The organism is Arenibacter algicola, from assembly GCF_018860365.1.
GTDB classification, from domain to species: domain Bacteria; phylum Bacteroidota; class Bacteroidia; order Flavobacteriales; family Flavobacteriaceae; genus Arenibacter; species Arenibacter algicola_B.
Genome location: NZ_JAHKPO010000003.1, coordinates 1 through 57,671 on the forward strand (window position 1 = coordinate 1; position 57,671 = coordinate 57,671).

The 57,671-nt window shown below is 39.9% G+C and carries 41 protein-coding genes and 1 pseudogene (1 of these 42 running past the window's edge); 13 read left to right on the forward strand and 29 right to left on the reverse strand.

Annotated elements, in window-relative coordinates:
* Nucleotides 1–276: 276 nt before the first annotated feature.
* Nucleotides 277–2,433 (reverse strand): cation:proton antiporter, encoded by a 2,157-nt coding sequence (locus KO529_RS02035; protein WP_215946272.1) that lies wholly within the window; start codon nucleotides 2,431–2,433, stop codon nucleotides 277–279.
* A 271-nt stretch (nucleotides 2,434–2,704) separates the two neighbouring features.
* On the opposite strand from KO529_RS02035, the gene KO529_RS02040 reads away from it, so the two are divergent.
* Nucleotides 2,705–4,501 (forward strand): arylsulfatase, encoded by a 1,797-nt coding sequence (locus tag KO529_RS02040; protein ID WP_215946273.1) that lies wholly within the window; start codon nucleotides 2,705–2,707, stop codon nucleotides 4,499–4,501.
* A gap of 160 nt (nucleotides 4,502–4,661) precedes the next feature.
* Here KO529_RS02040 and KO529_RS02045 read toward each other — a convergent pair whose 3' ends face one another.
* Nucleotides 4,662–5,180, reverse strand: coding sequence for a GNAT family N-acetyltransferase (locus KO529_RS02045; protein ID WP_215946274.1), 519 nt, complete (start codon nucleotides 5,178–5,180; stop codon nucleotides 4,662–4,664).
* A 238-nt stretch (nucleotides 5,181–5,418) separates the two neighbouring features.
* On the opposite strand from KO529_RS02045, the gene KO529_RS02050 reads away from it, so the two are divergent.
* Entirely contained in the window at nucleotides 5,419–5,931 is a 513-nt protein-coding gene (locus KO529_RS02050; RefSeq protein ID WP_215946275.1) for a YfcE family phosphodiesterase, read from the forward strand.
* A 356-nt stretch (nucleotides 5,932–6,287) separates the two neighbouring features.
* Here KO529_RS02050 and KO529_RS02055 read toward each other — a convergent pair whose 3' ends face one another.
* The 5 genes from KO529_RS02055 to kduI form a co-directional block, all read right to left on the reverse strand.
* The gene (locus tag KO529_RS02055; protein WP_215946276.1) at nucleotides 6,288–6,965 is read right to left on the reverse strand and encodes a hypothetical protein; all 678 of its coding nucleotides are present in this window, start codon (nucleotides 6,963–6,965) and stop codon (nucleotides 6,288–6,290) included.
* A gap of 127 nt (nucleotides 6,966–7,092) precedes the next feature.
* Nucleotides 7,093–8,634 carry a pyruvate kinase gene (locus KO529_RS02060; protein WP_215946277.1) on the reverse strand — a complete coding sequence of 514 codons (1,542 nt, stop codon included), beginning with the start codon at nucleotides 8,632–8,634 and terminating at the stop codon, nucleotides 7,093–7,095.
* A gap of 161 nt (nucleotides 8,635–8,795) precedes the next feature.
* A complete protein-coding gene (locus KO529_RS02065; protein WP_215946278.1) occupies nucleotides 8,796–9,974 on the reverse strand; it encodes a DUF4861 family protein in 1,179 nt (392 codons plus the stop codon).
* Nucleotides 9,975–9,984: 10 nt separating this feature from the next.
* On the reverse strand, nucleotides 9,985–10,779 hold the full coding sequence (locus KO529_RS02070; RefSeq protein ID WP_215946279.1) for a gluconate 5-dehydrogenase: 795 nt from the start codon (nucleotides 10,777–10,779) through the stop codon (nucleotides 9,985–9,987).
* A gap of 18 nt (nucleotides 10,780–10,797) precedes the next feature.
* The gene (gene kduI / locus KO529_RS02075; RefSeq protein ID WP_215946280.1) at nucleotides 10,798–11,640 is read right to left on the reverse strand and encodes a 5-dehydro-4-deoxy-D-glucuronate isomerase; all 843 of its coding nucleotides are present in this window, start codon (nucleotides 11,638–11,640) and stop codon (nucleotides 10,798–10,800) included.
* Nucleotides 11,641–11,792: 152 nt separating this feature from the next.
* Between kduI and KO529_RS02080 the strand changes: the two genes are divergently transcribed.
* Together KO529_RS02080 and KO529_RS02085 are read left to right on the forward strand one after the other, a co-directional pair.
* The gene (locus tag KO529_RS02080; RefSeq protein ID WP_215946281.1) at nucleotides 11,793–12,815 is read left to right on the forward strand and encodes a LacI family DNA-binding transcriptional regulator; all 1,023 of its coding nucleotides are present in this window, start codon (nucleotides 11,793–11,795) and stop codon (nucleotides 12,813–12,815) included.
* 68 nt (nucleotides 12,816–12,883) lie between these two features.
* Nucleotides 12,884–14,113 (forward strand): glycoside hydrolase family 88 protein, encoded by a 1,230-nt coding sequence (locus KO529_RS02085; RefSeq protein WP_215946282.1) that lies wholly within the window; start codon nucleotides 12,884–12,886, stop codon nucleotides 14,111–14,113.
* 102 nt (nucleotides 14,114–14,215) lie between these two features.
* Here KO529_RS02085 and KO529_RS02090 read toward each other — a convergent pair whose 3' ends face one another.
* The 7 genes from KO529_RS02090 to rpsO form a co-directional block, all read right to left on the reverse strand.
* Nucleotides 14,216–15,208, reverse strand: coding sequence for a YpdA family putative bacillithiol disulfide reductase (locus KO529_RS02090; RefSeq protein ID WP_215946283.1), 993 nt, complete (start codon nucleotides 15,206–15,208; stop codon nucleotides 14,216–14,218).
* On the reverse strand, nucleotides 15,208–15,867 hold the full coding sequence (gene rpe, locus KO529_RS02095; protein WP_215946284.1) for a ribulose-phosphate 3-epimerase: 660 nt from the start codon (nucleotides 15,865–15,867) through the stop codon (nucleotides 15,208–15,210). The genes KO529_RS02090 and rpe overlap by 1 nt, the downstream gene beginning before the upstream one ends.
* Nucleotides 15,868–15,968: 101 nt before the next feature.
* A complete protein-coding gene (locus tag KO529_RS02100) occupies nucleotides 15,969–17,204 on the reverse strand; it encodes a DEAD/DEAH box helicase (protein ID WP_215946285.1) in 1,236 nt (411 codons plus the stop codon).
* 69 nt (nucleotides 17,205–17,273) lie between these two features.
* A complete protein-coding gene (locus KO529_RS02105) occupies nucleotides 17,274–19,475 on the reverse strand; it encodes a B12-binding domain-containing radical SAM protein (protein ID WP_215946286.1) in 2,202 nt (733 codons plus the stop codon).
* A 345-nt stretch (nucleotides 19,476–19,820) separates the two neighbouring features.
* Nucleotides 19,821–20,684: a sigma-70 family RNA polymerase sigma factor gene (locus KO529_RS02110; protein WP_031442671.1), complete on the reverse strand. Its 864-nt coding sequence runs from the start codon at nucleotides 20,682–20,684 to the stop codon at nucleotides 19,821–19,823.
* A gap of 186 nt (nucleotides 20,685–20,870) precedes the next feature.
* Nucleotides 20,871–23,090 carry a polyribonucleotide nucleotidyltransferase gene (locus tag KO529_RS02115; protein ID WP_215946287.1) on the reverse strand — a complete coding sequence of 740 codons (2,220 nt, stop codon included), beginning with the start codon at nucleotides 23,088–23,090 and terminating at the stop codon, nucleotides 20,871–20,873.
* A 227-nt stretch (nucleotides 23,091–23,317) separates the two neighbouring features.
* The gene (gene rpsO / locus KO529_RS02120) at nucleotides 23,318–23,587 is read right to left on the reverse strand and encodes a 30S ribosomal protein S15 (RefSeq protein WP_215946288.1); all 270 of its coding nucleotides are present in this window, start codon (nucleotides 23,585–23,587) and stop codon (nucleotides 23,318–23,320) included.
* 249 nt (nucleotides 23,588–23,836) lie between these two features.
* On the opposite strand from rpsO, the gene KO529_RS02125 reads away from it, so the two are divergent.
* Nucleotides 23,837–24,697 carry a hypothetical protein gene (locus KO529_RS02125; protein ID WP_215946289.1) on the forward strand — a complete coding sequence of 287 codons (861 nt, stop codon included), beginning with the start codon at nucleotides 23,837–23,839 and terminating at the stop codon, nucleotides 24,695–24,697.
* Between the two features lie 48 nt (nucleotides 24,698–24,745).
* On the opposite strand, the pseudogene KO529_RS23370 reads toward KO529_RS02125, so the two are convergent.
* Nucleotides 24,746–24,925: pseudogene (locus tag KO529_RS23370) on the reverse strand (acetyl-CoA carboxylase, carboxyltransferase subunit beta); the annotation flags it as partial.
* 185 nt (nucleotides 24,926–25,110) lie between these two features.
* Between KO529_RS23370 and KO529_RS02130 the strand changes: the two are divergent.
* Nucleotides 25,111–25,875 (forward strand): hypothetical protein, encoded by a 765-nt coding sequence (locus KO529_RS02130; protein ID WP_215946290.1) that lies wholly within the window; start codon nucleotides 25,111–25,113, stop codon nucleotides 25,873–25,875.
* Between the two features lie 149 nt (nucleotides 25,876–26,024).
* Here KO529_RS02130 and accD read toward each other — a convergent pair whose 3' ends face one another.
* The 3 genes from accD to KO529_RS02145 are packed head-to-tail and all read right to left on the reverse strand — an operon-like array spanning nucleotide 26,025 to nucleotide 30,586.
* Complete coding sequence (gene accD, locus KO529_RS02135; protein ID WP_215946291.1) at nucleotides 26,025–26,891, reverse strand: acetyl-CoA carboxylase, carboxyltransferase subunit beta; 867 nt, start codon at nucleotides 26,889–26,891, stop codon at nucleotides 26,025–26,027.
* Nucleotides 26,892–26,915: 24 nt separating this feature from the next.
* Nucleotides 26,916–27,983 (reverse strand): class II fructose-bisphosphate aldolase, encoded by a 1,068-nt coding sequence (gene fbaA / locus KO529_RS02140; RefSeq protein WP_215946292.1) that lies wholly within the window; start codon nucleotides 27,981–27,983, stop codon nucleotides 26,916–26,918.
* Between the two features lie 59 nt (nucleotides 27,984–28,042).
* Entirely contained in the window at nucleotides 28,043–30,586 is a 2,544-nt protein-coding gene (locus KO529_RS02145) for a BamA/TamA family outer membrane protein (protein WP_354667759.1), read from the reverse strand.
* A gap of 75 nt (nucleotides 30,587–30,661) precedes the next feature.
* Between KO529_RS02145 and KO529_RS02150 the strand changes: the two genes are divergently transcribed.
* Nucleotides 30,662–31,384 carry a TrmH family RNA methyltransferase gene (locus tag KO529_RS02150; RefSeq protein WP_215946294.1) on the forward strand — a complete coding sequence of 241 codons (723 nt, stop codon included), beginning with the start codon at nucleotides 30,662–30,664 and terminating at the stop codon, nucleotides 31,382–31,384.
* Nucleotides 31,385–31,388: 4 nt separating this feature from the next.
* Here KO529_RS02150 and KO529_RS02155 read toward each other — a convergent pair whose 3' ends face one another.
* Both KO529_RS02155 and ubiE read right to left on the reverse strand, forming a co-directional pair.
* Nucleotides 31,389–32,084, reverse strand: coding sequence for a porin family protein (locus KO529_RS02155; protein ID WP_215946295.1), 696 nt, complete (start codon nucleotides 32,082–32,084; stop codon nucleotides 31,389–31,391).
* Nucleotides 32,085–32,087: 3 nt separating this feature from the next.
* On the reverse strand, nucleotides 32,088–32,816 hold the full coding sequence (gene ubiE, locus KO529_RS02160) for a bifunctional demethylmenaquinone methyltransferase/2-methoxy-6-polyprenyl-1,4-benzoquinol methylase UbiE (protein ID WP_215946296.1): 729 nt from the start codon (nucleotides 32,814–32,816) through the stop codon (nucleotides 32,088–32,090).
* A 351-nt stretch (nucleotides 32,817–33,167) separates the two neighbouring features.
* On the opposite strand from ubiE, the gene trkA reads away from it, so the two are divergent.
* Together trkA and KO529_RS02170 are read left to right on the forward strand one after the other, a co-directional pair.
* Nucleotides 33,168–34,517 (forward strand): Trk system potassium transporter TrkA, encoded by a 1,350-nt coding sequence (trkA, locus tag KO529_RS02165; RefSeq protein ID WP_215946297.1) that lies wholly within the window; start codon nucleotides 33,168–33,170, stop codon nucleotides 34,515–34,517.
* A 1-nt stretch (nucleotide 34,518) separates the two neighbouring features.
* Nucleotides 34,519–36,009 (forward strand): TrkH family potassium uptake protein, encoded by a 1,491-nt coding sequence (locus tag KO529_RS02170; protein ID WP_215946298.1) that lies wholly within the window; start codon nucleotides 34,519–34,521, stop codon nucleotides 36,007–36,009.
* Between the two features lie 74 nt (nucleotides 36,010–36,083).
* Here the strand turns inward: KO529_RS02170 and KO529_RS02175 are convergent, their stop codons facing one another.
* Together KO529_RS02175 and KO529_RS02180 are read right to left on the reverse strand one after the other, a co-directional pair.
* Complete coding sequence (locus KO529_RS02175) at nucleotides 36,084–37,268, reverse strand: pyridoxal phosphate-dependent aminotransferase (protein WP_215946299.1); 1,185 nt, start codon at nucleotides 37,266–37,268, stop codon at nucleotides 36,084–36,086.
* A gap of 14 nt (nucleotides 37,269–37,282) precedes the next feature.
* Nucleotides 37,283–38,386 carry a fatty acid desaturase family protein gene (locus KO529_RS02180; RefSeq protein ID WP_215946300.1) on the reverse strand — a complete coding sequence of 368 codons (1,104 nt, stop codon included), beginning with the start codon at nucleotides 38,384–38,386 and terminating at the stop codon, nucleotides 37,283–37,285.
* Nucleotides 38,387–38,502: 116 nt separating this feature from the next.
* On the opposite strand from KO529_RS02180, the gene rsmG reads away from it, so the two are divergent.
* Nucleotides 38,503–39,138, forward strand: coding sequence for a 16S rRNA (guanine(527)-N(7))-methyltransferase RsmG (rsmG, locus tag KO529_RS02185; RefSeq protein WP_215946301.1), 636 nt, complete (start codon nucleotides 38,503–38,505; stop codon nucleotides 39,136–39,138).
* A 2-nt stretch (nucleotides 39,139–39,140) separates the two neighbouring features.
* On the opposite strand, the gene KO529_RS23565 is transcribed toward rsmG, so the two are convergent.
* The 3 genes from KO529_RS23565 to apaG form a co-directional block, all read right to left on the reverse strand.
* Nucleotides 39,141–39,269: a hypothetical protein gene (locus KO529_RS23565; RefSeq protein ID WP_289847745.1), complete on the reverse strand. Its 129-nt coding sequence runs from the start codon at nucleotides 39,267–39,269 to the stop codon at nucleotides 39,141–39,143.
* A 280-nt stretch (nucleotides 39,270–39,549) separates the two neighbouring features.
* Complete coding sequence (gene pruA / locus KO529_RS02190; protein ID WP_215946302.1) at nucleotides 39,550–41,178, reverse strand: L-glutamate gamma-semialdehyde dehydrogenase; 1,629 nt, start codon at nucleotides 41,176–41,178, stop codon at nucleotides 39,550–39,552.
* Nucleotides 41,179–41,386: 208 nt separating this feature from the next.
* Nucleotides 41,387–41,773 (reverse strand): Co2+/Mg2+ efflux protein ApaG, encoded by a 387-nt coding sequence (apaG, locus tag KO529_RS02195; RefSeq protein ID WP_085495565.1) that lies wholly within the window; start codon nucleotides 41,771–41,773, stop codon nucleotides 41,387–41,389.
* A gap of 558 nt (nucleotides 41,774–42,331) precedes the next feature.
* On the opposite strand from apaG, the gene KO529_RS02200 reads away from it, so the two are divergent.
* The 3 genes from KO529_RS02200 to KO529_RS02210 all read left to right on the forward strand — a co-directional run bounded on the left by KO529_RS02200 (nucleotide 42,332) and on the right by KO529_RS02210 (nucleotide 47,975).
* Entirely contained in the window at nucleotides 42,332–44,737 is a 2,406-nt protein-coding gene (locus tag KO529_RS02200) for a transglycosylase domain-containing protein (protein ID WP_215946303.1), read from the forward strand.
* 78 nt (nucleotides 44,738–44,815) lie between these two features.
* The gene (locus KO529_RS02205; RefSeq protein WP_215946304.1) at nucleotides 44,816–47,125 is read left to right on the forward strand and encodes a hypothetical protein; all 2,310 of its coding nucleotides are present in this window, start codon (nucleotides 44,816–44,818) and stop codon (nucleotides 47,123–47,125) included.
* Between the two features lie 427 nt (nucleotides 47,126–47,552).
* Nucleotides 47,553–47,975 carry a response regulator gene (locus KO529_RS02210; protein ID WP_215946305.1) on the forward strand — a complete coding sequence of 141 codons (423 nt, stop codon included), beginning with the start codon at nucleotides 47,553–47,555 and terminating at the stop codon, nucleotides 47,973–47,975.
* A 768-nt stretch (nucleotides 47,976–48,743) separates the two neighbouring features.
* On the opposite strand, the gene KO529_RS02215 is transcribed toward KO529_RS02210, so the two are convergent.
* The 4 genes from KO529_RS02215 to KO529_RS02230 all read right to left on the reverse strand — a co-directional run.
* Complete coding sequence (locus KO529_RS02215) at nucleotides 48,744–50,273, reverse strand: M81 family metallopeptidase (RefSeq protein ID WP_215947084.1); 1,530 nt, start codon at nucleotides 50,271–50,273, stop codon at nucleotides 48,744–48,746.
* Nucleotides 50,274–50,728: 455 nt separating this feature from the next.
* Nucleotides 50,729–51,013, reverse strand: a complete 285-nt coding sequence (locus tag KO529_RS02220) for a DUF2188 domain-containing protein (RefSeq protein ID WP_215946306.1) — start codon at nucleotides 51,011–51,013, stop codon at nucleotides 50,729–50,731.
* An 887-nt stretch (nucleotides 51,014–51,900) separates the two neighbouring features.
* Nucleotides 51,901–52,557 carry a fibronectin type III domain-containing protein gene (locus tag KO529_RS02225; protein WP_215946307.1) on the reverse strand — a complete coding sequence of 219 codons (657 nt, stop codon included), beginning with the start codon at nucleotides 52,555–52,557 and terminating at the stop codon, nucleotides 51,901–51,903.
* Between the two features lie 4 nt (nucleotides 52,558–52,561).
* On the reverse strand, nucleotides 52,562–57,671 hold the 3' portion of the coding sequence (locus tag KO529_RS02230; protein WP_215946308.1) for a thrombospondin type 3 repeat-containing protein. 2,039 nt of this gene lie beyond the right edge of the window; only the last 5,110 of its 7,149 coding nucleotides appear in the window; its start codon lies beyond the right edge, outside the window — the gene reads right to left on this strand; the stop codon is at nucleotides 52,562–52,564.

A 57,671-nucleotide genomic window follows, 5' to 3' on the forward strand; every position in this document is an offset into this window, starting at 1 on the left:
TTTTGAAGTATAGCGAAGTGCAACTTTTTGTGGTTTTCAAAGCGGAGCTTTGTAGGGAAGGGCGCAGCCAATCCCTAGGTCCTGTTCCGGGCGGTGCGGGTTGTATTGAAGTATAGCGAAGTGCAACTTTTTGTGGTTTTCAAAGCGGAGCTTTGTAGGGATGAACGCAGCCAATCCCTAGGTCCTGTGATAGGGTGTTACTAGATTTTTCATTGCTTTTTAGACCTTCTAGAATACTGCGGCAAACAGCTAGGTTATAGAAATACTTCCTGCAGATTATTCCTTGTTATCCTTTTTAAAAATATTACCAATGCCCTTGCCAATCTTTTGTATGGTTTCAATTCCTTTGTTGAGCGGTTCAGGGTTGATCTGATCATATCGCTTGCTTCCAAAACTCTGAACGAACTGTTGGGGGTAAATGATAAGTCGACTATTATTGGGGAAATGTTTTTCCATTTTGGACGGGAGATTTTCGAGCATAACCATATGGGATGCAGCACCTTCACGGGCAGAAACCAAAACAAATAGATCATTTTCCCTTACGTTTTTTGAGAGGTCCTGGAAATCTTCCCAATCACTGAAAAGACTAGAAGTAATTGTAGCCGATATTTTAGAATCTTTAACCAACTTTCTAATAGATTTTAAGGTAGATTCATTGCAGTACAGCTGTATAGGAATGCTTAATTCTTGGGCCAATTTTGCCATTTTGCTAAACCAAAGTTCAAAGCCGTTCTCATGTTCGGTTAAGGGCGGGGCCGCAATTACAATTCTTTTATGGGATACCAATGGCTTTTCAAAATGACAAATAATAGTGGTTTTATCGGTGTTGCTTATAATGCTGTCCACTTTTTCCCCAATAAGTTTGTCAATAAATCCGGTACGTTTTGGCCACCCCAAAACAATGATGTCTGCCATTATTTCTTTTGCAATACGGGATATTCCGCTGGCCGCATTGTGGTCGATTGTGGCAATGATACTTACTTTTGTTTCCGTTGCAGAGGCTTGTTCTACAAATTCTTCCAGTTTTTTTCTGGCTTTTAGAATATTGTTTTCAGCTTCGTTGTTATTGGAAACCACCGAGAGGACCGATAGGGGATTGGCCGATTTTTTTCCTTTGATAAATATTGAAAACTCCAGCAGTTTTTCCATGTTGCCAATATTGGCAATTGGTAATAAAATGTGCTCGTTATCCAAACCGTTTACTTTCAGTGGTCCCGTGGTATCGTCTTCTGTCTCCACCACAAGTTTTTTAGCGGCTTTTTCTGTGGCAAATGAGGCAACAACACAAGTAATTAAAATAAGTATTATGGTGCCGTTTAGGATGTTTTCATCTAGAATTTGAGCTTTATAGCCTACTAAAATTACCGCTAAGGTTGCAGCTGCATGGGAACTGCTCAATCCAAAAATAAGCTGACGTTGGGTTTTGGAGTATTTAAAGGCTAGTTGAGTAACCAAAGCTGCAAACCATTTGCCAAAAAGTGCTACCACCGAAAGTGTTCCTGCCACAATAAGTGCCGTTTCACCTTTTAGAATAACACTAACATCAACCAACATTCCAACACTTATTAAGAAAAAGGGAATAAACAGGGAATTGCCTATAAATTGTATTCTATTCATCAAGGCCGAGGAATGGGGTATAAGTTTATTTAGGGCCAATCCTGCCACAAATGCTCCAATAATCGGCTCAACACCTGCTAATTCGGCCATAAATGCGGCAAAGAAAACAATGGAAAGGACAAAGATATAATGGGAGTGTTTTTCACTTTCCAGTTTACGAAAAAACCAATTCGCAATCCTTGGAACTATAAGGAACATTATTGCAGAAAAGATAGTTAATGAAATTCCCAATTGGATCCAAAAAGCCATATTCAAATTGCCCTGACTGTTTCCCATAATTACAGCTAGAATGATAAGTACGGCGGTGTCCGTCAATATGGTTCCGCCTACGGTAACGGCTACAGCCTGATTTTTTGAAACCCCCAGTTTGCTCACGATAGGATATGCTACCAGTGTATGGGTGGCAAACATGCTGGAAGTAAGAAAACTGGCATTAAAGTCATACTCCAAAAAGAAATAACAAACGGGGAAACCGATGGTTAACGGAAAAATAAAGGTAAAAAATCCAAATACAAGGCTTTTGTTTCGATTGGATTTAAACTCGTTCATATCCAGTTCCAAACCAGCTATGAACATGATATACAGCAGGCCAATAGTGGAGAACAGGTCAATGGCTGAATTTTTTTCCAGAATATTTAGGCCAAAAGGTCCGATTACCACACCAGAAATAATTAAACCAATTATTCCAGGAATATTTAATTTTCTCAGTAGAATGGGCGACAACAGAATAATAAAGAGGATTAAAGAAAATATCAGCACCGGATTTTCCAATGGCAATTCAAATTCGTGTCTGAAGTGTTCAAAAAAATCTTTCATCCTATTGATGTACCCTTTTTAGGTCAGCTCTAAATTCAACTATTTTTGGTTAATAATATCTGTTTAGGGGAAGAATTCTTTCAAGAATCGATTCTTTGATTTAGCTAATACAAGACCTCATAACTTACGCTTGACCCATGCGGCCTGAAGTACAAAAAGAAAAGAAGGATAGGGAAAAGACTTCCAATGTTGGTTTTAGGCCATATGCATAGTAATCCATTAAGTTTCTTATCTTATACTTCCAAAATCCAACCAATTAAAAAACGGCCAAATGAGGAATATTTTAGTGAAGTGTATGGCCTTGGCCATATTGGGAATACCACTGGCTTGCAAGGAAAAGGCAAAACCAGAATCCACTTCCAATACCCAACGCAATCATAAACCCAACATTGTGCTCATTTTGGCCGACGATCAAGGCTGGGGAGATTTGGGCATTACTGGAAATACCAATCTAGCAACCCCCAACATAGATGCCATAGCCCAAAATGGGGTCATGTTCGATCATTTTTATGTTAGTCCCGTTTGTTCACCTACTCGGGCCGAACTGCTCACTGGCCGTTATTTTCCAAGGGTAGGGGTCTATTCCACTTCTTCGGGTGGCGAACGCTTAAATCTGGATGAAACCACAATAGCCGAAGTCTTTAGGGAGGCCGGATATGCCACTGCCGCTTATGGAAAATGGCATAACGGCATGCAACCCCCTTATCATCCCAATGCTAGGGGTTTCGATGATTTTTATGGCTTTTGTTCCGGGCATTGGGGCAATTATTTTAGTCCCATGTTGGAGCACAACGGGGAAATAGTAAAAGGTGACGGCTTTATAATTGACGATCTTACCAACAAAGGATTGGAATTTATGGATAGGAACCAGGAGCAGCCATTTTTCCTGTACCTGCCATTTAATACTCCCCATAGTCCCATGCAGGTACCCGATGAATTTTGGAACAACTTCAAGGACAAGGAACTTGCCATGAAATACCATGGGGAAGAGGAGGAGAACGAGAATTTTACCAGGGCGGCCCTGGCCATGGTGGAAAATATAGATTATAATGTGGGCAGGGTATTTAATAAACTAAGGGACCTGCAACTGGAAGAAAATACTTTGGTGATATACCTATCGGACAACGGACCAAACGGATGGCGATGGAATGCGGGAATGCGCGGCAAAAAGGGATCCACTGATGAGGGCGGGGTACGTTCCCCCTTGGTGATGCAATGGAAGAATAAGCTACCTAAAGGCAAGCATATTTCAAAAATAGCAAGTTCCATAGATTTATTGCCCACCTTAACGGATTTGGCCCAAATTGAATTGAATACCCAGAAACCCTTGGACGGGAAAAGCTTGAAGCCGTTACTCCTGGAGGATAACCCCAATTGGGACAATCGTGTGGTCTATAATCATTGGAACAGTGGTACAAGTATCCGTACGCAAAAATATCGCTTGGATAGTGAGGACAGACTTTATGATATGGAAAAGGATGGCGGACAGACCACAGACCTTTCCGGGAACCTGCTGCAGCTTGCAGATTCTTTGAAACAGTTAAAAAGAGATTGGCTGCAAGAAGTACTGTCAAAATCCAAAGAGACAGAGGATCGACCCTTTACTTTGGGGCATCCTGATTATGTGTACACCCAGATTCCTGCCAGGGATGGGGTAGCACGTGGCAATATAGAACGGAGTAATAGGCATCCCAACGATACCTTTTTTACAAATTGGAAAAGCACTAAGGATAGTATCAGCTGGGATGTGGAAGTGCTGGCCGACGGGGAGTTTGAGGTGGAGCTCTATTATACCGCCAAAGAAAAGGACTTGGGTTCCCAATTTGAATTACGCTTAGGGGAGAGTTCCCTAAAGGCGACTATTACGAAGGCCCATGATCCCCCGCTAGTTGGGGCAGATCGGGACCGAGACCCCAGAATTGAATCCTATACCAAGGACTTTATTCCTATGGATCTAGGGAAAATTAGCTTGAGAAAGGGTAGGGGCAACCTGGTGCTCAAAGCGCTGAAAATACCTGGGAAAGAGGTTATGGATATGCGTTTGTTGCTGTTTAAGAGGGTGAACTGATGCGGTAAGACGAATTTAGGAACCCTATCCATCCTTTCAAAACCTTACTTAATCCTTTTTCTCTTTAAGGCTTTGGGGAATTCTAATGTCTCTTTTCAAGTGCTATAGGGTCTAGAGTTGTTATTGGCCCATAATACGTTGTTCTTTGGAGTGGCAAATTTTATTTTTCAATTTTATATAAGAGTAATTCTTCCATGTCGTTAGGAAGTGTTGTTGTTCCCGCTAAGGCCAAACCAAGTTTTTCCAACAATCTTTGGGAGGCAACATTGTGTTTGGAGGTGATGGCACTAATGGCATGGAGCCCGAATTCCTTGAAGGCTACATTTTTTAATTTGTCGGCGGCTTCAAAGGCAAAACCTTTGCCTTCATATTCAGGTAAAAAGGCAAATCCAATATCGATGCCTTCCAATCCCTCCCTATCATATAATCCACAACATCCAATTTTTACCTTGTCCGTTTTTCTTATGAGGGTATAATTGGAAAATCCAAGTCGTTCCAGTTGCGGTTGCATCTTGGTTAAAATATACTCTTTTGCCATTTCGGGCGAGCCAATATTTCTATCCCCAATGTTTTTAAGCCATTTGGGAGTGTTGAACAGCTCATAAATAAACGCTGCATCCTCTTCTAAGGTAGGTTTTAGGATTAACCTTTCTGTTTCAAACGTCTTATAGGGTCCCATATTAAAAATGTACTAAATTTGTTTGTCCTAAATGGATGATTATTCATGTATCTGCGACCAAGGCTCGCAACAGCGAGTGAATTTAATGGTTTTTCAGGTACAAGGCCTGCAATAGGCAAAATAATAAAAAAAGACATGCTTATAATTTATCCTGAAATTTCTAAAAAATAAACTTAGTTTAATTAATGGATGGATTAAAAGCTGAGTTACTGTTTTGAGAATACTATAGATACTGCACATGAAAATCACCGTAATTTCCGATATCCACGATAACATCTGGAACCTGCAAAAAGCCTTATCCCTGCCGGAACTACAATCTACGGAAGCGATGCTTTTTTGTGGTGACCTTTGTTCGCCCTTTGTCATACATTTATTGGGGCGTGCGTATTCCAATCCTATCCATATGGTATTGGGCAATAACGATGGGGATGTTGCGGCTATCATAGAGAATTCTAAGAAATATCCGAATATTCACATTCACGGAGAATATTTTAGAGGCGACTTGGGCGGTAGATCGTTGGCCATGAACCACTACCCTGAAATAGGTAGAGCAATTGCAGAGAATGGAGGGTTCGACATAGTGTGCTATGGACATAACCATACCGTTGTTAACGATGAAATGGTGGGCGACACCCTATTGATCAATCCAGGGGCTGTAATGGGGTATCACGGAGGAGAGCTAAAGGATATCCCTGCAACTTATTTGGTATTGGATACCGACCTGCTAAAAGCGAAAGTTTGTCAAATTTGAACTTCCCGGTCTATAGGATTATAGCAGGCCTGCCCGACGGCTAGGCAGACTAACTCTAAAAGTACTTTTGCCTATTTGTCTACTATGTCACGAGCGTGACGCTCGCGCCAGCTGGGGGTTTAGAATAGTGACTAACAGATAAAATTAGCATAATTTCCTACATAAGATTAACCCATTGGCTTAAGAAATTAATGGAGTTTCTTAATCAGTGGAATTACTCCCACGCTCAAGCTATGTACAATACGGGAGCTACTCTTATTTGTTCTTGATTAATAAATATTCTAGGGTCTGTGACTATGTCAGGCCTTCGTGACGGCTAGGCGGGCTTGCACTGGCGGGGAATGTGGCCAGCATTATTATTCCGCACTAAATTTTATCATTACTGTTTTCCATTGATGACCAAATAAGATGTTTTTACTAACATCCCAATTTTTATTTTGTAGAGAACTTAGGTAAGCGGCCCCGTATGATAAACTTATATTTTCATCCAGATCCTTACCTTCTTTTAATTCAATAATCTTACCCAGTTTCTGTCCTGTGAGGTCAGCAATCATTTGTCCTTTTCTTTTTGCTTTTGCCAAGATCTTCGAAAACAATCTTTTTTCGGACAATTCGGTGTCTCCATATTCAATTCCACCAACAGACCCGGAGATATAATCCAACGACTTCAATTCCGTAGTCAGTTTTTCCAGCTCTTTGGAATTTTGTAATTCAACGGCAAAGCCTAATTTCCAAAATCCGGCATAATCGTGAATTTGAAATTCAGAATTATTTAAGGGCCTGGTTTTATACTTTTTATTTTCAAGAAATACTTCAAGTTCCTTGTACTTTTCGCGCATTTTTATTTTTGTCGAATCTGTACCAGCTAACCCATTGGCATCCAATCTGTCAAACTTCGATTCACTAATCTGAACATGATATTCAAATTTTTTTGGTTTTATTCTAATAGAATCCCTGATTTCTATTTCTATAAATCCACTTTGGGCAAATCCGAAGTTGATAAATAATAGGGATAGGAATAATAGTTTCTTCATTTTTTTTTGACATTTCGAACATACGTATATAGGAACAACAAACTATATCCCCATTATATCAGTCTAATATAGCAAATCTTATCCTTCAAATGTTTCCTTTTATTAATAGGTGAATTTTTGGATACCATTACTTCACGGGAAAATCTTTATGAATATTTTTAAGTCCCATTTTGGCCACTTTTAGAGCCCGTAAGGTTTTTTTGGATTTTTGGGAATGGGCTTCCATGCGCTGTAACACATTCTTTAAGGTTTTGGTGGCTTCTACTATAAAAGGTCCCTTATTGAGCATGACACATTCTGCCTGTGCACTAATGGTAGCATCGGAAATTTCAGCCCTTGTGGCCATGCCCTTCTTGGCCATGGTATCCAACACTTGGGTAGCCCAGATGACGGGTATCTGCGCTGCCTCGCAGAACCACAGTATTTGGTTCTGCACCTCGGAAATGCGTTCAAAGCCTATCTCCACCGCCAAATCGCCCCTGGCGATCATGACTCCTATTTTGGGTCTTTTCATAGCGCTGAAAAGGATGGCTGGTAGATTCTCGAATGCCGCCCTGTTCTCTATTTTTAAGACCACCCCAGTATCCTTATCCCCTAATTGCTCAAGTTTCTCATAGAGGATGGCCACATCATTCGCATTTCGCACAAAGGAATAGCCCATAAGGTTTGCATTAGCACTTATAAATGGCAATAGCTGTACATCTTCCGGAGTTAGGGAAGGCAGGTTGAGATGGGTATCCGGTAAATTGATACCTTTCCCTGGCCTTAGTTTTTTCTTGTGGCATTTTTTCACCACCAGTGATGCGGTATCCTCGTTGAGGCTTAGTACTTTGGCCTCTATGGCACCATCATCAAAAAATACTGCCTGCCCCTTTTTAAGGTCGTCAATAATTTGTGGCAGGGAAACTTCCACTAGGACCGTTTCCTGAGGTAGTGATATCTTTTTTTGGCTCCCTGAAACAAGAGGGGAGTTATGCTTTATCAGTAATAATTTATCCCCTTCGCCAATCTTTACGAACGGGACGGTATCCCAGGCTTTTCCGGTATCCTTTTTAAGGTAGATATTGCTGATTCTTATTTTTGGTCCCGGTAGGTCCATATAAATATGGATTAGGGGATCACTTTCATTGGAAACAGCTTTTATTTTGGCCAGGATTTTTTTCCAAAGCGCTTCATTGCCATGGCTAAGGTTTAATCGGGCAATGCCCATACCTGCAGAACGCAACTTCTTAATAAGTTTTTTATTGGTGGCTGCCTCATCGGGCATGGTAACCATTATTTCGGTATCCCTTTCCCCATGGTCGGACGCAAAGAGGTCATTGGCATGATCCATCAATAAATTCTTGCTACCTGCAAACCCAAGGGCCTCCAAGTCGCTATTCCTTTCCCAAATTTTTCCATTCAATAATTTAACCAGCTTAAGGGCATTGGAGATATTTTCATAAACATAACCAGCTCCAGTTCCCAATGAGGATATCCCTAATTCGGATAGATCGCTCTGAAGCTTGCGGATGTCCACACTGCGAAGCAGCAAATAGCGGTAAAGGTTCTTGGCGCTGGACCTATATTGAGGATGTACCGAAGCGGCTATCCTGTCCGCGGTGGACTCATGCTTTAAAAGTGTTTCATATATATTTTCGAGTTCCCTTTCCAGTTTTTGTAGGTCCATATCGCGCCTTTTGTCTTATAAATTTACGCATATAAACCAGGGATACTTCTGATGGAAAACACAAATTGAAGTTAAAATTTGAACTTAATAAAGGCAATACCCCAAGGCATTTTATGCACCTATGGGTATTGCCCAATATAGTGTTCGTAAGAAGCTAATGCCTATGGAGTTACGGTAACTTCCAAGGGGTGTTGGATCTGTTCGGAAAAGGTGTTTAAATACTGCTCCCATTCCGCGTTGCTGTTAAACTGACCGCTTTTTTTCCATCCAAAGCCTGCGTAGTAGGTTACTTCCTTGTTTTTAACTTTCAAATGGGCGTAGGCATTGCTTAGGTCCTTGGTGGGAACATCGTACTTTTCAAAATCGATGAAAGTATCCTTGGGGGCAAGGATGGCCGTACCCAATTCCGAATCTCCATGGGGTTGCCAGTAGCTTACCCATCCCTTTTCTATATTCCCGCTAACTTCACCGTCCTTTTCGTGTAGGGTGAGTCCGGCGTAAATATCATCTACACCTTCTAGATTGATATTGAATTTGGATAAATTTTGGCCTAGGTCCAAGCTTATGATCCTGGATTCTTTGATGGTCTTTCCATCGGCGTCCCAAGCTGCGTATTCTAAATAAAAGCTGGTCCTAATAGGGCCAGTGGTAATGGTACGCCATTGCGTATAGTTTTTGGAATAGTAGAAGGTGGTGTCTACCTTGGCAGCAATACCGCCAACCCCACGACTGGCGCCTACGTGAAAATCATCCAGGCCTTCGCCGGTATCCTTGTGATAACTACTTACGCCGCTCAATTCCTCTTTATACCATTTATCAATTATGGGGTAGTCTACCCGCTTCAACCAAGCATCGACACCGCTGGACAAAGTGCCACCAGGTACCTTATCTTCTACCATTTTCTGGGCGGTGGGTCCGTAGACCCGAAAGGCAACCTTGTTGTTTTCCCAGGTGTAATCATCAGTGCGTTCCGGAACAAACCTGGAGTAACATAGCTCTTCTGCTGTAGGGTTTCCCCCTGGTGCTACTGTGACCACTTCAAACTTGCTTTCCCCTTTCGCCGCCATTCTGGGTTGAAATAGGATTATGTCCATAGTTCCGTCCCCATCATTATCTACCGTTTGGATAATTTCTAGGGTATTGGTTTCCAGATTCTTAATGCCAACAGTGGATAGGTCCTCCACTTTTAACGTGGACTTGGTGAGTTCTACGGTCTCCTTAGCCCTCTCTTGGTCAAGAACGTTTTTTACTGTGATTGTGGTGGGTATTTCTTTTTCGGAACAGGCTAGGGACAGCATTGCCACTAAGGAAAAAAGAATTGCTTTATAAAGTATTTTCATTACCGTTGTTTTAATTTTCATTCGCTGGTTTTCCTATGGTGGCCAATATGCCTCCATCTACATAAACTATTTGTCCGTTAACAAAGTTACTTGCCTTGGAACTTAGGAATATGGCTGCTCCTTGCAGGTCATCCGGATCTCCCCATTTGCCGGCAGGGGTTCTGCCCACTATAAAATCATTGAACGGATGTCCATCCACCCTTATAGGGGCGGTCTGTGCAGTGGCAAAATAACCTGGTCCTATACCGTTGACCTGAATATTGTGCTTGGCCCATTCGGTGGCCATATTGCGGGTCAGCATTTTTAATCCGCCTTTGGCGGCGGCATAGGCGCCTACGGTATTTCTGCCCAATTCGCTCATCATGGAACAAATGTTGATGATCTTGCCTTGCTTTCTGGCAATCATGCCCTTTACCACATGTTTGGAGACGATAAACGGACTCACCAAATCTACTTTTACCACTTCTTCAAAATCGGCGACCTCCATTTCCTCCAAGGGAATTCTCTTGATGATGCCGGCATTGTTGACCAAAATATCAATATGTCCCACCTCTTTTTCAATTTTGGTGATATTTTCCATGACCTTGGCTTCATTGGTAACATCAAAGAGGTAGCCATGGGCCTTTAATCCCAAAGCGCTGTATTCGGCAACGGCATTGTCCAATTTTTCTTGGGAGGAGGCTCCGTTAACGACCAGGGTAGCGCCTGCTTTTCCCAGTCCAATGGCCATGGCTTTTCCAAGGCCGTGAGTAGCTCCAGTAATCAGTGCTGTTTTACCTGTTAGATCAAATAGATTCAATGACATATTAGTGTTTTCTGAGGGTTATTTTAAGTCTTTTATTTTGCAGTGGTCCATATCGCCATAGTCCAGGTTTTCACCGGCCATTCCCCAGATAAAAGTATAATTACTGGTTCCCGAACCGGAGTGTATGGACCATGGTGGGGAAATTACGGCTTCATTGTTGGCCATCCAGATATGTCTTGTTTCTTGGGGCTGTCCCATAAAATGGCAAACGGCTTGCTCTTCCGGAACTTCAAAATAGAAATAAACTTCCATTCTCCTGTCATGTACATGTGCCGGCATAGTATTCCAAACACTGCCCGGTTTTAATTCGGTCATTCCCATTTGAACCTGACAGGTCTCTACCAGACTGTTTACGATCAATTTTCTTATAGTTCTGGCATTGGCGGTTTCCATAGATCCCATTTCTACGATCTCCGCATCTGCCCTGCTTATTTTTTTGGTAGGGAATACCTTGTGGGCCGGGGTTGAATTTAAATAGAATTTGGCAGGCTTATCCGCATTGTCACTGCTGAAGCTAACCTCCTTGTTTTCTTTGCCAATATACAGGGCCTCTTTATAGTCCAAACCATATTTCTGGCCATTGACGGTTACAGAACCGGCACCGCCGACATTGATGATGCCAATCTCCCTTCGCTCCAAAAAATAATCCGATTTTAAGGGATCTATAGTAGCTAGTTTTAAGGAGGTTTTAACGGGCACTGCCCCTCCAACTATATATCTGTCGAAATGGGTGTACACCAAATTGATGGTATCCGCTTCCATTAAATTTTGGATTAGGAACTCTTTTCTCAATCCTTCTGTGGTCAACGCTTTGGTCTCCTTGGGAGAGCAGGCATACCGAACCTCGTAATTGTTTTTCATGATTCTAAATATCTAATTATTAGTTTCTTATGTATTGATAAATATAGAAGTGTTTCTTAAGTTAGTTCGTAAATATATTAAAAATCCATCAAAATACAATCGATTGTATTTGTAAATATATATATTTGTGAAAGTCAAGATACCCATTATTTGTGGAAAATAAAACAACAATACACGATATTGCCAAGGCCTTGAAGATAGATGCCTCTACCGTTTCCAGAGCATTGAACAATAGTCCTAGGGTGAGCCAGAAGACCAAGGACAGAATATTGGCCAAGGCAAATGAATTGGGGTATCAGCGCAATTTACTGGCTTCAAACCTCCGGAAAAATAAGACCAATACCATTGGGGTGATCGTGCCAAGGATATCCCGTCACTTCTTTTCATCCGTAATTTCTGGGATTGAGGAAACCGCCTATGATGCAGGCTATAACGTCATTATTTGTCAGTCCTTGGAACAATTGGATCGGGAGCGCAACATTGTAGAGACCCTTTTGGCAAACCGGGTGGACGGAGTATTGTTATCCGTTTCCATGGAAACGGATGAATATGACCATTTATTGAATATGAAAAATAATGGCACCCCATTTCTATTTTTTGACAGGCATTGTGAGATAGAGGGTATTAGTAGTGTGCTGATCGATGACTTTCAGGGCGGGTTCGATGCCACGGAGCATTTAATTTTAAACGGATGTAAAAATATTGGGCATTTTTCCGGGCCCCAGGAATTGGCCATTTACAGGAATAGGACCGCTGGCTACAGAAAGGCCTTGGAAAAACACAAAATTCCATATAGACCGGAACTGGTATTGCGTTCCAGCCTCATGGAAAATGATGGGGCTGAAGGAGCAAAAACCTTACTTTCCTTGCCATACAAGGTAGATGGGTTGTTCTCTGCCAATGACATTGCGGCCATAGGCGCAATGAAATATTTTAAGAATGAAGGAGTAAAGGTACCGGAAAATATGGCCATAGTAGGGTTTAGTAACGAGCCTATTTCAGGGGTAATAGATCCCTCCTTGACCACCATTGATCAGCCGGGTTTTCAAATTGGGCAAATAGCCACAAAGTTATTATTGGAAGAAATTGGCAAGGCACCCAGCGCCAAAGCCAACATGGTAAAAACAACAATTCTAAAGTCGTCCTTAATTGAACGTGATTCCTCTAGAAAATGATATTCAAAGCCTTTGGTGACATCTTTAATATGATGAAAATTAATACAAATAAATAAAACTAATATCCCATGAAACTATTCTTAGTATCCCTGCTTATCTGTTTGGCAAGTTGTCAGAATTTGTCTAAAAACAAAAATATAAAAGAAGAAAGTAAGCTGAGCGCCAAGGGCTATTCTTTTGATCTTGACAAGGAAATTAAAAACTGTGAGGATCAATTAAACCAAGCTGTCCCCAAACTTACGGATCTAACCAAACACCCAAGATTAATAGAAACCAATGAAACCGAATGGAAGGAAATTCCCAATGGGCGTTTGGTTTGGACTTCCGGATTTTATCCTGGAATCCTATGGTATACGTACGATCTTACCAAGGACGATAAATGGAAGAAGGAGGCCATAAAAAGAACAGAGGTTTTTGAGGATTTTAAAACGATTACCGAACACCATGATATTGGGTTTATGATGTTCCCTGCCTATGGCAATGGCTATTTGTTTGGAGACAAAAAGGAGTATAAGGACATTCTTCTCACTTCGGCCGAATCCTTGGCCAGTAGGTTTAACCCCAATGTAGGCACTATTAGGTCCTGGTCCAATAAAATGCACCCACGTTGGCAACAGCATATTACCATAATAGACAATATGCTTAATTTGGAACTCTTGTTCTGGGCCGCTAAAAATGGTGGCAGTAAAGAGTTTTATGATATTGCCGTGAAACACGCGGAGACTACTATGGCGAATCATTTTAGGCCAGATTACACGTCATGGCATGTTATTGAATATGATTCTATATCCGGAAAAGTATTGAACAGACATACCAAACAAGGCTACGCGGATGATAGTAGGTGGTCGCGCGGACAGGCATGGGGAATATATGGGTATTCTATGGTGTATAGGGAAACGGGAGATAAAAAATTCTTGGATTTTGCGGTGAAGTTAACAGATAAGTATCTGGAACTTCTTCCGGAAGATTATATTCCCCATTGGGATTTTGACGTACCCAATAAAGAAACGGAGGAAAGGGATGCATCTGCAGCAGCGGTTGTAGCTTCCGGCTTACTGGAGTTGAGTACTTTGGTGGAAGATAAAAACAAACAGCAACAATATTTTGATGCAGCTATGCGGATGTTGGAATCCTTGAGTTCCGATAAATATTCAGGAGTAGGGAAGGCCGATTCCTTTTTGTTACATTCAACAGGAGCCAAATCCTTGGGCCATGAAATTGATGTGGCCCTGATCTATGCCGATTACTATTATATTGAGGCCTTGGACAGACTAAAGAAAATGGGGCTGTCCAATTAACACATTTATGACAACCAGAGAAGGGAAGGGCAATAGGCTATATTTGTTCTTCCCTTTTCTTTTTTAAGACCGCGACCTGCCTCCATTAAAAGGTTGTTGAACCTATTTATCTTGATAGGAAGTGATCGACTTCTCCTTCCTTGCAATATGGTCCATAATCATTGTGGCATGGACCCGTGAGTTTTCTATAAACCATTTATGGGTTTCCATTCCTCCGCAAATTACTCCTGCCAGGTATAGATTATCAATATTGGTCTCCATGGTTTCCGGATCGTACTGGGGAAGTCTTTTTTCATCCTCGGACAATTGTATTCCTATTTTTTCCAAGAAACCAAAATTGGGCATATATCCTGTAAGTGCTAGTACGTAATCGTTTTCCAGGGCAATTGTTCCGGTAGGGGAATTCAGGATAATTTCATCCTCCTTAATTTCCTTAACAGTACTATTGTAATAGACTTTTATACTGCCTTCCTCAATTCTATTGATAATATCGGGCCTTACCCAATATTTTACCCGTTGGCCTACTTCCGGCCCCCTAATGATCAAGGATACATCGGCCCCTTTTCTATAGCACTCCAGGGCGGCGTCTATGGCCGAATTACTGGCTCCTATGACCGCTACTTTCTGACTGGAATAGAAATGGGGATCCCTGTAATAATGGGATACCTTTTTTAAATCTTCTCCAGGAACGTTCATTCTGTTCGGAATATCGTAGAAACCTGTGGCAATGATTACATTGGTGGCGTTATAGGTATTCTTGTCGGAGACAATATTAAAGAGGCCATCAATTTTGTTAATTGAATTTACTTTTTCAAAAAGTGCAATGTTCAGATGATTGGAAGTGACGATACGTCTATAATATTCCAGCGCCTCATTTCTTTTGGGTTTCGCCTCAATGCTAATAAAAGGAATTTCATCGATTTCCAGTTTTTCGGAAGATGAAAAGAACTGCATGTTCAGGGGATAATTATATAGGGAATTAACTATACATCCCTTTTCAAGAATTATATAGGACAATCCCTTTTTCTTGGCTTCCAAGCCACAGGCAATGCCAATGGGCCCGCCTCCAACAATTACTACATCCCAAATTTTCATTATCCTACTATTTTTTTGAGTTCGTGAATGGTTTGCGCAGGATCATCGCTCTTAAAGATAAAACTACCCGCAACCAATACATCTGCTCCAGCATCTATTAATTGCTTGGCATTTTTAGAGGTAACTCCGCCATCGACCTCGATTAGGGTATGGGCACTTTTTCTATTTATGAGTTCTTTTAACGCCTTTATTTTTTCATAGGTGTTTTCGATAAACGATTGTCCGCCAAATCCTGGATTTACACTCATGATGCAAACTAGATCGATATCATTTATAACATCCTCCAATAAGTTAATATTGGTATGTGGGTTTAATGCCACGCCTGTTGCCATTCCTTCGGCTTTTATGGCTTGTAAGGTGCGGTGTAAATGTGGACAGGCTTCGTAATGAACGGTCAGGTTATTGGCACCTAATTCTGCAAAGGTCTTAATATAGCGATCCGGATCCACGATCATTAGATGTACGTCCAAGGTTTTAGTGGCATGGGCCGCTATTGCCTTCAGGACGGGCATTCCAAAAGAGATGTTTGGTACAAAAACACCATCCATAATATCAATGTGGTGCCAATCGGCCTCACTGTGGTTTACCATTTCAATATCGCGTTGAAGGTTGGCAAAATCGGCGGCCAAGAGGGAAGGGGCAATAATCTTTTTGTCCATTACTATTTACTATAAGTGTTTCTACAAAGGTAGTGAATTGATAGGTTTACAGGGCATTTTCTACGATGGGATGAACATTGTTGTGCTCCAAACGATGCCTGTTAATACCAACGTTTCTTTTTCTTTTTGGAGGCTACGGACTTTCTGCCTTTTTTATGTTTGCTGCCTTGTTTTTTATGTACTTGTGGTTTGGCCTTGGGATCCAAGGGATACGGATGGTCCTCAACAACTTGGATGTGTTTTTGCATCAGTTTTTGAATAGTGGATAAATATCCCTTTTCATCGGCAGAACAAAAGGCATAGGATGTTCCCGTGTTTCCCGCTCTTCCAGTTCTTCCTATACGGTGTACATAGGTTTCCGGTATATTGGGCAGGTCAAAGTTGATAACGGCGTCCAGCTCGTCTATATCCAATCCACGGGCGGCAACATCCGTAGCCACAAGGATGTTCGTTACTCCCTGCTTGAATTTCCCCAGTGCTGCTTGGCGCTCGTCCTGCGACTTGTCTCCGTGTAGGCTATCTACCTTAAAGTTGTTGTTGCGGAGTGTTTTTTCCAATTTGTCCACCCCGTATTTTGTACGTCTAAAAATTAGGATATTGCCCTTTATGGTGTTTCTAAGCAGGTAAAGGCAGAGTTCTATTTTATTGGGCTTTGGCGTGTAATACAATAACTGATGTACAGTGGCCGCTGCCGAAGATGTTGGGGTAACGGCTACTTTCTTGGGATCTTTTAAAATGGTATCGGCCAATTGCACCACTTTAAAAGGCATAGTGGCCGAAAATAGGAGGGTTTGTTTTTCATTTGGGCATAGACGCTCTATTTTTTTAACGTCATCTATAAATCCCATATCCAACATTAGATCTGCCTCGTCCAGGACCAATGTTTCCACATAGTCCAAATTGACCATATCCTGTTTGTGAAGGTCCAATAACCTACCTGGCGTTGCTACCAAGATATCCACTCCCTTTCTTAAGGCAGCTATTTGCGGTTCTATCTTTGTTCCACCATAAACAACAGTTGAGGTCAAATGCGTGTATTTGCTGTAATCCAAAAAACTCTCGTGAATCTGCGATGCCAATTCACGGGTGGGACTTATAATCAATGCCTTAATTTTTTTGCCTTTTTCCGAAGTTTCCTGCTTATCAAATAATAGCTGTAATATGGGTAGGGCAAAAGCGGCAGTTTTTCCCGTTCCTGTTTCAGCGGAGGCAATAACATCATTCCTTTGTAATACCAAGGGAATGGCAATTTCCTGAATGGCAGTTGGATCGTCATAGTTTTTTTCTGCGACTGCCCTCAAGAGATGTTTATTTAGCTTTAATTCTTTAAAATTCATATGGATACCCATTTAGGTAGTGATGTGTGCAAAGGTAAGGTAAAATGGCAAGGCATGTGTAGGGAAGGTCTACAAGGTTAAAAGACCATGGGTCCTTAAAGTCTGTAAAGGCTTGGAATACCAAAACAGCTCAAAATTTTCAAATTGCGATTCAAAGTCGGTCTTAAGCTGACCAAAAGTGTGTAATTTTTCATTTGTACCCAACATGTTGGCCAAGGTTTCCTTGAGCCATTCCCCTTGTTCGTTGTCCACAGTTATGGATATGGAGCTCGATTGGTCATGAAACGTCATTTTCAGCAATTTCCAGCTATGCCCTTTTTTGGATTTTGTAATGGTTTCCACGATGGGCATACTACCCAGCCATACTATTTTGGCATTGGGTCTGGTGTTTAGGACAGGCTCTTCTGTAAGGGCGTTTTCAATGAAATTGGGGGCAATAGAGGTTTTCGGAATTTTAAAATCGAACCACTCCTGCAAGGGGTGGTCTAAACAAATACCGTGCATAAAGTTAAAGAGTGATTTTTTTAATCCGAAACTAAAGCGTTCGTGATCTATACCAGTAGTATCCGTGAACTGGATGTCGTTGTTGGCAAAAGTTATCGGCTGATAGTCCGGTATAATGTGGTAATCTTTGGGATTGAGACCCACCGGACTATGGGCGGTAAGGGCAAATTGATGCCAGAATCCGGATTGTAGTATCCCCAATTGAAACATTTGCCGCACCATTTCCAAACTATCTACGGTCTCTTGGACCGTTTGGGTAGGGTAACCGTACATGAGATAACAATGCACCATAATACCCGCTTCTGTAAAATTACGGTTAACTCTGGCTACCTGCTCTACGGTAACACCCTTTTGGATCAACGCCAACAATCGGTCGGAGGCCACTTCCAGCCCTCCGGAAACGGCAATACAGCCCGAAGCCTTTAATAATTTGCAGAGATCCTGGGCAAAGCTCTTTTCGAACCTAATATTGGTCCACCAGCTAACGGTTAAATTTCGTTTTATGATTTCCAGTGCTATGGCCCTCATTAATGCTGGGGGTGCGGCTTCGTCCACGAAATGAAAACCTGTTTCCCCGGTTTGTGCAATGAGCTCTTCCATCCGGTCTACCAACAGTTTGGCGGCAATAGGTTCATAGATTTTTATATAGTCCAGGGAGATATCGCAAAAGGTGCATTTGCCCCAATAGCAACCATGTGCCATGGTAAGTTTGTTCCAACGGCCATCGCTCCAAAGACTGTGCATGGGGTTGGCGATTTCTATGACCGAGATGTACTTGTCCAATAATAGATCGGAATAATCAGGGGTGCCCACCTCGCTTTGCTTGTAATCTGTTCTGGGAGAGAGATTATTGTAAAATACTGCTTCGTCCTTTATTAAAAAGGTTCTTTTTAGAAGGGCTTTGCTATCATCGGATCGGGGCAATAGGCAATGGGCCGTCAACAGTTCCAAGGGCAGTTCCCCGTCATCCAGAGTGATATAATCAAAGAATTCAAAAACCCTTGTATCCGTAAGAGACCTGAGTTCCGTATTCGGAAATCCCCCACCCATGGATACTTGGATTTTTGGATGGTTTTTCTTTATAAATTGGGCACATCTAAACGCACTGTACAAGTTGCCAGGGAAGGGAACGGAAAAACATACCAACTTGGGCTCGACCGAACTTATCCTCTCGGCCAATATGGCCAGTGTCAATTGGTCTATATAGGTAATGTCACTTTGCAAATGCAGGTAAAGTTCATTAAAGGAATTGGCACTTCTCCCCAATCGCTCTGCGTAACGACTAAAACCAAAATTTTCATCAACACATTCTACAATAAAATCGGACAGGTCTTCCAGATATAAGGTGGCCAAGTGTTTTGCCCTATCTTGATGTCCCATACTGCCAAAGGCCCATTCCAAATCGTCCAATTGATCAAATCTCGCTGCTTGTGGCAAGAAGTTATTAGTACATATTTGTCTGGCAAAGGTGGCATTATGTCCCTGTAAAAAGGAAATAACAGCATCTATGGTCTTTAAATAATCTGCTTGTAAAGCGTTTATTCTATGGCAGTTGTCCGAGATTATGGAATTGTTTGCCTTGGCATAATCAAAAATATTCCGAAGTCCGTCTTTGGAGAAAATTTTTAATATAACCTCAATACCCAAATCCATTTGAAAAGCACTTATGTCCTTAGTGTTCAAAAAACCCTTTAAATAGGCCGTTGCCGGATAAGGGGTGTTCAGTTGGGTAAAGGGAGGGGTTATTAAAAGGAGATCTTTCGCCATAGGGTAATTATGTACAGTGTTACAAAGATAGTGGTGTTTCCAGTAATAGGCTTGTTAAATTCGCAGGGATTGCAATTGGCAAGAGTCAAGTTTCTTGACTCAATAAAGTGTAACAAATAGTGTGACAGATGTTTTTGGTTATTATTAAAAAGGTAATAATTACAGGACTTTTAGAGATTTTTGCTAAGGTATAAAAACAAAAAAACTCCGGTAATCAGCCGGAGTTTATTCATCAATCAAAAAACGAACAGTCATGATAACTGTTGTTACTGTACACAATTTACAATTTTTACTCTAGCTTTCCAATGAGGATGGGCGATTGCGCAAAAATTTTAATTGTTTGGATTAACCAAGATATGTTTTTAGGATTTTGCTCCTTGAGGTGTGTTTTAACCTTCTAATTGCCTTCTCCTTTATTTGACGAACCCTTTCCCTGGTAAGGTCAAAAGTTTCCCCAATTTCCTCCAAGGTCATAGAATGTTGCCCTGCCAAGCCAAAATACAAACGAATTACATCTGCTTCCCTTGGTGTCAAGGTTTCCAAAGCTCTTTCTATTTCGGTTCTAAGTGATTCGTGCAACAATTCCCTGTCCGGATTTGGTGATTCACCACTACGCAATACATCGTAAAGATTGGAATCTTCACCGTCTATTAAGGGAGCATCCATGGATACGTGACGACCGGAATTTTTAAGTGATTGTTTTACATCCTCGACGGTCATGTCCAATTCCTTGGCGATCTCTTCTGCGGATGGTTGTCTTTCATGGGCTTGCTCCAAGAAGGCAAAGGTCTTATTTATCTTATTGATAGACCCAATTTTGTTCAAAGGTAGTCTTACAATACGCGATTGTTCGGCCAACGCCTGTAATATAGACTGGCGAATCCACCATACCGCATAGGATATGAATTTAAAACCACGTGTTTCATCAAAACGTTGTGCAGCTTTAATCAAGCCAAGGTTGCCTTCGTTGATCAAATCCGGAAGGGTTAAACCTTGATTTTGGTATTGCTTTGCAACGGAAACCACGAATCGTAAATTGGCCTTGGTCAATTTCTCAAGTGCACGTTGATCACCTGCCTTGATCCGTTGTGCCAATTCTACTTCTTCATCTGCTGTAATTAAATCAACCTTACCAATTTCTTGTAAGTATTTATCCAAAGAAGCAGTTTCTCTATTGGTAACCTGTTTTGTAATTTTAAGCTGTCTCATCGAAATTTTATCTTTCTAAATTATGTGCATTAAGCATAAGCTGCATTAGGTTATACGTACAAAAGTTGGAAATGTTACAATTGGTCCGTTTTATTTTGTTTTTTTAGATAAAATGCATGAAAAAAGCCACGTTCTCCCTTAAAAAAGGTAAAACGTGGCTTTGGTAATGTGACTTTTATTTAAAAACTAGTCCCTTCTTGGCTTACGATCCCTATCTCTATTTCTATCGTTGCCTCTGTCATTTCTACCGCGATCTTCTCGTGGTGGTCTTTCCTTAAAGCCTTCAGGTTTTGGCAATAAAGCCTTACGTGAAACTTTTTCTTTTCTTGTCCTTGGGTCTACACCAAAGTATTTAACGTCAAAAACATCTCCCATATTTACCACATCGGAAACATTTTCGGTTCTTTCCCAGGCCAATTCGGATACGTGAAGCAATACCTCGTTACCAGGAGCGTCCAAATATTCCACAACGGCACCAAAATCCAACATTTTGATGACCTTTACTTCGTATGCGCTACCTACCACTGGTTTAAACAATAAGGAATCGATTTTGGCAAGAACCATATCGATACCTTCTTGTGAGGTACCTAATATTTCAACAATACCTTCTTCAGTAACCGGATCTTCATTGATAACGATGGTTGTTTTGGAAGTTTTTTGTAATTCTTGGATTACTTTTCCTCCAGGTCCTATCAATGCTCCAATGAATTCGCCAGGAATAACTCTGGTGACCATTTTAGGAGCATGTGGTTTAACATCTGCATTAGGTGAAGCAATAGTATCTACTAATTTGCCAAGTATGTGCAAACGTCCAGCTCCAGCCTGTTTTAAGGCATTGACCAAAATTTCATAGGATAACCCCTTTACTTTAATGTCCATTTGGCAAGCGGTAATTCCGTCTGCAGTTCCGGTAACTTTAAAGTCCATATCCCCAAGATGATCCTCATCGCCAAGTATATCGGATAATACAGCGTATTTTCCTGATTCACTATCGGAAATCAATCCCATAGCAATACCGGATACAGGTTTCTTTAATTGTACCCCGGCATCCATCAATGCCATAGTTCCGGCACATACCGTAGCCATAGAAGACGAACCGTTGGATTCCAATACTTCGGATACCACACGCACAGTATAAGGACAATCCGCAGGGACCATTCCTTTTAGGGCACGTTGGGCCAAGTTACCATGTCCTACCTCTCTACGGGAAGTACCTCTAATTGGTCTGGCTTCTCCAGTTGAGAAAGGAGGGAAGTTATAATGAAGATAGAAAGTTTCCTCTCCTTCAAACGATGGCATGTCTATTTGGTTGGCTTCTCTTGAAGTTCCCAAAGTAACCGTAGCCAAAGCCTGAGTTTCTCCACGTGTAAAAATTGCGGAACCGTGTGTTGAAGGTAAATAGTCAACTTCACACCAGATTGGTCTAATTTCATCTGTTTTTCTACCGTCCAAACGAAGTCCGTCGTTCAAGGTAAGGTCCCTAACCGCAGCTTTTTCAGCTTTGTAGTAGTATCTGGAAACCAAATCCCCGAAGTCTGCCAATTCTTCTTCAGAAAAAGTAGCTTTGATCTCTTCTTTTATGGCGTCGAATGCTGCACTTCTTTCGTGCTTTGCTGAACCGGCTTTTGCAATGGCATATACCTTGTCATAAGCCATGTCGTGGATTTTCTTGGCCAAAGCCTCATCTTCCCTTTCTGGCTCGTATTCACGAACTTCTTTTCTGCCAAATGCTTCTGCCAACTTAAGTTGGGCAGCACATTGTACCTTAATGGCATCATGGGCAAATTTAATGGCTTCTACCATTTCCTCCTCAGAGATTTCTTTCATTTCACCTTCAACCATCATTACAGAATCTGCTGAAGCTCCAATGACCATATCAATATCTGAAACCAATAATTGGGCCCTGGTCGGGTTGATTATGAATTCACCATCAATACGACCAACACGTACCTCTGAAATGGCACATTCAAATGGGAAATCTGATAGTTGAATGGCAGCGGAAGCGGCCAATCCTGCCATAGCATCTGGCATAACATCCTCATCATGGGACATTAATTGAATCATCACTTGCGTTTCAGCGTGGTAATCCTTTGGGAAAAGTGGACGTAAAACGCGATCCACCAATCTCATAGTCAATACTTCACCATCACTTGGTCTTGCTTCCCTTTTGAAGAAACCTCCTGGGTAACGGCCGGAAGCCGCAAATTTTTCACGGTAATCTACCGTTAGTGGAAGGAAATCCACATCACTTTGTTTGTAATTGGAAACTACTGTACATAACAACATACATTTTCCAGACTGTACAACAACAGAACCATGGGCCTGTTTTGCCAATTTTCCGGTTTCGATAGAAATTTCCCTACCATCTCCAAGGTCAATGACCTCTCTAAATACTTTTGGTATCATAAATACGAATTAAAACCTGTCTCGTTACAGGTTTGTTAAACAATGGTCTTTCGTCTGTTATAGACGTGTTGTTGTGTTGTAGTTGTGTGTTGTTGACCAATGAAAAACTATGTGCAAGCTTTTTGTTTGTGCCCAAAGGAAAGCCTTCGGGGCTTTACAATAGTATTGAAAACAATAATATTGATATTGTAAAAAAGGGGAAAGTAACACTTTCCCCTTTTGGTAAATTATTTTCTGATTCCTAATTCTTTAATTATGGCACGATATCTAGTGATATCCTTCTTAATTAAATAATCTAGAAGAGATCTTCTCTTACCTACCAACTTTACCAATGAGCGCTCCGTGTTAAAATCCTTACGGTTCTTTTTCAAATGCTCGGTCAAGTGGTTGATTCTGTGGGTAAACAAGGCAATCTGCCCTTCAGCAGAACCTGTGTTTTTTTCTTCCCCGCCGTGTTTCTTAAAAATCTCGGCCTTTACTTCTTTAGTTAAATACATTCCAATATTATTTTAATGATTTTTATGTACATGATTGATTTTCAATCAGGGCGCAAAGATAAACTTTTTTTTAGAAACCTTATGCAATCCCAATATTTTTTAAAAGGGGGATTAAACTTTTTTAAGAATATGGCGTCCTATTATAAAACGTTAAAGAAATGTTATTGCCAAACTGGCGGTAACGGATTAGAGTGCTGGCCAGCGATTGAATTGAAATTTTTCTTATTGTAAACATTTAAATCAAAACAGATGAAAAAAAGTCTCAAAAAATCGAATTTAACAGGATGGTTGCTAATGGTCTTATTGGTAATGGGTTCCTGTAACAATGAAGAGTCCACCGGTGTGGAAGAAGATAACACCTTTGAAGTTGCTGAACTTGTCGCCAGCGATGAGGCCGATTTAATTTCGGAGGAAATTGCCAACATAGGTGAGGATGTATATGCCACCGAAGAGATCAGGGCTACCTCAAAAGCGTTCTTTCTATCCAATTATTTGCCAGAATGTGTCACTATAACAACAGTGGGTACCAATGATACCAAAGAAACTAGCGTAGATTTTGGAGAGGGTTGCGAGCTGCCCAATGGTAATCTATTAAGTGGAATTATCCATTTAAGTTATGCCAAGGATATGGATGCAGCTACCAAGACTATTAGCCTTTCCTTGGAGGATTTCACCTTTAATGAGGTGGCTGTAACTGGTGGAGCAACCTTGGTGCGCCAACGTTCCAATGATGATGGTAATCCCCAATCCGATGCCGTAGCCAGCTATAACGGGGTATGGCCGGATGGAAGTGTTGCCAGTTTTGCAGGAAATAGGACCCGGGAATGGGTAGAGGGTTATGGTTCCGGATTTTGGGCCGATAATGTTTTTCTTATTTCAGGTAAGGGTACCTATACCAATAAGGCCGGTGATGTTTATTCCAGGGAAACGATAAGCTCCCTGCGCAGGGAATTGTCCTGCCGATTTATAGTTAGCGGGGTTTTGGAGGTTGCTAAAAACGATACTACCGTGAGCCTTGATTTTGGCGATGGTACTTGTGATGCCAAGGGGATGTTGACTTTTCCGAATGGAGATACCAAAGAAATTTTGCTAAGAAGATTTAATAGGTAGGAATGCTTAAATAAAAAAGGCCCTGAAAATGATCAGGGCCTTTCAATTTTACACTCTAACAGGGTTGTTTTCTATTAGATTTATATAAAGATCAAATTTCTTCTTAAGATCCCTGCGATGTACTACAAAGTCCAAAAATCCATGTTCCTTTAGGAATTCCGCGGTTTGAAACCCTTCCGGCAATTCTTTACCGGTTGCCTCTTTAACTACACGTGTGCCGGCGAAATCTAAAATAGGGTTTCTTTCAATGTCTCTCGAGCCTGCCTTTGTAGGTAGACAGGCCTGCCCCGAGGTCGTTTACTTGTAGTATATGAACCTATAATTTGATATATAAATCACGGGCAAATTTATTTTGAGGGCTAAGAAATACTAGAAGAGATAAGTATATCGTTATATTTAAAATATTTTGTCATATGCGCATTATAAGATTTGGAACATATTCTTTTAAGATTAAGTCCTATTCTTCGAATGAAATTGGATTACGGGAGTCGCCTAATATGACATTTATAATTTACCAAAGAATTTTCCACTTTTGGTATATTCCTATATATCCAATCGATAAATTTTGGACAATAAATGATAGCGTAACAGGTAAGCAAATTACTGATACCACCCCAAAAATGCGCTCTGCAATCGATTTGAAATTGATTAAACAAAAAACTCCTATTTGGAGTTATTCTGGATTATTGCTATTAGCAATTCCTATATTGTTTCTATTGATTTATGCCATATACGGAAGTGTAAATGAAATTGTAGCAGGATCAAAAAAGAACATCGCTAAAAATAATCGTATTGATTTAAAGGAAGAATTAGTGCGAGACCCGCAAATAAATGATTTGTATACTTTTAAGACTTTGAATGTTGATAGGGTAACTGATATGAATGGCCACTTTGTTAAATACGAACCTTCCTATTATTCTTCGCCATACAATGTGGACTATATGGTAAATTATATTTCACGGGATTCTATCGGTTTTGAGTTTTTAAAAAGAAAATCATTTGATTACGCTTATGGACTTAAAAAAGAATTTAGGCTTTCAAAAAAGGATTTAATCTTAGCGACAAAGAATTTCCAAGACTTAAAAGTTTATGAGTATCAAAAAAAATCAAATGCTAAATCAAAAGATATAGTTGGTATTTTTAAAATTAGTAGGGAGCAGCAGCAAGACAATAATTAGACAAAGCATCCAATCACAAGAAGACCGCGAAAACATTGTATTTCGAACCATCACAACATCTCTAGGTAGTTTGCTTTATAAAAAAAAATCGCTATTCGTAACGATTCATTACAAATAGCGATCAAAAAATCATTCCTATATAAACAAAATTAATTGGCTGTTCTTACAGGATTGTTTTCTATTAGATCTATATAAAGGTTAATTTTCTTCTTAAGATCCCTTCTATGTACGATAAAATCTAAAAATCCATGTTCTTGCAGGAATTCGGCAGTCTGAAACCCTTCCGGCAATTCTTTACCGGTTGCCTCTTTAACCACACGGGGACCGGCAAAACCGATCAAGGCTCCTGGTTCGGAAATATTTATATCCCCTAGCATGGCATAGGAAGCTGTTGTTCCTCCAGTGGTCGGATCCGTGCACAAGGAAATATAAGGAATGCCCGCATCCGCAAGTTGTGCCAACTTGGCCGATGTTTTGGCCAATTGCATAAGTGACAATGCTGCTTCCATCATACGTGCACCTCCAGATTTGGAAATCATTACAAAGGGGATTTTCTTTTTGATGGAATAATCGATACCTCTCGCTATTTTTTCTCCTACCACACTGCCCATAGAACCACCAATAAAGCTGAAGTCCATACAGCAAATAACTACATCCTTTCCAAGTGATTTGCCCACTCCTGTTCTAACGGCATCCTTAAGGCCTGTTTTTGCTTCGGCCGCCTTTAAACGATCCGCATACTTCTTGGTATCCTCAAATTTCAATGGATCCTTGGAAGTAAGTTTGGCATCCAACTCGGTAAACTTGTTATTGTCGAAAAGTATTTCGAAATATTCCTTACTACCTATTCGTACGTGATAATCATCCTCTGGGCTAACATAAAAATTCTTTGCCAACTCATCAGATTCAACAATTTTTCCCGTAGGGGATTTGTACCAAAGGCCCCTAGGGGTATCCTTTTTCTGGTCCGTGGCAGTTTGTATTCCTTTTTCCTTTCTTTTAAACCAAGACGACATAAGCTTTCTTTTTGGGTTGGGGGATTATAGGGTATTAACGTTATTAAGGTCTTCAAAAGCCTTTTTAAGACGAGTAACAAACGTTTTTTCTCCTTCTCTTAACCAAACACGTGGGTCGTAATGCTTTTTGTTTGGCTCATCGGCCCCGTTTGGATTACCAATCTGTGATTGTAAATAATCTTTTTTGCCTTGAATATAGTCCCTGATCCCTTCTAGGAAGGCATATTGTAAATCGGTATCAATATTCATTTTAATAACACCATAGCCTATAGCCTCACGTATTTCCTCAACCGTCGATCCCGATCCACCATGGAATACGAAATCGATATGGTTATGTTCCACACCGTATTTCTTAGTGATAAATTCCTGTGAATTTTTAAGGATTTTTGGGGTTAATTTTACGTTTCCTGGCTTGTAGACACCGTGTACATTTCCAAAGGCGGCCGCTATGGTAAATTTAGGGCTTACTTTGGATAGTTCTTCGTAGGCGTAGGCAACCTCTTCAGGTTGTGTATATAACTTGGAATCATCCACATCGGAGTTGTCCACACCATCTTCTTCACCTCCTGTAATTCCCAATTCTATTTCCAAGGTCATTCCCATCTTGCTCATTCTGGCAAGATATTTTTTGCAAATCTCAATATTCTCTTCTATCGGCTCCTCCGATAAGTCTATCATATGTGAGCTGTATAACGGTTTTCCCGTTTCCTTAAAATGTTTTTCACTTGCATCCAACAAACCATCTATCCAAGGTAATAGTTTTTTGGCACAGTGGTCTGTGTGCAATATAACCGTTGCGCCATAGGCCTCGGCCAATTGATGAACGTGTTTTGCTCCTGCCACGGCACCCAAAATGGCGGCTTGTTGGCCGTCATTTGATAAACCTTTTCCTGCGTTGAACTGTGCGCCTCCATTCGAGAACTGTATAATTACGGGGGCATTTAAACTGGCAGCAGTTTCCAAAACTCCGTTTATAGTGTTCGATCCTATAACATTAACAGCAGGTAGGGCAAATCCTTTTTCCTTGGCATAATTGAAAATTTTCTGTACTTCATCTCCGGTTGCAACTCCTGGTTTAATATTGTGTGCCATATTCTTGTTTTAGTGTAGTTAATTAAAAAGATGGGACAAAAGTAATAAAATAATCAGCTCTAAAAAGGATAATTTATACCTATGTTGAATACTGCGTTGGACAAATTGTAGTCCCTAAACCATCTTTTTGAAGATTCTTCAGCAGGATTATAGGTTTTAAGACCCATATCCAATCTGAATACAAAATAAGTAAAATCGTAACGGATTCCAAGGCCTGTTCCTAAAGCGATATCTGCCAAGGAGCCAAAATTTTCAAAGGTCGCCTTCTCATCGGTAACGTTGTCCAGGGCATTCCAGATGTTACCGGCATCGGCAAAAAGAGCCCCTTTTATATCGCCTACTATAGGGAACCTATATTCCAGATTAAAGGCGATTTTTAAATTAGCTTCGTTAAAGTCGTTTATATTATCGGTCCTTCCTGGTCCTAGGGAATAAGGCAACCAGGCACGGTTGTCGTTAGATCCACCGGCAAAATAACTTCTTACGAAGGGTATGTTGTCCGAATTTCCATAGGGTATTGCAATACCAAAGAATCCCCTAAACGCCAGTACATTGGTCCTTGAAGTGCTCCAATGTTTTATGTAGTCGAATTCCGTTTTTATATATTGGGAAAAGGGTACGTTGAAAACCAGGAGTTTGTCGTCTTCACTGGTGTAGAACGGAATTATTTTGGAAATTCCCGACAATAGGTTTCCGGAGCTTTCCAATTTGAGTCTAAATTGATAAAAATCGTTATCGGCCGTACTGCTTTTATTGTTTTTGGTAAAGGTGTAATTACTTGCAAAAATTAAATTGTTTTCGGTAAGCCTTATTCTTCTTTCCTCAATACTGCTAACATCCTCATAATCTGTTTCGCTGGAAGATACCTCACCATTCAGAATGGCATTGGTAAAGCCAGTGGTACCTTCTGGAATAATCAACTGGAGATCGGTACTGTTATCTATTGTCTCAAAATAATCGGCCAGGGCAGGTTCGGTTTCGTAATTGTCGGCAATTTCATCCAAACTTTCATAGGTACTCTCGTATACGGCAAAAAATCGATCGGGGTTTACGTTGCGGACAAATTGCACATTTAGTAACTCGGCCGTATTCTTTTTGAAATCTGATGGGGACCAATTATAACCAAATACAGTATTTAAGGTTTGTTTGTCCAGACCAATATTCTGTTGAAAACTTGTCCCAATCGATAATTTGGTTTTGGGAAGCATATAGTTGGGTATAATCCGAGATGTTTTAACGAAGGGGAACCAAATTCTGGGTAAGTTAAGGTTGATATCCCCTCCGGTTTCCAAAATATTGAAAAAGCGGTTGTCCGCTATATCCGGATCACTGGAGGCTCCTATGCTTATCCTTCCTGAAATGCTCAGGTTTTCTGCGCCTTTGAATAAATTCCTAGCTTGTAGGGACGGGCTAAACCCTATACCCAAAAATTGAATGTTGGAGTGGGTTACGTCAAAATCGGTACCCAGGGAATATTTAGGACGGGGGGACAGATAAATATTGGCAGTTAATTCTGAAGCCGTACTATCCGCTACGAATTCAATATTGGGATATTTAAAAGTGTTAAGGTTGGTAATCTGTCTATACGTTCTAATTCGGTTAATTTCCCTGTAGATACTGTCCTTTTTTAGGAAAACGGCATCTGTAAGCGTTTTTGGCTTGTAACGCAATTTTCCCTGGTAATAGATCGTGAAATCTCTATAGTCTACCTTTTTTAGGCTGTCCAAGCCATTATTGAAGGTGTAATTGGTGTAAATATTGATCTTCTTAAAGGTGTGTACCTTGTATTCCGAAGTGGTAAGGGCATTGTCTGTCCTGGTTTTTAAATCTTCGATATTTAAAAGGATATCCAACTTTTGATTGTTGCCCAGTTTGGTAGTATCGCCAATTAAATCGTAGGAAATGGAACTCTCTTGAAAGTTGTGGATTCCCGTGTTTCTAAAAAGATTGGTCAATCGTTCCCTTTCGCTATTAAAATTGTCCAGGTCTATTCGCTGCCCTGATTTTATAAAAGAATTGCTCTTGTTGGCCTTATTGATGGAGTCCAGAGCGGCGGAGGAAATATTCGTGGATACCGAGTCTATTAGATAAGGGGCGCCCAGGTCTAACTTGTAGTTTATGATGCCCCGTTGTTTTCTGGCGCTGGTATCTACTTCATAAGTAGTGGAGTTGTTAAAATATCCCTTGCTTTTATAATAGGCATTCAATCTTTGCAATGACCTTCTTGCTCTAGTGGTGTCTATGATCGTTGGAGGTTCCCCAATATTTTTTAGCCATACACTGGCCCCTTTGACCAAAAAAGACTCACCCAATCTTTCCACTTGTTTTTTGGATAGAATATTGATAAGACGCTGTTCCCTTTTATCTTTTTTGTACAACCATGCCTGAAAGGAAGAATCTGGATTTTTCTTGGCCAGGTTGTAAAGATTTAGCCTTAGGGGGTATCCCAATAGGGTGCTGTTGGGTTTTTGAAAAATAAGGCTGTGTATATCTTCATTGGTAACTTTGATACTATCGGCATAAATGAGGTTTTTGGTCAGCAGGAGCTCGTCATCACCAACTCTTTTTATTGCATTGCATGAGGTAATTGCAATTACTAGCAATAATAATCCTATTTTCGTAATGTTTAAATTCATACACGGCCGTGTCCTCATAGAAGTCAAAAATACATTATTTGTATGGTTGTTAAAAGCCAAATAAAATTTATAAAAAATTTACAGCAAAAAAAGTACCGAACGCAAAACAAGTTGTTTGTGGTGGAGGGGATAAAGACAGTTCGGGAACTACTTAATTCTTCCTTGAAGGTCTATAAAGTATATGTTACGGACAGCACAGTGTTGGAGCTTGAGGGGGATTTTGTTGAGGTGATAAGTGATGGGGAATTGAAAAAAATGAGCGGATTGTCCACTCCAAATAAGGTCATGGGCGTATTTCATATTCCCGTACCGGGACCATTGGATTTTTCTGACTGGGTCATTGCTTTGGATGATGTTCGGGATCCCGGAAATTTGGGTACTATTATCCGTCTTTGCGATTGGTTTGGGGTCAAGACCCTACTATGTTCCTCCAATTCCGTGGATAGTTATAATCCTAAAGTCCTACAGGCTACTATGGGATCCATAAGCAGGGTTAATATTGTGTATGGGGATTTGCAAAGAATTCTTAGTAATTCCGAGGTTCCGGTATACGGGGCATTTATGGATGGTACTGAGGTTTATCAGGAGAAATTTCCCAAAAAGGGAATATTGGTTATGGGGAATGAGGCCAATGGGGTGTCCGAAGCCATTGAAGCCTTAATTGGTAAAAAAATTAGCATTCCACAATTTGGCCCCAAGACTACCGAGAGTTTAAATGTGGCAACCGCTACTGCTATTCTGTTAAACGAAATTAGAAGAGGGTAATTTTCTACTCAAAGGTGAAATTAATAAACAGCCCCCTAGTCATCATGGCCTCAATATTGCCAGTCCAAGGGCTATTGGGGTCATTGTCACGTACCAATTCATCATTAATGGCAAAAACTCCTCGGATAGAGGGAGTAAACTTGAAATATTCCAAATAAAAATCGATCCCAAAACCCATTTCGTAGTAATATGTGGTCTTTTTCATCCGGAAAGTAGCACTGCTGTTGTCGTCCAAACTTTGTTCATTACTGCCCAAGTTTAACGAGGTAGATGCCCCGCCAACAAGAAATGGTTTCCAGTTCCCCAGTCTTTTGGTACTGACCTTTAGGAGCAATGGAAAATTAATATAGGTCGACTTTACCTCCCTAATGGCATCCCTTTCATTATCAAATCCTGGAAAACCTAAATTTCTCTGGTTGTAATGTAATCCTGGTTCAAATCGAAGATCCAAAAATTTGTTGAGACGTAGTTCCCCAATGAGCCCTACATTAAATCCAAAGGATTTGTCCACCAAAATATCGGGTAGATCGTCTTTGTATTCAAATTTAAAATCATATTGATTGAAGCCTAGAAAATATCCCCAATTTAGTAATGGCTTGTCCTCATTTTCAAGGTTCATTACGGGTTTTTCATTGAACTGGGCATTGGACGTGTTGCCTAGTGCACAAAAAACAATTAAAAGAACAAAAATATTTTTCATATTTTACTTTGTAGCTACGTATATGGAGGCAACCCCAAATGTTTGGGGTCTATTGTCTATACCTATAAACCCAATTTTGGCCAAAATATTGTTGAACTGTTGTCCGTGCGGAAAAGCAGCTGCAGATTCGGATAAATAGGCATAGGCACTACGGTCTTTGGAAAATAACTTTCCAATGGCCGGTAGGATAAATTTGGTATAGAATTTATAACCTTGTTTATAGGGTGTTTTTGTGGGAATGGACGTTTCCAGAACTACAAATGAGCCTCCGGGCTTTAAGACCCTATATATTTCCGCGAGGCCTTTTTCAAGATTTTCAAAATTGCGGACACCAAAGGCAACGGTAATGGCATCAAAGGAATTGGCTTCGAAGGGCAGATTTTCACTGTCACCAACAATCATCTTTATGGTGTCTCCCAGATGTTTTTCCAAAATTTTTCTTTTTCCTACTTCCAACATTCCGGGGGAGATATCCAAACCAATAATTTCTTTGGCTCCTGTTTTGGTCATATTAATGGCCAAGTCGCCCGTTCCAGTAGCTATGTCCAAAATTTTTGTAGGATTCTTTTCGGAGACTATGGATACTACGCGCTTTCTCCATTTAATATCTATTCCAAAAGATATAACCCTATTAAGTCCATCGTAATTTCCGGAAATAGTATCGAACATTTTTGTAACCTGTTCCTTTTTGCCTAGCGTTGAATCTTTATAAGGGGTCACCTTTTTATCCATAATCATTAAATTTTTGGTAAAGATACTATATAGACCTAAAGTTATACTTCTAATTTTTACAATAAGAGCTGACCTCTATTTGTTTAACCGGCATATTTTAGAATACAACCCAATTTAATTATGTAATTTTGTCGCGCTTACATTCAGATTTTAATTGAAATATGCTTTATCAAGCTTCTTTCCTATATGGGAAAAATGGATTTAATTCGGAATTCGAAAAGGAGTTATACAAAGGAAATAGATTTGGTTTATAATTAAATTTAGGTGACTTAAGGCGCAAAACTATAACAACAGGGAATTAACCATTAAGTATTGTGTACCTCGGTCCATGAAAAACAATTTATATAACAGATGAAAATTATTATTGCAGGGGCTGGTGAAGTAGGTTTTCATTTGGCTAAATTACTGTCCTATGAATCGCAGGATATTACTCTTATAGATACCAATAAGGATAGTTTATCTTATGCAGACAGTCATTTGGATATTAGGGTGCTTAGGGGGGATGCTACTTCCATCGCCATTCTAAAGGATGCGCAAGTGGAGAAATCCGATCTGGTCATTGGAGTAACGTCTTCGGAGACCACAAATATAACCTTGTGTATGTTGGCAAAACAATTGGGTTGTAAACGAACAATAGCCCGTATTTCCAACGCTGAGTTTATACATAATAAAGAAGCCATTAGATTTCCGGACTTGGGTATCGATGAGCTTATTTCCCCAGAGGCTTTGGCCGCTACTGAAATACAACTTTTATTGAATCAATCCGCATTTAACAATACTTACGAATTTGAGGAGGGTCTTTTAATAATGGTGGGCGTGTCCTTGCCAGGTACCGCACCTTTTGTGGGTAAGACCGTAAAGGAAGCTGCAAAGATATTTTCTGAGCTACATTTTATGCCCATCGCCATTCAAAGGATGGGTACCCAATACACTATTGTGCCAAGGGGTGATACTGTTTTTAAGGAAAATGATCAAGTGTACTTTATAACTTCCAAAGCGGGGTTGGATGAACTATACAAACTCACCGGTAAGGAGAAAAAGGAAATCAAAAACGTTATGATACTTGGCGGTAGTAAGGTGGGATTCAAAACCGCAAGGGATCTTTGCAGAAATAGGTTTAATGTAAAGCTTATAGAGAAAAATAAGGAAAAGGCCTTTGACTTGGCAGATGAACTGCCCAATGCCCTTATCATAAATGGCGATGGTAGAAATGTAGAGCTGTTGGAGGAGGAAAATTTGGAGGCCATGGATGCTTTCGTAGCTGTTACCGGAAATTCTGAAACGAATATAATGTCTTGCTTGGTGGCTAAATCCAAGAATGTTAAAAAGACAATTGCCCTAGTGGAGAACATGGATTATTTTCAATTATCCCATTCCATAGGTATAGATACCCTGCTCAACAAAAAACTGTTGGCTGCGAATAATATTTTTAGGCATATCCGGAAAGGCGAAATAGTAGCGATGACCCGGCTGAATAATTTAAATGCAGAGATTTTGGAATTCATTGTTAAGCCAACATCCCAAGTAAACGGGCAAATAATTAGGGAGCTGGAATTTCCTAGGGAAGCTACCATTGGAGGGGTAATCCGGGACAATCAAGGGATTATTGCCTTAGGAGGATTTAGAATTACTGAGGGAGATAGGGTAGTGGTATGTTGTTTACCAAGTGCCATTCCAAAAATTGAAAAGCTATTCCTATAGTATGGGCCTAAATTCGAAAATTATCTTTCACCTCATGGGATTGCTATTACTTTGTAATGGTTTTTTTATGATTTTAGCTGCAGTGGTAAGTGGAGTGTATAACGATGGGGCTACTTTGGATATTACCCTTGCGGCCGTGGTTACAATGCTTGTAGGTGTTTTGGCCATGTTCTATACGCGAAATCACAAAAAAGAGGTTAAACGAAAGGAAGGATACATCATTGTTACTTTTGGTTGGTTGGTCATGTCCGCATCGGGGATGTTGCCCTATCTTTTTTCCGGGTCCATTCCGGACGTTACCAATGCCTTTTTTGAAACCATATCCGGATATACTACTACCGGTGCCTCGGTTGTGGACGATATAGAGGCTTTACCGGAAGGGATCTTATTGTGGAGGAGTTTAACACATTGGATCGGGGGAATGGGGATTATAGTTCTTGCTATTGCTATTTTGCCACTATTGGGTATAGGGGGAATGCAATTGTTTGCCGCGGAGGCTCCTGGGCCAAGTGGGGACAAATTACATCCTAGGATTACGGATACGGCCAAGCGACTTTGGTTGATTTACTTTAGTTATACTGTGGCCGAGACCCTATTGTTGAAATTGGCGGGAATGTCCTTTTTTGATGCAGTAAACCATTCTTTGGCAACCCTTTCCACTGGGGGATTTTCTACCAAAAATGCCAGTATGGCCTATTGGAACGATCAGCCCATGATACAATACATTGTTATTTTGTTTATGTTTTTGGCCGGTAGCAATTTTGTATTAAGCTATTATGCCTTTAAAGGCAAAGTGCAAAAAGTGATTATGGATGAGGAATTTAAATTCTATTCCATCTTTATTTTTTGCTTTACCATAGTGGCCAGTTTGGTAGTTTATTTTCAGGCCAATGTACCGGTGTCCGATTTTCATCCCATGGTATTGGGGGAGTGGGAAAGCGCATTTAGGCATACCTTGTTTCAAGTGGTCTCGGTAATTACTACTACCGGCTTTGTTACCGCCGATTTTACTTCGTGGACGCCTTTTTTGACCATATTCTTTTTTGGACTGTTTTTCCTTGGGGGCTCTGCCGGTTCAACGGCAGGAGGTATCAAGGTGATGAGGCACTTGCTTATTATTAAGAATGGTCTGCTGGAGTTTAAGCGTACACTACATACCAATGCTATTATTCCTGTTAGGTATAACAATAAGACCGTACCTGAAAATATCGTGTATAATATAATCGCATTCTTTGTACTCTATATGTTGCTTTTTATTATTGGATCCTTGGTGCTTGGTGCACTGGGATTGGACTTTGAAAGTGCTGTAGGAGGGGCAGCATCCTCGCTGGGTAATGTAGGTCCGGCCTTGGGGACATTAAATCCTTTGGTCAATTTTAACAGCCTTCCGGCTTTGGGGAAATGGTGGTGTGGATTTCTAATGCTTTTGGGTAGGTTGGAGCTGTTTACGGTATTGATCCTACTTTCGCCTTATTTTTGGAAACGTACTTAGAATACAAAAAAAAATAATAAAAAAAATGGACGTCGGTTAGGACGTCCATTTTTTTTATGTGTCTAAAGTCTGTATTATAAAACAGCCTTTATTCTAGCTATTGCTTCCCTTAGTTCCTTTTCGGAAGCAGCGTAGGAGATACGTATGCAATTAGCGTTTCCAAAGGCTTCACCGGTTACGGTTGCTACATTTGCCTTTTCCAATAGGTATAGGGCAAAATCGGAAGCATTATTGATCAATGTCCCGTTAATTGTTTTTCCAAAAAAGCTGGAAATATCCGGAAATACATAAAATGCTCCCTCAGGGACATTAAGGTTAAATCCTTTTATTTCTCCCAATAGTTCCAATACAAGATCACGTCTTTTGTGGAATTCGTCTATCATAAATTTAATGGAGGATATAGGTGCATCTAGTGCGGCTATGGTAGCGCGCTGGGCAATGGAATTTGCACCACTGGTAATCTGGCCCTGGAATTTGGTACAAGCCTTGGCAATCCAATCCGGACCTCCTATGTATCCTATACGCCATCCGGTCATTGCAAATGCCTTGGAGACACCGTTTACCGTAATGGTGCGGTCGTACATGCCTTCAATGTTGGCAATACTAACATGACCTCCCCTGAAATTGATATGCTCATAAATTTCATCGGATACCACAAAAATATTGGGATGTTTTCTCAATACTTTGGCCAAACCTTCCAATTCTTCCTTGTTGTAAACAGATCCACTTGGATTACAAGGGGAGCTGAACCACATCATTTTGGTCTTAGGGGTAATGGCCTTCTCCAATTGTTCCGGTGTCATCTTAAAATCGGTGTCAATGCTCGTGGGTACTTCTACGGGCACACCCTGGGCCAATTTCACAATATCGCTATAGCTTACCCAATAAGGAGCTGGAAGAATAACTTCATCGCCGTCATTGAGCATTACCATCGCTATATTGGCCAAAGATTGTTTTGCTCCAGTAGAGACTACAATCTGGTTAAGGCCATAAGTAAGTCCATTGTCCCTTTTAAATTTATTGGCAATGGCCTGCTTTAAATCGGCATAACCATCCACAGGAGAATAGCTACTATAATTTTGGTCTATGGCCTCTTTGGCGGCTTCCTTGATAAAATCAGGGATGTTAAAGTCAGGTTCTCCTAGACTTAAGCCTATGATATCTTTACCTTCATTTTTTAATTCTCTGGCTTTAGCGGCCATAGCCAATGTGGCCGAGGTGGACATGGAATTGATCCTATCGGATAAATGGTTCTTCATTTTTCTGTTATAATTTACTGATATTGTAATTTGGGTTTTTTGCCCAGTTCCTTTAGATGTTTAAAGTGCGAAATTATAGCTTTTCTTGTAGTTTTATATTCGTTGTATGGTAAATTAAATTCATTTGCAGTCTCTTTAACAATTTTGGCAATTTTTGTGTAATGAATATGACTGATGTTCGGGAAAATATGATGTTCCACTTGATGGTTTAATCCCCCTGTAAACCAGTTTACTACACGGTTATTAGTGCCAAAATTTACAGTGGTGAACAACTGGTGAATGGCCCAGGTATTTTTCATGGTACCGTCCTTTTCAGGTAGTGGTGTTTCCGCTTCGTCCACAACATGTGCCAATTGAAAAACTACGCTCAGTATTACTCCGGCAACATAATGCATTATGAAAAAGCCTAAAAGAATTTTCCACCAGGCAATATCCAGAAATACCATAGGTACTATGATCCAAACGGTTATATATATTAACTTGGTGACTACCAGCATACTCCAGTTCATAAATGGATTTGGAAACTTGCCATAGGCCAATTTTCTTTTGGTATAGCGGTACATTTGCTGAAAATCCGTAGTTATTGCCCAATTGAATGTAAGAAGGCCATAAAGGAATATGGAGTAAAAATGCTGAAATTTATGGAATCTGTGCCATTTGGCATGCTTTGAAAACCTCAAAATCCTTCCTGCTTCCAAATCTTCATCGTGTTCATGGATATTGGTATAGGTGTGGTGCAGCACATTGTGTTGTACCTGCCAGTTGTAAACGTTGCCGGCCAGAATATAGATACTGCCTCCCATTAGTTTGTTTACCCATTTCTTGTTGGAATAGGAACCGTGGTTCCCGTCGTGCATTACATTCATCCCAACTCCCGCCATGCCAATGCCCATGGTAATGGTGAGTAATAAATTGGCCCAATTTGGAAGTCCTAGGGTTAGAATTAGAAAATAAGGTGCCAAAAATAAGGCAAACATTACTGCTGTTTTTAAGTGCAATTTCCAGTTCCCTGTCTTTTTAAGGTTGTTTTCTTTGAAATAATCATTAACGCGCTTATTTAGGGTTTTGAAAAATTGGGCAGAGTCTTTTCGTGAAAATCTTATGGGTCTGTTCTCCATGATTTAATTTTTTGTAAATATACGGCAAATCGAGCCCAAATTAAGTATAACTGCTTGGTTAAAACTTAGGCCATGCCTATTAAAGTGCTATTTTTGCAAAAATTTAACTAAACAAAATGGACTACACAATTATTTATAAATATTTTCCGGATTTAACCGATTTGCAGAAACAGCAGATTGAAAAATTGCAACATTTGTACCAGGATTGGAACGTAAAGATAAATGTGGTTTCCAGGAAAGATATAGATGAATTGTATTTAAGACATGTGCTACATTCAATGGCAATAGCCAAATTTATAAAATTTAATCCCGGGGCAAAAGTATTGGACGTAGGAACCGGAGGTGGATTTCCTGGGATACCCTTGGCTATTTTGTACCCCGAGACCCATTTTACACTGGTCGATGCCATAGGGAAAAAAATCAAAGTGGTGCAGGAGGTTGTGGCGGGGCTGGAAATTGAAAATGTCACTGCGGTTAATTCTAGAGTGGAAGAAATTAAGGGGCAGTTCGATTTTATTGTTAGCAGGGCAGTAGCGGCCATGCCAACTTTTACACATTGGGTGAAAGGTAAAATAAAAAAGAAATCGGAACACGAACGGAAAAATGGAATCCTGTATTTAAAAGGGGGAGACCTGGAAGAAGAATTAAGGGATTACCGTACCGTGGAAATCTATAATCTTTCGGAAATTTTTGAAGAGGAATTTTTTGAAACCAAAAAGTTGGTGTACTTACCCGTAAAATTTAAGGGCTAATTCTATAGGCTTAACATGTGGTAATAAGACTCCCTACAGGTTTTGGCATAGGCCTTTATGTAATTAGGGATATTTCTAAATGAAAAACTTTTTGCTTTACTCTGTGTTTTGTTTTCTATGCTTTCTTTCATGGTCACTTGCTTTAATGTTAACTTTAAATTGACTGTAAATTTACAATAACTTAACGTTAAATTTACATTATAATTGTGTGAAAGATGCTTTAATTTATGTTAAATCTATCCTTTTGCCTAGGTTTATTCCGATAATAATCGTTTTTGGGTAGCCGAAATTATCAATTTTAAAGTGTAGGCCATGGGCATATAATTGCCTATAGTGGGTGGAACTTTATAATAAGCAAGGCCCGTATCTGCTACTTGCAGATACGGGCCTTTACAATATAGTTTTATAACCTTATCCCAAGAACGGGTATCTGTAATCTACTGGGGTTACAAAAGTTTCCTTTATTAACCTTGGGGATACCCAACGCAAAAGGTTTTGGGCGGAACCGGCCTTGTCGTTGGTGCCCGAAGCCCGTGCTCCACCAAATGGCTGCTGTCCTACAACGGCACCTGTTGGTTTGTCGTTAATATAAAAGTTGCCGGCACAGTTCTGCAATGCTTTGGTTGCTTCGGCAATAGAATAACGATCTCCAGAGAGTACGGCGCCGGTAAGTGCGTATTCGGAGGTGCTATCTACCAATTTAAGTGTCTTGGACCAATCCTTGTCCTCATACACGTAAATGGTGACCACAGGGCCGAAAAGTTCGGTTTCCATGGTGGTGTATTTTGGGTCGGTGGTTACAATCACGGTAGGCTCTATGAAGTATCCCTTGGATTTGTCATAATTTCCGCCCACATAAATTTCGGCATTCTTGTCCTGTTTGGCCTGGTCAATGTACTTGGCCAATTTGTCAAAAGAGGCTTCATGGATAACGGCTGTAATAAAGTTGCCCATATCCTCTGGAGAACCCGGCTTGTTGAACGATTCCACATCGGTTTTTACAAAATCCAATATTTCCTTGGAGATAGATTTTGGAAGGTAAACCCTGGAGGCGGCACTACATTTCTGGCCCTGGAATTCGAAAGCTCCCCTTACAATGGCAGTTGCAACCTGTTTTGGGTTGGCGGTAGGATGCGCTATAATAAAATCCTTACCTCCAGTTTCGCCAACAATCCTAGGATAGGTTTTGTATTTGTGGATATTGTTTCCAATCTGTTTCCACAATTCCTTAAATACATGGGTGGACCCAGTGTAATGGATTCCGGCAAAATCCGGACTGTCCAAAGCTACTTTTGTAATCATTACAGGATCTCCGTAAACCACATTTATAACACCATCGGGTAGCCCGGCTTCCTTAAAGATATCCACGATTACCTTAGCAGAAAATACCTGACTGTCGCTAGGTTTCCACAATACCACATTTCCCATCATTGCAGCACTTGCAGGAAGGTTTCCTGCAATTGCAGTAAAATTAAATGGGGTTATGGCGTAGATGAAACCTTCCAATGGACGGTATTCTACCCTGTTCCAAATACCTTCTGCAGAATCTGGTTGTTCCTCGTAGATCTGGGACATGTATTCCACATTGAAACGGAGGAAATCTATAAGTTCACAGGCAGCATCAATCTCGGCCTGATGTATATTTTTTGATTGCGCAATCATAGTTGCGGCATTGATTTTTGCCCTATATGGTCCCGAAATCAATTCCGCGACCTTTAGGAATATGGCAGCGCGTTGTTCCCATTCCAAATCTGCCCATTGTTTCCTAGCTTCTAAAGCGTTGGATACGGCATTGGACACATCTTCCTTGTTGGCAGTATGGTATTGGCCAACTATGTGCTGATGATCGTGAGGAGGGGAAATGGTTCTGGTATTTCCAGATTTTACATCTTTTCCGCCTATATACATGGCAATGTCTGCGTTGCCATTGAAATAGGCACTGTATTGTTTTAGTACTTCATCCCGCTCTGGAGTGCCGGGGGCATAACTTTTAATAGGTTCGTTATATGCCGTGGGGACTTGAAAAAATCCTTTGCCCATGATAATTATTTTTTAAGTTCAAATTATCTGCAAAGGTACTAAATGCATTAGCGAAAATAAAACTAAGTGCTAAGTGAATTTTGGGGTATGGTGAAAGAATACTAATATTAAGTTGCGGGAATCACGGATATTATTGTTGATACGACGCACTGCATTTTCCATAATGTAACATCATGGAAATATTAGTTAGTAAAAAAGGGTTTGCAATTTAATTTAATGCAAAGGGGGCGCTAAATTTAAAAGTAGGGATGTAGACCCTAAACTTCTCGGAATTATTAATGCTGACCATGTTGTAATGACCCTTCATGGCCCCAATGGTTGAAGCCAATAGGCACCCAGAGCTGTATGTGTGCGATTCTCCAGGTTTGATAACCGGCTTTTTGCCAATTACCCCTTCGCCGTCCAATACTTCCAATTCATTCAAGGAATCATAAATCTGCCAATGACGTGATGTCAATTGAACAGAATCCTTGCTTTGGTTTTCTATAGTTATGGTATAGCCGAAAGCAAAATGCATTTTGTAGTTCTTGAAGAAAGTTCCTTCAAAACTGGTGTTTACCGAAATTTTAATGCCTTTTGTTACCTGTGTTATCATAAGATCGGGTTCTAATATGTAAATAAACTTCCTGTCGTAAGCATTAAAACCTATAATGCCATCAAAACAAAAAATACAGTATTTTCAGATACGTATTTAACTGCGGTTATCAATCTACTTTGCTCAAAGGAATTCCACATTGTTTTACAAAGATAAAGAGCAAATGTTACAATTTATCTTAAAATTATAATTCATTTTAATAATGAATATTGGACCTCTAAAAAGCAATTAGTCAGCAAGATAAAGAACAACTACAAATTATAAAAGTTAATGTAGATATAATCGGTGTAATTATATTTATTTCTGATGTAAATCAATACAATTTGTTTCTGCACAATGGTCCAAGGGCTATAATTGAAAATTCGTGCTGGTTCCCTATTTATGTATTAAGTGTCTCTTCAAAATTAATAATGACATTAGTACTATTGTTTCGCTGGATTATTATTTTATATAATCTCAGTAAAATTTATTTAAGCTGAAAAAGAGAACTAATAATGAATATTGAATTATTTTTATTTGTATTCGAGTTTTAATTGTAGAAATTTGTCAAAAGGTATTATGATAATTGAAGGTGTAAAGAAGGTTCTGGTACAAACTTGGTCGAGTTTCGGGCGGTTAGTTGTCTATGTTCGGCAGCATCCTTTTAAATCGGTGCTTTTTGCAGCTATTGCAGGATTTTGCAGTCTGTTTTTACTTTTCCTGCTTATTTACCTAGGTGCGTTTGGGAAGTTACCGACCAAGGCCTATTTAAAAACCTTAAAAAACCCTGTAACCTCTACAATCTATGCCTCCAATAAAGAGCCCATTGGGTATTATTATCTTCAAAATAGATCAAATGCCGATAGTTCACAAATAAAGCCAGCCCTAATACAGGCACTTGTGGCCACCGAAGATTCACGGTTCTACGAGCATAGGGGGATAGACTACAAGAGTTATGCAAGGGTATTGATAAAATCCATCATTTTGCAGCAAAATGCAGGAGGTGGCAGTACCATCACCCAACAGGTGGCCAAAAATTTGTTCGGTAGGGAGAAACAGTTTTTCCTTTCTACGCCCATCAATAAAATCAGGGAGATATTTATAGCCAGAAGACTGGAAAGTATTTATGATAAAGAGGATATTATATTGCTGTACTTCAATACGGTTTCCTTTGGTGAAAATGTCTATGGAATTGAAAAAGCGGCCTTGCGCTTCTTTAACAAAGCCCCTGAAGAACTTACTTTAACCGAGAGTGCCACCCTGGTAGGTCTCTTAAAGGCACCTTCCTATTATAATCCAAGAAATTTTCTTGAAAGGGCCGAACAGAGACGTAATGTGGTACTGTCCCAAATGCTTAAATACGATTATATTACCCCTGAAACTTTTGAAGAAGCCCAGACTCCCCTGAAATTGGATTATCAGACCCCAAAGAAGGTGTCCTCCTTTTCTGCTTATTTTAAGGATTATGTAGCAACGGAGTTTGCTTTATGGGCTGAAGACAACCCTGCTCCCGACGGTCATACTTACGATTTGGAGGCAGACGGGTTAAACATTTATACTACTTTAAATACGAACATACAGAAATATGCGGAAGCTGCCCTGCATAGACAGGTGGACAATCTCCAGAAACTTATGGATACGTATTGGGCAGCAGCAACTACAGAGGGTGGTAAAGAGGTGCTACTCCAAAAATTGGTGGATCAAAATAGCGAAGTAAAGCAAATGCTACAAAGGGGTAGGACCAAGGAGGAAATAGCAGCCTTTGTAAAGGAAAAGCGGAAAAGAAAATATTGGGTAATCGGCAAGGGGTATGAAGAACAAATGCAGTCGTTGGAAGATTCTATAGCAAAAAGCATCAATAGATTACATGCCGGGGTTATAGCGGTCAGCAGTAATTCTGGTAGGATAATGGGCTATGTAGGTGGTATCGATTACGGATTTAGCCAAATAGACAATGTTGTTACGCCAAGACAGGTCGGCTCTACTTTTAAGCCTATTACCTATTTGGCGGCTTTGCAGGCAGGGGAGGACCCGTGTAATTATTATGACAATAATTTAATAACATATTCCAAATACGAGGATTGGAGACCGCGAAATTCGAATAATAAGTATGGGGGCAGTTATTCCATGCATGGTGCCTTGGCAAATTCTATAAATACGGTTTCGGTGACCCTTCAACTGAGGACCGGTACGGAGAGGGTTTTGGACCAGGCAAAGAAAATGGGTATAGGCTCGGAACTTCCGAATGTGCCATCCATTGTATTGGGCACGGCCGATATCAGTTTGTTGGAAATGGTAACTGCATATGCCAGTATTTCCAATGGTGGAAACAAAATAAAACCTTATGCCATTGATCGTATAGAAGATGAACAGGGCAATGTTTTGTTCGAAGCAAAACCACGGTACGAAGGAAGGGTAGCTAGCTCCGAAAACATTAAGGCCTTGCAAAAAATGATGGAAGGTGTTATTCGGAATGGCACGGGGTCGCGTTTGTTGGGTTATGAGATTCCTTTTAATATTATAGGAAAGACGGGAACTACCCAAAATAATGGCGATGGCTGGTTTATTGGTTGTTCCCCGGAGTTGGTTGTAGGTTCTTGGGTGGGTACCTTTGACAAAAGGGTGCAGTTTGCATCCACGAGTATGGGTTCTGGTGCCAATACAGCCCTGCCAATTGTAGCCTCCATATTTAAGAATTTGAGTTATTGGAAAAGACCTTTGCTCACCAATTTTGAGTACGATTTTGATTATTTTCCCTGTAGGCCTTTTGTAGAATCCAATGCGAAGGAGGCTTATGAGTTGGCTCAAACAGATTCTACCTATTTATTGGAATTGAGAATTAAGGATACCCTTGCCATATTAAAAGATAAACCCGTGGAAATTGATAGTGTACAAGGTATTTTTCCAGGCGAGATGCCCCTGGATTCCATTGCAAAGGATAGCCTTACTATCGGCATCGATATATCCAATACAAATATTGATTAGGGATGTAGCTACTACTATCCAGGATTTGTTTTTGGCAATGTTAATAAGAAACCTTTTTAATTATAAATAGTAAACAAATTGATAAATACAATTCTAAATGTCCGTCATTATTTAAAGAAAAATTGGTGTGTAGTTTTTCTCTTGCCATTATTGGTTTTGGTACTTGGCTGTTCCCAAAATTCGAAAACCAGTTTTAGTACAAATTATTTGCGAATAAGTATTAATGACCAAGGCCTAATTTATAGCATTAAAGACCTTACAAAGTCACAGCCAAGGGAGTTGAGTCCTTCTGATAGGCCATCTCCATTATTGACTTTGTACAATAGCAAGCTAGACACCTTGTACCGCCCGCTGAGTGTCGATTTTAAACAACCCCATATTATAGAGCTTGCCTATCCCAACAATTCCAGAGCTGAAATCAGAGTTGAGCAGAAGGACAAGTATCTAAAATTCACTCTTGTTTCCTTGACCAACCGGGAAGATATTGAAGGGGTGCAATGGGGTTCTATCCATACCAATATCACTAATCTTTTTGGGGAAATCATTGGTGTAGCTCGAGATACCAGTGAAACGGTCAATTATGCCGTCGGGATGCTGGCCCTGGACGACAATACCTTAGGTGGTACTTCCAGGACCATTGGGGATGCTGCTCCTTTTCAATATGTTATCCACTCACCCGATACTATTCAATATCCATTACCGGAAGACCTGTATGAGGGGCAAATTTTTACCTTGGGCGGCAACGGAATTAGTGACGTAGCCTTTTATGCCCACAAGGAACCTTATTATAGGATTTTGTATGGCAACGCTGCTGAAATTGATAACAAGGGAAGGATCTCTATCACCTATAATTCAAGGGACAGAACAAAAAAAAGGGAGGTTTATTTTTCACTTATACCCAATATGGAGGCAAATACGCCCAACCATCTTCAAGTTGAACCTGTACCTGGTGTTGATTATATTGGGTCTTCGGTGGCTTTATGGGGCAGTCCGGATAGCACGGCCTTGATGGATGTGATTCAGGATATTGTTTTGTCTGAAGGACTTCCCTATCCCACGATAGATGGAAAATGGGTGAAAGACCCTGCTGCTTATGTTCCGGATGCCATTACCAGCGGAGGTCTTTACGATAGTATTGTGTCCTATGCTTCCAGATTGGGTTTTAAGGCGATCAGTCTTTATGACCAGAGCTTTTTACGTCCAGATCGTGGTAACGAGGGGTATATAGATGGAAAGGGATTTGAGAAAAAACAATTAAAATTTACTTCTGGAAATTTATCACATAAAGAGTTTGCCAATATGGCGGGAAAATACGGTATTACAATAGGTAGAACTCCGATTACTACGGCATTAGCGCCAGGCACCAAAGATGCCAGTCCCGTTCCAAGCGATAGTTTGTGCTATCAGCAAAAACGCTTGTTGACGAAAGGCATCAGTTCAATAGATACCATTATACTAGTAGACGATCCCAAATATATGGACGAGATAGGCAGTTGGGAAGGCCATGCGGAAAATCTGAATATGGTAAAAATAGGCAAGGAGCTTATACATTACCTGGGCGTTTCCCAAGAGGAGCCTTATCGACTTCTAAATGTAAAGAGGGGTTATTGGGGGACCACTCCAACAGCACATAAAACCAACGACACCATATACAAACTTCAGGTGACCATAAACTATGGCTATGACGGATTGATACCTAATATAGGGCTTCAGGATAAAATTGCAGAGTACTATGCTGATGTAAGTTTTATTAACGGCTTGGGCTATTACGATTTTGACGGACAGGAGTTTTTGTTCAATAATGGGCACGGATACTATTCGGCCAAGCGTTTTTTTAGAAAAATGTTCGATAGAGCCGCTATGCACGGTATTCCTCCTATCCGATTTACGGGAGCTACCCTATCTGAAGGTTCATGGCATTATCAAAGTATATGGAATGTAGGAGGGGGGAAGAATTTATATGATGTAGAAACTAGGGAATGGGGAAGTGCCACAAGTCAGGGAAAGGATCTTAGGGATGTAACGTATGCCAATTATTTTCCGGTGGGTATGGGTGGAAATTTTCCTATCAATGCCAATTGCACTGTTGAGCAATATGAACATATACAGGCAATTTCAGTAGGGATTGGCACTACCTATAGTCTCTATTTAAATCAGAAAGATGTGGAAAGCTGTCCAGAAAAGGAGGCCATATTTAAGGTAATAAGGACTTGGGAAAATGCAAGAGCGGCAAATGCCTTTCCGAGAGATGTAAAAAAACTTTTAGTTAAGCCTGAAAAGAATTGGAGGTTGCTCAATGGCGAAAACAAGGATACCTGGATTTTGAACGAATTAAAGGAAGGTGAAAAAGTTAAAAGCTATATATTAAATAGGGCTGAAGGGTATTAGATTATTAAAAATGATGTTGAGGTATGTGCTATATTGGTTATGGAACAAATCTGATTTTTTTTCCACGTTTCTGACCATTAAAGTAATTGGTCTGAAGCAGGCTATGCAGGAGTTCTATGCCAATAATAAATACCGACCATAGGCAAATCGTGTTAACTATTATTTGAAATGCAGCTTTATACGTTGAAATGCAGGTGTTTGGAATAAAATACACAGTTTCTGTTTGATTTTTTTGCCTACATTTGTATAAACAAAATTTATAGGAAAAATATTACTTTATAAAAAATTAAACTTACCCAAAATAAGGAGCGTCAAATCCTTGGCATTATTTCTGTGATTATTGTAGCTTGATAATAACCCACTGTAATCATTCGGAGAGTACTATGCACTAGCGATATGAGTGTGCCTTTTTACACTTTTTAAGGTTATGAAGATAGAAACAGTATGCATTATTGATGATGATCCCATTTTTGTTTATGGAACCAAAGTTTTATTAAACTACAACAGCAGTTTTGGTTCCTCTGTTATTGTACATGAGGATGGTAAGGAAGCTTTGGAAAATCTTTCTTCAATGGCTAAATCCGGCGAAAAACTGCCCGATGTTATCTTTTTGGACCTAAATATGCCCATCATGGATGGATGGGAATTTTTGGATGAATTTGTAAAATTGCCCATCGAGAATAAGCCAAGAGTGTATATAGTGAGTTCTTCAATAGATAATCAAGACATTGAAAAGGCCAAAACCTATGCTATAGTAAAAGACTTTATAGTAAAGCCATTGTCAGACTCCATTCTGTCCAATCTGTTCAAGACCATAGAGACGGAGGGACTACATAACACTTCACTGTAAAATTATTCGCTTTGTTTATTTTGTAGACTGGTTCAATTTTGGGGATTGGGCTTTGATTACTTTTTGCAAGAACACTAAACCTTTGTGTGGTGCAGCCATGTAGTTGATAGTCGTGTTTTTATTGTTTGTTGGAAATGTTATCGTTAGGGGAGAAGCTAACCCTATATTCCTTTTATATTTTTAAATTCGTTTAGTCATGGATTGGGCCTATTTCATTTATCCACCGGTACGTTGTTTTTTGGACTTTGGTTTTGGATTATTGTTGCTGTTCGGTAATCATAAAGGCTAGCTTCCGACCTGAATTTTTCTACCTGTACCGAACTACGTATCCGGCCCTATAAATCCAGTTCGTAATTGGTGGGCACACCCAATTGTATATTTTCCACACCTACAAAATCGGGTTCAGGTAAATTAATTGCCGATTGTGCATTAGCTGCCATTTATCGTTGCCTTCATCTGTTATTATGGCTTTTGCCGATAATATTCTGCCAAGTAGCCGCTAGATTTAGGTTGGACAATAATTTTCCTAAAAATCTTTTATCGGGCCATTTCTGTATTGGCAAAATCATAATTGTTAATAATGTCTTAGGGAAATGGGTTTGGGTTTTGCCAATACCGATGGCGTTTGTATTGATTTTTTTGCTGCGTTTGCTTTAGCAGTAATTTGGATAAACTGTTAGCTATCGGAACATACTACGTTTAGATGATAAACAAAAGAGGATATTAAATGTAACCTGCAATAACCCTTTTAAATAAGCTTATCCATAATTATTCGGTTGAATTGGAAGCCGGAATAAAATGGGCTTTCAAATCCGGTTGGGCCATAGTACTGTCCAATGGAAACATTGGTCTTTTGATACGTTTATAACCCAATCTATTAAGATCTTGATCTACACCACCTGGGGTCAATGCCATAACCCAATCGCCGCGCATATCGAACAGTTCTGGTACCAAGTAACCTATCTTGACTACAATGATATCCGTTTCTTTGGGATTCAATCCTAAATTGGTAAAGTCGCTTAAATAATGGTACGGCTTTCTTTTTTTGGTAACGATTACCCGTACACTTCCAATTTTAACAACGACCTCCACTTCTGCGTTCACATCACCGGCCTTGATAGCTTCTATGGTTCCTTCCAGTTCCAAAGGACCTGCAAATCGGTCATCAACGGCTGCACCGGCCATGGCCTTAATTTTTTCACCTACGCCTAATTCAAGGGCTTTTTCAACAAATTCTGGTCCTGGGATAGAAGCATAAATCAAGGAAGGACCTTTGTCCGATTTAAATTCCGGCCTGGCCAATAATTGTTGCAATGTCCAGGTAACGTCTCCTGCACCGCCAGCAGTTGGGTTGTCTCCCATATCACTGATCATAAATGGATGTTTTTTACTGGCTAGGGCCATTTTTAAACTTTCTTCCAAAGTTTTCGTTGGAGCAACAAATTCAAATTGATTTCGCACATCCCAAAAGTTTTGAGCCAACATTTCTGCCCCTTTTTCAACTTTTTCCTTGTCATCGCCGGTAACCATTACTACGGCATGGTTACGCGGTTCATCCGCCCAAGCATATCCAATCCAGATAGCCGCGTCAATAATACCTTCTTCATTGGCTACATCGGGAACTTTTGCATATAGACTTTTACCCGGTTCAATTCGGGTACTGGTTTTTTCACCGGGCAATAATATGGGTACGGGGATCCAAGCCTTGTATTGGGGCTTACCCTTACCATTTTCAAGTCGTTCCAGAAGATTGGTGACCGCCCTTTTTTTGGATTGGATGGCATCCTCGTGGGGTGCCATTCTATAACAAGTGATCAAATCGGTATGTTTTGCCAATTTTTCGGACACATTTCCGTGAAGGTCCATAGAGGTGGATATGAGGACCTCGGTCCCTATCACGTCCCTAATACGTTCTATGAGGTCGCCCTCAGGGTCGTCCAATCCAACCACACTCATGGCACCGTGTATATCAAAGAAAAGTCCGTCATAGGGACCATTTTCCTTTAATAATTTTAAGGTTTTTGTTACCAAGGATTCGTATGCCTCACGGGTTACTGTTCCGCCTGGCAATGATTTCCCGACCAAGGTAGGCACCCATTGTGCCCTATTCCTATTTAAAGAATCTATCTGTAGAAACGGGTACTTGGCAAAAATAGAGTCACCTACTTTGGCGTGAAAGGCTTCTTCATGGGTTAAGGCAGGTGAAAAGGTACTGCTTTCTATTCCCAGACCTGCAATGGCAATTTTAGGCAGTTCTTTTGTTGATTTTTCATTTTTGCCTTGTTGGCATGAAGCCATTAGGACCAAGAGAAGGATATAAAAATTGTAAAGTGGTTTCAATAGTAATTATGTTTTAGGTTCCCTATTAAGTTTGAAAATGGGCAAGGGCAATATTTTGCCTTAGAAATCCCTTTATGGGAATCCAATATAAGGATTTATTGGTGGGTTTTTTGAATAAGAATCGAACAAAATTCAATGTTCCAGAGACAAAGTCAACCGTTTAATTCATCCACATGGCAAATAAAAATTCGAGAATTAGGGATATGCTATTTTGGGCCAAGAATTCTAAAAATTATATAAATTATCAGGGAACTGGCTGATGATTTTATATAAATGGCCAACCGGCCTTTTGTAAACATTTTAATTTTTAAAATGTTAAATTTTAATAAGGGTATGTGAAAAATTCCTCTTGTTTATAACTCTGATAGTTCTTCTTTTAAAATCCCAATGGCTTCCTACCTTGAATTTAATTCTTAATCATCATAGCTAATCCGGTCTCGTATACCGCCACTCTCTCGATGAATAATGACATCGGCCTTGTATTTTCTAGCTAAACTTTTGGCCTTGCGTATGGCCGTGCTCTGTTTTCGATGTTTACTGGTTATCCGTTGGTTGCCTTCGCGACGTACAGCCCAACCTTCCTCATAGGGCACCACATGGTGGTGCCAAGTTCTGCCTCGTTTGCTTTGTTGCGAGCTGTTAAAAAAGACTTCCAAAAGGTCAATAAGGGTTCGTAACCAAGATTTGACGTTCGACATATTCAATTATTGTTGTTCCGAAGATACCATTATTTCTAGTTTTCCGATTGATGAAAATGAATCGGTGAAGCTCGCAGAAATAGTTAGAGTGTATATTTTAGCTAAGGGGCGAACTAGTGCGCTGGCTTCAATTCGACGGGCCGAACGCAAAAAGGCCACCTATAGGGTAGCCTTTTTTAAGTGGAGCCGGAGGATTGCATATCCCTAATGGTTCCCGTTCTGAAAATGCAACTGGCTGTCCTTGCAGTCCAGGCGCTTTAAAACAACAAAGCCCGATCAAGTAAACTTGCCGGGCTTTTAATGTTGTAATTCGCAAACCAGTTGCGCTTAATCGTGAAGCCGGAGGGATTACCTTCGGTTTTCCCTAATGGTTCCCGTACTGCAAGTACAACTGCCTGACTTTTCAAGCCAGAAGTCTAAATACAACAAAACCCAATCAAGTAAACTTGTTGGGTTTTTAATGTTTTGATCCACAATGCAGTTGTGGGTAATCGTGGAGCCGGAGGATTACATATCCCTAATTCTCGCAATGTTGCAAATAAAAATACCCATTGTTATCACATTGGGCATCCTAAAGTGTTCAAAAATACTCAAGCCAGCTTGGCATTTTTTCATGCCTTTAGTCTGCTGCGTATTTTTGAGTGTCGTGGAGCCGGAGGGTCCAGAACCTATAGCTGGAAGGCCCTGTAAACAGTCGTTTTCAGAGAGTAGCTTTTTTGTGCTCACCGAATAGGTGACTTTATTGGTCCATTATAATCTCATAAGACATAGGTAAAGCAATTTTAATCTTATGCTTGTAGCAAGAACCCTATATAACTGAATGTTGGAATATTTAATTAAAATATAATCCATCACATCTCCAACAAAAAAAATGACCCTGCTAGACATTAAAACGTTACTGTAACTTTGGAGTCGGAGTAATTTCCATTCTCATCAATTGTTACAATATTCAAATAATATGTTGTACCCATTTCTACATGTGCATTGAAAGATTGTTCAATTGTATTAGCAATGAAAAGGGTTGGAGGGTTTTCTTGGGAAAAATATACTTGATAATAGTCGATATCATTATCTAGATCAACTCCTTCCCATGAGACATTTATAGTATTGTTTACATTTTCTGGTAAACTTATATCTGCAGGAAAAGGCACATGGTTTGAATCTGCCAAACCTTCAGTGTAAAAACTGAAATCTTCACTTTTTTCGGAATGTCCAAAATCATCTGTTACGGTTACGTTCCACGAGTAGAGCGTACCAGGCTCCAGATCTATTATAATGGAAGAGTCCGAAGTAGTTAAAGAATTGGTGTCACCAGTTATACCATCGGCATAGTAGAAGGCATATTCCGTGGGTTCATTTATATCGTCCCAATCAAACTCCACACGTATTTTGCCAGATTCCAATTTGGTTCCGAAACACTGTTCGTTGTCTAGTGGTAATAATAAGTTTACCGAATTTAATGTATTTATAGGTTCGAATTTCCCTTCACACCCTGTAAGTATTAGGACTAAAACTGCAATCTGAACTATATTTATTTTTTTCATAATCTTATTCTTTGATAATCTTAAACTCAATTTCCTCCATTTCAGAAACTACCCTAAAAAGATATATCCCTTTGCGTAATTCTGAGAGCTGAATATTAAAATTTCCGTTGGTGATATTCTGGTGAATAGCCTTGACCAAACTGCCAGATATGGTATGAACATTTATTTGAGCTTTGCCTTGGGATTTAAGCCCAGTGAAATAAAGAATATCCTTAACAGGATTAGGAGAAATGATTATGTTTCCAACAATAATTTTATCCATAAAAATACCTTGGCAATCTGATTCCCCTGAAATTGAAACCATGTTCTCTCCTTTTTCAATTGGTATTTCAAGAATATTATTGGTATTGTTTTCGAAATGAAATGTATAAGTATTGTCATTCACTAAAACTTCATAATTTTTACTTCCCTGAACATTAAAACTAGCTTTTAAATTGGTGGCGTCTATTCCATTTACATCTACAACAAGTCTTTGATAGGTTGAAATAACGACTCCAAAACATTGTTCGAAATCAGGAAGTTCTTCAATGGTTAAGCAAACTTGATAATTTCCATCGGCAAGATTGTTTTTTTTCAACGTATTATCAAAGTAAGCCACACCAATAAAGTTACCATCCAAACTTACATTAAAGGTATATTCTTGATTGGCAATTATTACTTCGAAGCTACCATTGTTTTGATTTTCACAAGTTTCACTTTTTACTAGGATTTGAATGGCATCATGGCCAATTGAATCAAGTTCAGTTGGGCATCCATTTTCTGCAATTGTGCCAAAAGTATTAGGGCAATAATCATTAATATCAAATATACCATCTCCATCGTCATCGGTATCGACATTATCCCCTAATCCGTCACCATCGGTATCTTTATCTTCGGTAACATCTAAAGGAAAGGCATCTTCAGTATCTGGGGTGCCATCACCATCGTCGTCGGAATCACATATATTACCAATACCGTCGTTATCTAAATCTGCTTGGTCAGAATTTGCTGTAGCAGGACAATTGTCCGCTGTATCGAAAATACCGTCACTATCCGTGTCTATACCGTCAGAATTATCATTATCTAGAATGTTTACCCTTATCCGTACACGGCCATTTGCCTCGGCATTTGCAAGCGTCACTCCCGTTTCATTTTCGGTAATATCAATAAAGAAAAATTCCGTGTTCTCAACGAATGCGTCATCATTGATTTTTATTGTCAAAAGCCCGAAGCCAATAAATTCAAAATCCAAGGTAATCATATCATTGGAAAGGGAATTGAAATCAGAATCATCAATGGCCGGGTCACCTCCCAAGGCATCGCCATTAACTGTGGATATCATAAAATCGAATGGGCCGAAATTCTGTTGTGTGGCGTTAGGGTCTTTAAAATCAAAAGCTATTTCCAAATCTTGTGCAGAGCCTTCGATGTAATTGTACTCCAAGTCCGATACTGGCGTCGCATTGGATAAAATTGGGGTAATCTCGATAACAAGAGGCTGCTGAACACCATCATTGTCAATAATCTGACCCATGGTTTGTGAGCTAGAAAGATTAATACCTGACTCAATGGTCGTAATGCTGACAAGGAAGTTCTCTAATTCCTCCTCTATGGTGTCATCCAGAACCTCAACCGCAAAATTTACGGATGAGAACCCTGAATCTATAAATACAGTGTTTCCGGCAAGGTTTTTTAGCCCATTTACAAAATCAGTTCCAATGGTTGCGGGTGAGGACCCTGATCCAGTAGAGAGTGCTACATCAAAACTAAGGCTATTTTGTGTGCCGTTAGTTGCCAAATTGCCATTTTCGTCCCGCAGGCTTATAGAGAAGGCAGCATCTTGTATACCCTCTGATCCGGCTTGAACCGCTTCTAGCACTATATGGTTGTCATTATCATCTATTCCCAATTGGGTACTAGGTAAAAATCCATTTACATCTACAAAATACCCATCTCCTTCTTGTATTTCAATTCCTGCGAATTCTAAACCTTCAAAAATAGTGTCATCAATTGGGGTTATCGTAATTTCCGTTGAAGACTGTCCGTTTGCGATTACACTATTTCCGCTTAAATTAAAATCGGTTCCTTGTTGTGCGGAACCAATATCTAACCAATTCAATTGTAAGTCCAGTCCGCTATCATTGCTTATGGTGTTTCCATTATTGTTCTGCAGGGTGATTGTAAAAATGGAGCTGCCACCTCTTTCGCTAATATCGCTTCCTGCCCTCACATCTACTCGGTAATCATCTTCTAGAATATTGTGTGTAAAAAATAGTCCACCAGAGTCTATTGGATTTCCGTTGTTTGAATTAATAAGTTCATTTGAATTAGAAGTGACTTCTAAAACCATAAATTCGTTTCCTTCAATTTCGGTATCGGCAATAATAATAAGCCCTGGAACAGGGATAGGATTACTACTGCTATAGGTTTGTGCTGGTATTTGTATGGTAAGGGGTTGTCCTTTATTAAATTCATAATCTGTACCCGCTAGTGCAAGATTATTTGAAGCAAAACCACTTGTCCCATCCGTTATCTCAATGTTGGTAGGAATAGTCACTATGCCGTTAAGAACCAATTGAGGACTTGGAAAAGCATTATCTTCAAGCATTGACTCACTCGAAACTACAAAACTAACACTTACTTGATTTGGTAATACAGAACAGTCCTCTAAGAATTGTGTTCCAGTATCATACTGCCAGTTAGTTGGCACATTGCCAACTGTAGAAACATCTACTTGAACACATTGCAATGCCGGATAGTTGCCAGTAATGATGACATCACTGATTGCGGTATTATTTCCATTTCTTAAATTTAATGAAGTTAGGGGTACGCCTCCATTGGCAGCGTTATAGGCCAGGAAAATCCGATTAACATTGGGACATGAGGAAAAGTCTAGAGAGGTTATTCCTGTATTTTCCCCTTCATAAGTGTTTAGTTTACTAGGGGTTACACCGTCCTGAAGGCTTGTTAGGTCTAGAAAAGTGAGGTTTGGGTTGTTGCGGACACTAAGCGTTTCAAGGGTAGCCAAGTTTGAAACATCCAAGCTTGTCAAATCATTGTCCACAACAGACAACCGCTCTAGATTGCGTAAATCCTGCACAGCCAGGGGTATGTTTTGTAAACTGGCATTTTCCTCTATTTCAACATTGAGCAGAGCACGGTTATTTAACTGCATACCGGTAAAAGTAGTCAATGCGGTTCCAGCCACTCTAAGATTGTTGAGAACAAAATTTTCTTCCAATCTAAAACTTGTAAGTTTAGGAAGATTCTCTACGGTCAAATCCGTAGCCTGTATTTCAAAAATGGTTAAATCTTCTAAGTTGGTTCTATTTTCTACATCGAATGAGGTAAGGTCTTCTCCAACCACTTCTAAAACTGTCAAAGGAGAATTATCTGCCGGTAATACAAGGTTTGAAATAGTATTGTTTTTAATGGATACTTCTTCCAACAAGTCATTTGAAGACAAGTCTAAAGAAATTAATGAAGTTCCCTCTATATTGAGAAACCTGATTCCAGAAGCAGATATATCCAAGGTGCTAAGGCTAGGATGATTAACGAGAACCAATGATGTTAATGGGTTTGAACTAACATCAATGCTTTGAAGTTTAGTATTAAATGCTAAATTTAAATCGCCTATTCCATTCCCAAAAACCTCTAGTATTTCCAATTCCGTATTGTTCACCAAGTTTAAAGTATTTAAGCTACAGGCATTGGCATAAAGTTCTCTTAGATTTAAGTTTTGACTTAAATCAATAGATCCCAAATTTATCTGGTTGACATTCAAGACCTCTAAATCAATAAAATCTTGTATTCCCTCCATTGAATTGATGAACAAACGTTCTACATTGATGTTGGTGACTCCAATAAGTGCCGCAGTGAGTACCCTGCCATCGTTAGGTGTGGTATCAATACCCAAATCAACCAAATATTGTTCAAAAACCGAGTCGGGAATCAAGGTGAACTGGGAAGTGCAATTGGCCTCGTATGTGGCCATGTTATCTTTGACCCATCCAGTAGGTGAGGAGCCAACTATTGAAGCATCTACCTGAATACAACCCAAATTAGGGTTGTTCTCCAATTGAAGATTGGTAATTAAAGAATTGAACCCATTTTTTAGATTTACATTCGTTAATGCCCCATTAAAACTTCTATATGCGGTTAATCTAATAATATTTGGATTATTTGATAAATCAATTGTGGTTATGCCAGATTCGTATGTTTCGAATTCTTCCAATAATGTTAAATGAGAAGTGGAGATAGAGGTCAACGATCGGTTCAATTGTACCCCTAAATAGGTTAGGTTAGGAACATCGGTCAAGTCAATTCCAGAAATACCTGTTTCGGCAATAAGTAATGAAGTAATATTTTGTTTGCCAGTAAGATCAATGGATGTGAATGCGGTTCCTCTGGGCACTACGGTCAGGTTTTCCAGATTATTGTTAGAACTAATATCGATACTAACCAAACTTGGCGTATTTACAATACTTAAATCTCTAAGATCTCGACAATTGTTGAAATTAAGCTCCAGTATAGCTTTCGCCTGATTATTGATAAGGGTAAAATCTTCTAGGCTAGTAAACTCCTGTAGTCCTGTGAAGTTTTCTATATCGTAATTTTGGATATCTAAAACGGTAATGTTCGTTATGGCTGAGGTCAGTACCCTTCCGTCATTAGGGGTAATATCAATGCCAGCGTCAATAAGGTATTGTTCAAATTGTGTATCTGGAATTGCCGTGTATTGTAAAACACTTGTATCTACAAATATTTCCGAAGTAAACGAAACACTGTTCCCATTTTGTAATCCGGTACCACTAACAATGAGTTTTTGTGAATCTACCAACAAGACTGAACTTAATTCTGTATTAGACAAACCAAAATTTTCAAGAAGGACACCATTATTGCCAAACGTGCTGTCCATTGTGCCATCTTCATTAAAGACGGCTAATAAACCATTATGACCGCTTGTACCAACAACAGCAAATTTGTTACCTGCTAGGTATGTAATTTCGTGAGCTTTGTTATTTGAGGCTGTAAGATTTAAATTTAAATATGAGTTAGTACCAAAAATAGTATCAGGAGTGCCATCCGCATTATATTTTCGAACTTTGATACGGCTATTGGTATTTTGTTCATTG

Excerpts from the sequence above, each read along its gene's own strand:
- KO529_RS02035 (WP_215946272.1), bottom strand. The coding sequence starts at position 2,433 with ATGAAAGATTTTTTTGAACACTTCAGACACGAATTTGAATTGCCATTG.
- KO529_RS02040 (WP_215946273.1), top strand. The coding sequence starts at position 2,705 with ATGAGGAATATTTTAGTGAAGTGTATGGCCTTGGCCATATTGGGAATA.
- KO529_RS02045 (WP_215946274.1), bottom strand. The coding sequence starts at position 5,180 with ATGGGACCCTATAAGACGTTTGAAACAGAAAGGTTAATCCTAAAACCT.
- KO529_RS02050 (WP_215946275.1), top strand. The coding sequence starts at position 5,419 with ATGAAAATCACCGTAATTTCCGATATCCACGATAACATCTGGAACCTG.
- KO529_RS02055 (WP_215946276.1), bottom strand. The coding sequence starts at position 6,965 with ATGAAGAAACTATTATTCCTATCCCTATTATTTATCAACTTCGGATTT.
- KO529_RS02060 (WP_215946277.1), bottom strand. The coding sequence starts at position 8,634 with ATGGACCTACAAAAACTGGAAAGGGAACTCGAAAATATATATGAAACA.
- KO529_RS02065 (WP_215946278.1), bottom strand. The coding sequence starts at position 9,974 with ATGAAAATACTTTATAAAGCAATTCTTTTTTCCTTAGTGGCAATGCTG.
- KO529_RS02070 (WP_215946279.1), bottom strand. The coding sequence starts at position 10,779 with ATGTCATTGAATCTATTTGATCTAACAGGTAAAACAGCACTGATTACT.
- kduI (WP_215946280.1), bottom strand. The coding sequence starts at position 11,640 with ATGAAAAACAATTACGAGGTTCGGTATGCCTGCTCTCCCAAGGAGACC.
- KO529_RS02085 (WP_215946282.1), top strand. The coding sequence starts at position 12,884 with ATGAAACTATTCTTAGTATCCCTGCTTATCTGTTTGGCAAGTTGTCAG.
- KO529_RS02090 (WP_215946283.1), bottom strand. The coding sequence starts at position 15,208 with ATGAAAATTTGGGATGTAGTAATTGTTGGAGGCGGGCCCATTGGCATT.
- rpe (WP_215946284.1), bottom strand. The coding sequence starts at position 15,867 with ATGGACAAAAAGATTATTGCCCCTTCCCTCTTGGCCGCCGATTTTGCC.
- KO529_RS02100 (WP_215946285.1), bottom strand. The coding sequence starts at position 17,204 with ATGAATTTTAAAGAATTAAAGCTAAATAAACATCTCTTGAGGGCAGTC.
- KO529_RS02105 (WP_215946286.1), bottom strand. The coding sequence starts at position 19,475 with ATGGCGAAAGATCTCCTTTTAATAACCCCTCCCTTTACCCAACTGAAC.
- KO529_RS02110 (WP_031442671.1), bottom strand. The coding sequence starts at position 20,684 with ATGAGACAGCTTAAAATTACAAAACAGGTTACCAATAGAGAAACTGCT.
- KO529_RS02115 (WP_215946287.1), bottom strand. The coding sequence starts at position 23,090 with ATGATACCAAAAGTATTTAGAGAGGTCATTGACCTTGGAGATGGTAGG.
- rpsO (WP_215946288.1), bottom strand. The coding sequence starts at position 23,587 with ATGTATTTAACTAAAGAAGTAAAGGCCGAGATTTTTAAGAAACACGGC.
- KO529_RS02125 (WP_215946289.1), top strand. The coding sequence starts at position 23,837 with ATGAAAAAAAGTCTCAAAAAATCGAATTTAACAGGATGGTTGCTAATG.
- KO529_RS02130 (WP_215946290.1), top strand. The coding sequence starts at position 25,111 with ATGCGCATTATAAGATTTGGAACATATTCTTTTAAGATTAAGTCCTAT.
- accD (WP_215946291.1), bottom strand. The coding sequence starts at position 26,891 with ATGTCGTCTTGGTTTAAAAGAAAGGAAAAAGGAATACAAACTGCCACG.
- fbaA (WP_215946292.1), bottom strand. The coding sequence starts at position 27,983 with ATGGCACACAATATTAAACCAGGAGTTGCAACCGGAGATGAAGTACAG.
- KO529_RS02150 (WP_215946294.1), top strand. The coding sequence starts at position 30,662 with ATGGTTGTTAAAAGCCAAATAAAATTTATAAAAAATTTACAGCAAAAA.
- KO529_RS02155 (WP_215946295.1), bottom strand. The coding sequence starts at position 32,084 with ATGAAAAATATTTTTGTTCTTTTAATTGTTTTTTGTGCACTAGGCAAC.
- ubiE (WP_215946296.1), bottom strand. The coding sequence starts at position 32,816 with ATGGATAAAAAGGTGACCCCTTATAAAGATTCAACGCTAGGCAAAAAG.
- trkA (WP_215946297.1), top strand. The coding sequence starts at position 33,168 with ATGAAAATTATTATTGCAGGGGCTGGTGAAGTAGGTTTTCATTTGGCT.
- KO529_RS02170 (WP_215946298.1), top strand. The coding sequence starts at position 34,519 with ATGGGCCTAAATTCGAAAATTATCTTTCACCTCATGGGATTGCTATTA.
- KO529_RS02175 (WP_215946299.1), bottom strand. The coding sequence starts at position 37,268 with ATGAAGAACCATTTATCCGATAGGATCAATTCCATGTCCACCTCGGCC.
- KO529_RS02180 (WP_215946300.1), bottom strand. The coding sequence starts at position 38,386 with ATGGAGAACAGACCCATAAGATTTTCACGAAAAGACTCTGCCCAATTT.
- rsmG (WP_215946301.1), top strand. The coding sequence starts at position 38,503 with ATGGACTACACAATTATTTATAAATATTTTCCGGATTTAACCGATTTG.
- KO529_RS23565 (WP_289847745.1), bottom strand. The coding sequence starts at position 39,269 with ATGAAAGAAAGCATAGAAAACAAAACACAGAGTAAAGCAAAAAGTTTT.
- pruA (WP_215946302.1), bottom strand. The coding sequence starts at position 41,178 with ATGGGCAAAGGATTTTTTCAAGTCCCCACGGCATATAACGAACCTATT.
- apaG (WP_085495565.1), bottom strand. The coding sequence starts at position 41,773 with ATGATAACACAGGTAACAAAAGGCATTAAAATTTCGGTAAACACCAGT.
- KO529_RS02200 (WP_215946303.1), top strand. The coding sequence starts at position 42,332 with ATGATAATTGAAGGTGTAAAGAAGGTTCTGGTACAAACTTGGTCGAGT.
- KO529_RS02210 (WP_215946305.1), top strand. The coding sequence starts at position 47,553 with ATGAAGATAGAAACAGTATGCATTATTGATGATGATCCCATTTTTGTT.
- KO529_RS02215 (WP_215947084.1), bottom strand. The coding sequence starts at position 50,273 with ATGGCTTCATGCCAACAAGGCAAAAATGAAAAATCAACAAAAGAACTG.
- KO529_RS02220 (WP_215946306.1), bottom strand. The coding sequence starts at position 51,013 with ATGTCGAACGTCAAATCTTGGTTACGAACCCTTATTGACCTTTTGGAA.
- KO529_RS02225 (WP_215946307.1), bottom strand. The coding sequence starts at position 52,557 with ATGAAAAAAATAAATATAGTTCAGATTGCAGTTTTAGTCCTAATACTT.